The organism is Cellulosimicrobium sp. 22598 (genome assembly GCF_052044445.1).
In the GTDB taxonomy this organism is placed as follows: Bacteria; Actinomycetota; Actinomycetes; order Actinomycetales; family Cellulomonadaceae; genus Cellulosimicrobium; species Cellulosimicrobium cellulans_G.
In genome coordinates this window covers 342,874-398,231 of record NZ_JBQEMZ010000002.1, presented here as the reverse complement: position 1 = coordinate 398,231, position 55,358 = coordinate 342,874, and the positions used below count along the sequence as shown (strand labels likewise).

The following is a 55,358-nucleotide window of genomic DNA, read 5'->3' as shown; positions in this document are numbered from 1 at the left end:
GGGTGGCCCGGGACCGACGTCGCGGGCGGCCTGCGCCGTCGGCTCGCCGACCTCGCCGTGCTCGTGCCCGAGGGATCGCCCGGGGACGGGACCGCACTGCCCGTGTTCGTCGAGAACGACGTCGACGCGCACGCCGCCGGTGAGGTCTGGCTCGGCGCGGCCGCCGGGGCGCGCAGCGCGCTGCTCGTCGCGGTCGGGACGGGCGTCGGGGGCGCCGTCGTGCTCGACGGGCGTCCCCTGCGCGGGGCGCACCACGTCGCCGGGGAACTGGGCCACGTGCCGGTCCCCGGCGCGGAGCTCCTGCGCTGCCCGTGCGGCCGGGCCGGCCACCTCGAGGCGATCGGCGCGGGACCGGCGATCCACCGTCGCTACCTCGCGCTCGGCGGCGACGCGGCGAGCCCGGACACGCGCGACGTCGTCGCGCGCGCGGAGGCCGGCGACGAGCTCGCCGCGTCGGTGGTGCGGGACGCGGCGCGGGCCGTGGGCCGTGCGGTCGCCGGGGTCGTGACCGTGCTCGACCCGGAGGTCGTCGTGGTCGGCGGCGGTCTGGCGGGCGCGGGCGACCTGTGGTGGTCGGCGCTGGAGGACGCGCTGCGCGCCGAGGTCGTCGACGTGCTCGCCGACCTCCCGTTGCGGCCCGCGACGCTCGGCAACGCGGCGGCGATCGTCGGGGCGGCGCGCGGAGCGTGGAGCCTCGTCGGCCCGTCCGACGACGAGCACGGGGCGGGACTCGGCGGGCTGCCCGAGACGATCCACCGAGAGAGGACGACGGCATGACCGGACCCCACGAGGCGCGGACGCGCTGGACGCGCGAGCGCGTCCTCGGCGCGATGCGTGGACGACTCACCGTCTCGTGCCAGGCCTACCCCGGCGAACCTCTGCGCGACCCGCGCACGACCGCCCAGATGGCGCGCGCCGTCGTCGCCGGGGGAGCGGCCGCGGTGCGCGCGCAGGGTCTGGACGACGTCGCGGCGGTCGTCGCCGCGGTGGACGTGCCCGTCGTCGGGCTGTGGAAGGACGGCGACGGCGGCGTCTTCATCACCCCGACGCTGCGGCACGCCCGCGCCGTGGCCGACGCGGGGGCGCACGTCGTCGCGCTCGACGGCACGCGCCGGCCCCGGCCCGACGGGCTCACGCTCGCCGAGACCGTGGCGGGCCTGCGGGAGACGGCCGACGTGCTCGTCATGGCGGACTGCGGGTCGCTCGACGACGCGCTCGCCGCGCAGGACGCAGGCGTGGACCTGCTCGGCACGACGCTCGCCGGGTACACGGGCGAGCGGCCGAAGACCTCCGGACCGGACCTCGAGCTCGTCGACGAGGTGGTCGCGGCGTGCTCGCTGCCCGTCGTCGTCGAGGGTCGTGTCCACAGCCCTGCGCAGGCCGCCGAGGCGATGGCCCGGGGTGCGTTCAGCGTGTGCGTCGGCACGGCGATCACCCACCCCACGACGATCACGTCCTGGTTCGCGGAGGCGATCCCGACGCGCCACTGAGTCGTCCGCACGACCCCTTGACAGCGCAAAGTCGTGATGCCCTACGTTCGGGCGCGACGCGCCGGGCGGGCGCGCCGAGCCGTCAGGGGGACACGACATGGCATCACCGCACGACGACCTCGAGCCGGCGGGGTACGCCGAGCTGCTGACCGACCTCAAGGCGCGCGTGCGCGCGACGCAGTTCCACGCCGCACGTGCCGCGAACACCGAGGTGCTACGGCTGTACTGGTCGATCGGCCACGACATCCTCGAGCGCCAGCGCACCGCGGGCTGGGGGTCGAAGGTCGTCGACCGACTTGCTTCAGACCTGCAGCGCGAGTTCCCTGACCAGCGCGGCTGGTCGCGTCGCAACCTGCTCTACATGCGTACTTTCGCGCTCACGTGGCCGGACGCGGGATTTGTGCAACAGCCTGTTGCACAACTTCCGTGGGGCCACGTCACGGTGCTCCTGAGTCGTCTGAAGACCACCGACGACCGCGACTGGTACGCCGAGCGCTCCGCGGTCGAGGGCTGGTCGCGCGGGATGCTCGAGTACCACATCAAGCTGGACCTGCGCCGTGCTCTCGGCGCCGCGCCGACGAACTTCGCGGGTGCGCTCGACGCGGCGGACTCGGAGCTCGCGCAGGCGATGGTCAAGGACCCCTACGTCTTCGAGCACCTGGGCCTCGTGCGGACCCGTGCCGAGCGCGAGGTCGAGCAAGCGCTCATGGACCGACTCCAGGACACGATGCTCGAGCTCGGGCGCGGGATGGCGTTCGTCGGGCGGCAGGTGCGGCTCACCGTCCCCGACGACGAGAGCGACGCCGTCGACGAGTTCTTCGTCGACCTGCTGTTCTTCCACGTCGAGCAGCTGCGCTACGTCGTCGTCGAGCTGAAGGTCGGGGAGTTCGAGCCCGCCCACCTCGGTCAGCTCGGTACCTACGTCGCGATCGTCGACGACCAGTACCGCCGGCACGAGATCCACGCCCCGACCGTCGGGATCCTGCTCTGCACGGGCAGGAGCGGCGCCGTCGTCCGCTACTCGCTGGCGAGCACGAACGCGCCCGTCGCGGTCGCGGACCTCCAGGGGTTGCCCGACGAGGCGCGCGGGGCGCTGCCGAGCGTGGCGGAGCTCCAGGCGGTGGTCGCGGACGAGCTCGAGCAGCGCTCGTGAACGGGACCCGCGCGGGCGTGCGCCGACGAGGGCGTGTCGTCAGGCGCGACCCGTGCGCTCGAGGACGCCGCGCACGTAGGCGGCCTGGCCAGCGTGCTCGAGGCTGTCCACGGCGATGCTCACGAGCCGGACGCCGAGCGTGACGGGCGGGTCCCACGCCTCGTCGACGACGCGGTCGAGGTCGTCGTCGGTCAGCGCGGCGAGCACGTCGTGGGACTCGACCTGGACGGCGTGCACGTAGCCGAGCAGGAGGTCGTCGCTCGCCCGCACATGGCCGACGTCGGCGGCGGACTGCCCGTACCCCGTCGCGCGGTCGTCGAACGGCAGGTCGAACCGGCGTGCCCAGCCGTCGCGCGTCCACACCTGCTCCCGCCCGACGGCGGCGGCGACCTGCGCGTCCTGGCCGCGGGCGAGGTGCCACGCCAGCCAGGCGATCGTGTTCGCGCCGGGGTCGACGCGCGCGGTCAGCGCGTCCTCCCCCAGCCCGTCGACGGCGCGGGTCGTCGTCGGTCCGATCCGGCCGAACAGGTCCTCCAGCACCGTGCGCGCGTCCACGTCTCTCCCTCTCGTCGTCGGCCACCGTCCCCAGCAGCCTCCGACGACCCGCGTCCGGTCGCGACCCGAACGGCACCCCGATCGAGGAGCCGACGACCGTCCCCGCCGTACGCCCTGCTCGACGTGCCGGCGCGCGTCCGCGATCCGGTCGGGCGGGGACCCGCGGTGCTCCGGCGTGCCGCTCAGGGAGGGGTCAGGGCCACGACCAGGGCGTTCCCGGATCCGCCGGGGCGAGCCGACGTGGTTCGGTGCCGTCATGACCGCCACCCGGAGCGTCCGCCCCGCGCCCGTCGTGCCCCGCGCCCCCGGCGCGCGCACCGCCGTCGCGACGCTGACGCTCACGTCGCTCGCCGTCGCGGCGTTCGCCGTCCTGCCGTACCTCACGGCGTCCCTCCCCGCGCTGGCCCGCGACGACGTCGGGCTCGCCGCCGCGTACGCCGGCGCGCCCGGGTTCGTGCTCGGCGCGTTCTACGCCCACGTGGTCGCGGGTGGGGTCGCGCTCGTGTGCGCCCCGTTCCAGCTCTGGGCGGGGCTGCGCCGCCGGCACCCGGCCGTGCACCGCTGGACGGGTCGCGTCTACGTCGCGGCGGTCGCGGTCGGCGGCGTCGCCGGGCTCGTCCTCGTGCCCGTCAACCAGGCCGGGCTCGTCGGGACGCTCGGCTTCGGGGCGCTCGCCGTCCTGTGGCTGTGGACGACGTGGCGCGGCTTCCGCGCCGTCCGTGGCGGCGACGTCGTCGCGCACCAGGACTGGATGACGCGCAGCTTCGCGCTCACCTATGCCGGCGTGACGCTGCGGCTGTGGACGACGGCGCTTGTCGTCGCCCAGGCGCTCGCCCTCGGCGACGCGGTCGACCCCGAGGTCGCGTTCGATCGCGCGTACGCGCTCGCGCCTTTCCTCTCCTGGGTGCCCAACCTCGTCGTCGCCGAGCTGATCGTCAGGCGGCGGCGTGCCCGCCGGGGCGCGACGGCGGTCAGGTCGTCGGGCCGGCCCGCTCAGCGCACGAGCCCCGACTCGTAGGCCGCGACGACGAGCTGGACGCGGTCCCGGCAACCGGTCTTGCGCAGCGACTCCGAGACGTGGGACTTCACGGTCGTCTCGGAGATGAACAGCTCCGCCCCGATCTCGGCGTTCGACAGCCCGCGCGAGACCGCGAGCACGACCTCCCGCTCGCGCGCCGTGAGGTCGTCCACGCCGGGGAACGGGCGGGTCGCGGAGCGTGCCGCGAAGTCACCGACGAGGCGGCGCGTGACGTTCGGTCCGAGCAGCATCGAGCCGTCGGCGACGAGCCGCACCCCCTCCACGAGGCGCGGCGCCGGCACGTCCTTGAGCAGGAACCCGCTCGCGCCGGCGCGCAACGCGTCGTAGACGTACTCGTCGAGGTCGAACGTCGTGAGCACGAGGACGCGCGTGCCCGGGTGCCGCGCCACGAGCTCGCGCGTCGCGGCGAGACCGTCGAGCCGGGGCATGCGCACGTCCACGACGGCGACGTGGGGCTCCACCCGCGCGACGACCTCGAGGAGCTCGTACCCGTCGCCCGCGGACCCGACGACCTCCAACCCGTCCGCCGCGTCGAGGATCGCGGCGAACCCGTGCCGGACGACGGGCTGGTCGTCCGCGACGACGTCGCGCACCGGGGCGTGGAGCGGTCGGGACGCAGGGGCCGCGGCGTCTGCGGACCCTGCGCCGGCCACCCGGCCCGCGTGCGGGCTCACGCGCTCGCCACCGGCGCAGACGCCGCGGGGCTCGCGATCCCGACGAGCAGGATGCGGGCCTCGACCACGAACGTCGCTCCGTCGTCGCCCACGCCGGTCGAGAGCGTCCCGCCCAGGGCCTCGACCCGCTCGCGCATCCCGGCGAGGCCGCGCCCCGTGCCGCCCACCCCGCCCGGCGCCGCGCCCTCGACCGAGTTGCTCACCCGCAGCACCGCCGTCCGGTGCCCGTCCCGGCCGACGACGCGCGCGTCGACCACGACCGGCTTCCCCGGCGCGTGGCGTCGCGCGTTGGTCAGCGCCTCCTGCGCCGCGCGGTAGAGCGCGTAGCCCGGGGCCGCGGGCACGGCGTCGAACCCGCCCGTGAGCGTCACGTCCTGGCCTGCCGCCCGCGCCGCCTCGACCAGCCCGACGACGTCCCCCGCCCCCGGCTGGGGCGCCAGGTCGGGCGCGGCGTCCTCGCTGCGCTGGAGCACCGCGAGCACCTGGCGCAGCTCGCCGAGCGCCTCGCGCGCGTCCGTCGCGATGTCGGCGAGCACGGCGCGCGCGGTGTCGTCGAGCCCCGGGTGCACGTACGGCGCCGACTCCGCGCGCACGGCGACGAGCGAGACGTGGTGCGCGACGACGTCGTGGAGGTCGTGCGCCACGCGCGCCCGCTCCGCGGTGACCGCCTGCGCCTCGGCGGCGCGCCGCGTCGCGACGGCCGCACGACGGGCGTCGGCCCGCCACCGTGTCAGGGTCCCCAGGAGCGCTGCGACGGCGACGACGATCGCGACCCAGACCACGTAGACGAGGGACTTCATCGACCGCTCGACGGTCTCGGGAAGGCGGGTGACCGTGCCGTCCTCAGTCGGCATGTCCGTCGAGACCGCCCAGACGGGCCCCACCGGGAGGAAAGCCACCAGACCGATCCACACGAACGCCGTCGCGATCCCGACGGCGATCAGAGCCGGCGCGAGCGCGCGCCGCCAGCCGTCGACGGCGGCCACGGCCGCGACGCACAGCAGCCCGAGCCACCACCCCCACACGAACGCGCCCGTGAACACGACCGTGGCGAAAGGGAGCGTCGTGAGTGCCGTGCCGAGCACCGGGGAGCGCCGGGCGACGAGCACGCCACCGACCACGCACAGGTCGAGCAGCGGGAGCACCAGCCCCGCGCCGAGCAGCACGTCCCCCGTCAGCCACGGGACGTCCCGCCAGAGCGCGGGGCCCATGGAGTAGCCCCACGTCGGTGTCAGGAGCAGGAAGATCCCCACGACGAGCGCGAGGAACCCCGGCAGCGCCCAGGGCTGGAGCCGGACCCACCGGTCCGACGGGGCGGGCGTGGTGGTCGTGGCGGGAGCGTCCTGCGGCCGAGCGGCGACGGCGTTCATGCCGCCGATCCTCGCGCGCCCGACCCGGCGGCGGCCACCGTCCTGAGAAGGACCCGCCGTCGACCATACGCAGGGTGCCGAACCCTGGATCCCTCCCCATGATCGGCCCGCCGTGAGGAGCGACCCCGGGTTCGACGGAGTGGGGTGACGTCGGGCGCACGGCCCGACGGCGGTCCGGCGGTTAGCGTTGTCCCGTCCCCCCGCGCGCCGACCCGGGCGTGGCGCCGTGGTAGCCGGAGGTGCCGATGGAGTTCCCGTTCAGCCTCACCGAGGAGCAGATCCTCTCGCTCATCGTCGTGGGCACGCTCGCGGTCGTCGCGATCGTCGGCGTGAACATCCTCGCGCCGAAGGCGGGGGTGGCGGCGCCGCTGGTCCTCGTCGCGGTGGGCGTCGCGGTGAGCTTCGTCCCCGCGGTGCCGGAGATCGAGTTCGAGCCCGAGTGGATCCTCGCGGGCATCCTGCCGCCGCTCCTGTACTCCGCGGCGGTCGGGCTGCCGACGATGGACTTCCGGCGGGACTTCACGGCGATCAGCGGGCTCTCCGTGGTCCTCGTCCTGCTCAGCACGGTGCTGCTCGGGTACCTCTTCACCTGGCTGATCCCCGGCATCCCGCTCGCCGCCGGGTTCGCGCTCGGCGCGATCGTCAGCCCGACGGACGCCGTCGCGACGTCGATCGTCAAACGGCTCGGGGCGTCGCCGCGCGTCGTCACGCTGCTCGAGGGCGAGAGCCTGCTCAACGACGCCTCCGCGCTCGTGCTCCTGCGGTCGGCGATCGCCGCCATCGCGCTCACGGTGGCCAGCGACGGGGTCGCCCCCGCGTTCTCGCTGTGGGCGGTCGCGGGCGACTTCGTGTTCGCCGTCGTCGTCGCCGTGATCGTGGGGTTCCTCGTCGGCTTCCTCGGCCTCACCGTCCGGCGCCGGCTCGCCAACCCGGCGCTGAGCACCGCCGTCTCGTTCGTCGTGCCGTTCATCGCCTACCTGCCCACCGAGGAGCTCGGCGCGTCGGGCCTCGTCGCGGTCGTGACGGCCGGGCTCGTCACGGGCAACGGCGCCGCCAAGTACCTGCGGCCGCAGCACCGCCTCGCCGAGGAGTCGAACTGGCGCACCGTCGAGCTGCTCCTCGAGGGCACGGTCTTCCTCCTCATGGGCCTGGAGCTGTTCGCCCTCGTCACCGACGTGCAGGAGGCGCACGGGAGCCTGTGGCGGGCCGTCGGCATCGCGGCGCTCGCGGCGGTCGTCATCCTCGTCGTGCGGTCGGCGTACGTCGCGACGCTCCTGCGGTCCCTCGCGCGCAGGGCACGCCGCGGAGAGTCGCTGCGCGGCGTGATCCAGGGCATGCAGGAGAAGATCGACGCACGGTTCGGTCCGGCCGAGTCGCCCCTCGAGACGTACGAGCCCTCGGGGCGCCACCGCGGCGGCGCCCCCCGGACGGGCGGGCCGAAGGAGGTCCCGCAGGCCCGCGTCGGGCGCATCCGCACGTCGTTGCGCCGCCGCGCGGCCGACATCGACTACCTCACGGCCGAGCCGCTCGGGTGGCGCGAGGGCACACTCCTCGTCTGGGCCGGCATGCGCGGCGTGGTGACGCTGGCCGCGGCACAGACCCTGCCCACCGACACGCCGCAGCGCTCGTTCCTCGTGCTCGTCGCGTTCGGCGTCGCCGCGGGCACGCTCGTCGTCCAGGGCGGGACGCTGCCGTGGGTCGTGCGCCGCCTGGGGCTGGCAGGCGGGTCGACCCGCGCCGACGAGGACCGCGGCGCCGTCCGCGCCGAGCTCGACGCCGCGGCCGTGGCCGTCATCGACGCGCCCGACCTGCGCCGCGACGACGGCACCACGTACGACGGCGACGTCGTCGCCCGCGTGCGGCGCGACGTCGTGCGCGAGCTGGAGAACCGCGACACCGACGCCGCGACGTCGGCCGACCTCTTCGCCCAGTACAAGGAGCTGCGCCTGCGCGCCATCGCCGCGCAGCGGGTGGCGCTGCTCGACGCACGGACCTCCGGCGCGTACAGCTCGCAGGCCCTGCGGCACGCGCTCGACCTGCTGGACGCCGAGCAGATCGACCTCGAGCTGCGCCGCGGACCCTACGTCCCGGGCGACGACGACTGACCGGCCCAGCAGGGCGCGTTCCGTCCTGCGGAACGAGAGCCTCGATCTCGGGCTCGCGCCTTTCTACGGTGCGGGTACCGACACACTCCGTCGTCGGCCGAGAGGAGTCATGATGTCCACCCCGACCTTTGCGGGTATCGCGAGCCAAGGGCTCGACAGCCCGCACTTCGTCACGTTCTCGACGCCCGACGGGCAGCTCGTCTACGTGTTGTCCGGTGTCGTTCTCTGCACGTTCGGCGGGGGTCCGGGTGGTGGCGGCTGGCACCACGACACCCTGACCTTCGACGTCCCGATCCCTGACCTCCCCGCCCGGCGCGGCCTGCGGCTACGTCACTGGGCTCCGTTCGTGACGCTGAACACCGTGGCCAACGACGGCGAAGGGGACAACATCGCCTTCGGTGTCGACAGCTTCTCCGTCACCAACTGGGACCAGGTGATGCGAACCGTCCAGGTCGCCGCCAACCTGGCGGTACGCGACATCGACGGGTTCGTCCTGCGCGTCGGCTACCGCATCGACCTGCTCGGCTCCCTGGAGCCGCTCCCGAGCATCTGAGGCTCGCGCGACGTCGAGGCCCGCGCGAGATCGCGAGTGATCGCGAGGGCCACGGCAGTCGTGCGGGGGACGGTTCGCCGGAGGTCGACACGTCCGACCGGGCCGGTCACGCCGACGACAGCGGTGAGCGAGTCACCGCTGAACACGGGAGCCGCGACGCATGACCAGCCCGGGGAGTGCTCGCCCTGCTCGGTCGCGAAACCCGAGCCCGCGACGCGCTCGAGCAGGCGGTCGAAGCTCCGCGGGCTGTGGAGGAGCACTCCGGACGCCCACCGACGAGGGGAGTCCTCGGCGATGCTCGCCGCTCGAGCCGGTTGGTGCGCCAGGACGAGCCGCCCGACAGCGGTGGAGGCGAGCTCCCGGTCGTCGTCGAGGTCCGGCCAGCCGTACGGGCCTGAGAGGCCGTACGGTCCCCCCAGGAGAACGACGTGCTGGTCCCACACCCCGGCCAGCCAGCTCGGGAGGTGCGTGCTGCACCAGAGCTCATAGAGGCGGGGGGCCGCGAAGCGGGCCTCGGTTCGACGTCGGGTGGCCGCAGTCCCCCACCTCGCCGGACCGGGCCCGAGCGCGTACCCGTCCGCCGTGCGCTCCACCGCGCCCCTCTTCGAGAGCTGCCCGAGGATGCGGTGAAGGGTCGCCTTGGGAAGTCCCGTCTTCTCGGCGAGGGCGGACAGGCGCATGCTGCCGGACCGTGTCGCCAGCGCGTCCAGGATGACGACGACACGGTCGACCAGACCTTCATCGTGGACCACAGGACTCCTCCTCGGGTCACGGCGGGTGATGCCGCCTCGTCACTCTGAAGAGAGGGCCGTATCGGCACAGGGTGACGGATCGCGAGCCGTGACCGACGGTGCGGCGTCAGACGTCGGCGGCCGCGAGCGCGCCGTCGACCCCCACGACGCCGAGCTCGAGGCGCGCGATCCCGTCGACGGGGACGGCGGACGACGCCCCGAGCCCGTCGGAGCTCCCCGCCTCCGTGGACGACCACGTGGCGACGACCTCCCGGGTGCCGGCGTCGTCCACGAGGACGAGCTGGTACGTCGCGCCGTCCTCCCAGTCCCCGACGGGGTACGAGCACGACCAGTCGAGGCGGGTCCCCCACGCGGCCGGGGTGAGCGTGAGGTCGGCGTGCACGTCCGCCGCGCCGACCGGCTCCAGCGCGACCTCCGTCGTCCCGGCCGCGACCGGCGGCGGTGCGTCGTCCGGGCGGGTGACGGCCACGCCGCCCGCGACGCCCGCCACGACCAGCCCGACGGCGGCCGCCCCGAGCAGCGCCCGGCGTCGGACCTGACGACGCCGCGCACCGGCCGCGACGACGGCGAGCGGGACGACGACGCCGTCGTCGGACCCGTTCCCCGTGCCGCTCCGGACGCCCGCGTCGCCCGTGCCGTCCACGAGCGCGTCGGCGTGCTCCGCGGTGAGCATGCCGAGGATCCCGGGCATGCCGGCGAGCTCGCCGACGGCCTCGCGGCACGCGGCGCACGTGGACAGGTGCTGCTCGAACGCGCGGCGGTCGTGCGGGCTCAGCGCGCCCAGCACGTAGGCCGCGTCCCACTCGCGGTACGGGTCCGGGGGAGGGGTGGCGGTCATGACGAGACTCCCTTCTCCTGCAGCGCGAGCCTCAGCGCGCGGAGCGCGTAGTGCATGCGGGACTTGACGGTCCCGGGCGGGACGCCGTGCGCCGACGCCATCTCGGCCACGGAACGCCCGTGGTAGTACGCGTCGACGACGACGGCCCGGTGCTCGGGCGAGAGCGACACGAGCGCGTCCGCGACGAGCCACGCGTCGAGGACGGCCTGCGTCGCGTCCGCCTCGCCGCGGTCGGGCACGTCGGCGCTCGCGAGCTCGCGGCGGTGGTGCGCGCTGCGCAGCTCGTCCACGACGAGGTTGCGTGCGACCGTGAAGAGCCACGCGCGCACCGATCCCTCCGGCCGTTCGAGCACCTCGGGGTGGCGCCACGCGCGCAGCAGCGTCTCCTGGACCACGTCCTGCGCCTGCGCCGAGTCGTCGGTGAGGCGCGCGACGTAGCGCTCCAGCGCGGGACCGTGCGCGGCGTGGACCGCCCGCAGCAGGTCGTCGGCGTCGGCGCGCACGCGCGGCACCTCCCCGTCCGTCACGACCCGGACGCCGGCACGAGGTCGAGGCCGAACTCGACGCTGCCCGCGTCGTCGACCGTGACGAACCCGAGGCTCGGCGCCTGGACGTCGAAGTCGGAGAACGTGATCGGCACGCTGCCGACCACCTGGACGCCGTCGGCGGTCGTGCCGACCTGCGCCTCGACCGTGACGGCCTGCGTCACGCCGTGGATCGTCAGGTCGCCCGCGAGCTCGACGTCCGCCGAGCCGGCGGGCAGCTCGACGGGTGACGTGAGCGCGAACGTCGCGGTCGGGTAGGTCCCGACCTCGAGCGCGTCGCCTCGGAAGTACGCGTCGCGCGGCGGCTCGTCGGTCGCGACGCTCGCCATGTCGACCTCCACCGTCGCCGCGGTGAGCGTGCCGTCGGCGACGGTGAACGACCCCGTGACCTCGTCGGTCCTGCCGGTGACCGTGACGTCCTCGCCCTGGAGCACCTCGTGGACGCGGTACCCGGCGTAGGAGCCGTCGGCCACGGTCCAGTCGCCCGCGAGGCTCGCCGGGTCGAGCGCGCCCGCGTCGCCCGACGGCGCGTCGAGCGTCGGCTCCTCGGCCGCGGCCCGGTTGGACCAGTCCGCGTACAGGCCGGGGCCGACCACGACCGCGGCACCGCCCAGCACCACGACGCCGACCCCGACCCCCACGAGCACCTTCGTCCTCCTGCGCACGTCCGCTCCTCCCGATCATCCTCCGTCGACCCCGTCACCCAGGGAGACGAGGCAGCCGCCCGATCGGTTCAGTCGAGTCTCACCGTGCGGTCGGATGAACCGCACGGCGAGCCGCGTCGTCGTGAGAGTAGGGGCCGTGCTCGCGACCCCGACCGTCCTCTCGAGGAGTCGACATGCGACGCACCCTGACCATCACCGCCTCGGCCCGGACCGCCCGCGCCGCTCCCGCCGTCGTGCTCGTCGCCGCGCTGGTCGGCGTGCTCGGTGGGTGCTCCGGCGGGGGAGGCGGCCTCTACGGCGGAGGCGGGAGCAGCCCGTCCACGGACTCCGGCACGACGAGCGACGGCACGACCGGCGACGGCACGGGGTCCGGGCCGGCCCTCGGGACGGCAGACTCCTCGCTCGGCACCATCGTGGTCGACGGACAGGGGATGACCGTCTACTACTACGACAAGGACACGAAGGGCTCCGGGACGAGCGCGTGCGAGGGCGAGTGCGCCGCCGCGTGGCCCGCGGTCCACGCGGCGAGCGCGGAGCCCGAGGTCGAGGGCGTCACGGCCGAGGTCGGCACGATCACCGGCGTCGACGGCGAGCTCCAGGTCACGGTCGACGGCCGCCCCGTCTACACGTACGCGGCCGACCAGGCCGAGGGAGACGTGTCGGGTCAGGGGGTCAACGGCGTCTGGCACGTCGTCGCGCCGGACGGCACCGAGATCATGGACGCGGCCCCCGCCGCCGGGTCGGGCTACTGACCGACGCCCGGTCCCGGCCCGGACGGGCCCCGCGCCGGCCCGGTCACGGGTGGTCGAGCGGCGGCGAGCTCAGGCAGAACGGGTGGCCGTCCGGGTCCGCCGTGGTCAGCCGACCTGCTCGCGCAGCCACGCGACGTCGGCCGGGACGTCGGCGTGCGTCTCGCAGACGACCGACGTGCCCGCCGCGCGCACGACCCCGAGCAGGAGCTCCGGGTCGATCGTCCCGGCCGTGAGGCCGGCGTGGCGGTCGGCGCCGGAGCCCGCGGTGTCGCGGCTGTTGTTGAGGTGCACGAGGTCGACGCGGCCGGTGATCGCGCGCACGTCGTCGACCGCCGTCGTGAGGTCGATGCCGCCCGCCCACGCGTGGCACGTGTCGAGGCAGAACCCGACGTTCTCGGCGCCGTCGGCCTGCTGCACGGCCGCCCACAGGCCCTCGATGCGGTCGAGGCGGCGGGCCATCGAGAAGTCGCCGCCGGCGGTGTTCTCGATGTACACGGTGACGTCCGTCTGGAGCGCGTCGATCGCCTTGCGCCAGTTGTCGAAGCCCTTCGCCGGGTCCTCCTTGGCGGTGACGTGCCCGCCGTGGACCACGACGCCCGTCGCGCCGACCGCCGCCGCGCCGTCGACGATCTGCTGGAGCAGCTTGCGGCTCGGGATGCGGATGCGGTTGTTGGGGCTCGCGACGTTGATGACGTACGGCGCGTGCACGACGAGCTCGAGGTCCGCCGCCGCGGCGGCGTCCTTCAGCGCCTCCGCGCCGCCGGGAAAGGTGAACTCCGGTCCCTTCCAAGACTGGGGGTCGCCGAGGAAGATCTGGGCGACGTCCGCGCCGATGCTCGCTGCCTGCGCGATGACGTCCGACTGGTCGAGGTGGGCTCCGATCCGCATGGGGACCAACCTACGCGTCGCCGCCCACGACGGGGGCTCGCGCGCGGATCAGCGGTCCTTCGCGAGGTCCGTCGGGCGCCGGACCGCGAGGTCCGCCGTCGCGGCCAGCGCGACGACGGCCCAGGTCCCGGCGAGGACCAGTCCCCACAGGACGGGCGTCGTCGGATCGAGGTACCGGGCGTGGAGCGCGACGACGGCGAGCGTCGTCGCCGTCGCGGCGACCCCCGCGACGAGGAGCGTCTCGAGCGCGACGAGGACGAGCAACGAGCGTGCCGAGGTGCCCGAGAGGCGGTACACCGCGAGCTCGCTCGCCCGCAGCCGGTACGTGACGGCGGTCGTGACGGCGCCCAGCAGCCCCAGGAGCACGGGCAGGAAGCGGCTCGGCCGGTCGAGGAACGCCTGGACCGGGTCGCTCGTCGCGCGCAGCGCCTCGGTGCCGACCACGGCGTTGCCGCTCACGTGCAGCGAGGCGATCTGGGTCGCGGCGACGTCGTCGACGGCCACCAGGGGATCGAGCACGACGACGCAGCGCTCGACCAGGGCGTCGTCGGGCCGGAGCGGCACCGTCAGAGAACGCCCCGCCCCGACACCCTCGCGCAGGCCCGGGGTCCGCGCCGAGCCGAGCGCCTCGGCGCCGACGAGCACGCGCTGGTCCGAGGGTCCGGCGCGGTCGAGCAGGCCGGCGTCGACGAGCGCGTCGACGTCGGCGAGCCCGGGGACGAGGGTGGTCGACGCACGCTGCACGGGGACGTCCGGGCCGACCGGTACGACCTCCGTGCTGCCGCCCGGCACGACGGCGCCTGCGGCCTCGACCCCCGGCGCTCCGGCGAGCGCCTCGCACGACGCACGTGAGATGAGGGCGGGCTGGTCGGGGTTCGCCTGCATGTAGCTGACGACGCCGCGCCCGCGCTCGGCGAGGTCGTCCAGCTCGTCCTGGAGCGACGCGGTCTCGAGCGCGACGAAGGCGGCGGTGCCCGACCCGAGCACGACGGCGAGCGCAACCGCGGGAAGCAGCCGTGCGGAGCGGCCGACGGTGTTGCGCAGGGCTTCGCGCGCGAGGTCGGCGACGCGCCAACCGTCACGCACGGACGACCGCCTCCCGCCGGAGCGGGACGGTCGCGTCGGCTGCGGCGACGAGCACCGGGTCGTGGGTCGCGACGACGATCGTCGCGTGCGACACGAGCCCGGCGAGGATCCGGGCGACGAGCTCGGTGTTGGCGGCGTCGAGGTTCGCCGACGGCTCGTCGGCGAGGATGAGCTCCTTGCCCGACGCGAGGGCGCGCGCGAGCGCGACCCGTTGGAGCTCGCCGCCGGACAGGCGCCGGGCCTGCTCGTCGGCCCGGTCCGCGAGCCCGACCTGGTCGAGCGCGGCGCGCGCGGTGTCCCGGGCCTCTCGTCCGGGGCGGCCCGCCGCGAGCGGCGCGACGAGGACGTTGTCGAGGACGGAGCGGCGCCCCAGCGCGTTGGACCCCTGGGGGACCCAGGCGACGACGCCGGGCGAGGGCGGTCGGGGCGCTCCGTCGATCCCGAGGAGCTCGATCCGTCCGGTCGCGAGCGGCTGGTACCCCGCGACGGCGGCGAGGAGCGACGACTTGCCGCTCCCCGACGGTCCGACGAGCGCGGTGACGCGCGCGGGCTCGAACGTCGCGGTCAGCCCGGCGAACACCGGGACGGGCCCGAACGCGATGGCGGCGTCGATCACGTCCACGCGCACGCCGCTACCCGCACCCTGACGTACCGGTGGCCTGCGTCGCGTCGCGCAGCACGCGGGAGCCGACGAGGTCGGCGTCGACGAGCACCGTCGCGAGCTCGTTCCCGGGTTCCGCGACCTCGAGCCGGCGGGGCTGCGCCGCGGTCGTGGAGCCGTCGCTCAGCAGGACGCACGTCGTGCCGTCGTGGTCCACGCGCACGGCCGTCGAGGGGACGGCACCGCGCTCCGCCGGGTCCTGGAGCGCGAGGATCGCGCCCCGGTAGCGCACCGTCGACGTCGACTCGTCCGCGATCCGCTCGAGCGTGCCCGCGGCCGCGGCCTCCTCGAGCGCCGCCACGACGCCGTCCAGCTCGGCGCCCTGGGGCGCCGCGCTCGACATCGGTACCTCGACCTCGCCCAGGCGCAGCACGACCGGCTCTCGGGCGAGCCGGCCGAGACCGCCGCCCTCGGCGATCGGGGCCACGGTCAGCGCCTCCACGGGCTGCGAGCCCTCCAGCACCGCGTCGCCCGCCTCGACCCGGTCCCCCAGGCCGACGAGGGGACCGGTGACCGCCGGCACGGCGTCGTCGACCCGCACGACGTACGAGAGGCGGAACTCCCCGTCCCGGGGAACCCCGAGGCGCTCCTGGAGCGCCCGGACCGCCTCGCGCGTCGCCGGGCCGAACCGGTCGTCGACGCCGACCGCGTCCAGGTACCCGAGCGACACGAGGTAGTCCCCGAGCGCGCGCACGTCCGCACCACGGTCACCCGGGCGCAGGTCGCGCCACAGCGGGTCGCCGCGGTACGCGAGCACGTCGACGCCGTCGACGGCGAACAGCGCCTGCCCGGCCACGACGGGACCCGCCTCGGTGAGCGCGGTGACGACTCCCCCCGCGGGAGCACGGACCTCGGGAGCCACGGCGCGCACCGTCGCGACCTCGACCGCGGTCCGTCCGTCGTCGGAACGGGCGCCGACCTCGACGACCGTCGGCGCCGGCACCGCGACGCTCCGCTCCTCCGCCGCGTCGACGAGCGGGAACGCCACGACGACCGCGACCACGGGCACGGCCCACAGCGCCACCAACGGCACCAGGCGCACCCAGCCACGGGACCGGTCGCTCCTCACAGGGCGTCGTACTCCGCGACGCACGACGCCTCGTCCAGCCCGGCGCCGGCCACGGCGCGCTGCGCCTCCGCGAGCGTCGACGGGACGCCTAGCCCGCGCTCCTGCAGGCAGTACCTCAGCGCGTCCAGCAACGACGACTCGTCCTGGTTCGAGGTCTGCCAGACGACGTCGACGAACTTGAAGTCGCGGTCGTAGCAGGTCTTCTCGACGCCGGAGTCGACAGCCTCCGCGGGGATGCCCCCCTGCCACACCACCCCGACGAGCTCGACGTCCCGCAGCTCGTAGCCCTCAGCGCGCAGACACGCTCGAAACCGCTCGAACCCTGCCATGTACTCGTCCTGGGTCACCTCACCGTCCGACAGCGCCTCGCGCTGCTCCGGACCAGCAAGAGAGAGGTCCTCGTCGTCGTTGATCGCGTCGAAGTGCGGAAGCCCGTCCGCACTCGAGCCTGCACCCCCGCCCGAGCACCCTGCCACGAGCAGCGCCGCCAGCGAGACCCCGAGGAGTACCCCGCGGCGGCGTGACAGACGTTTCATCACACGTTCGTCGTGAAAGTGCCGGTGCCCTGCCCGTAATGCTGTGCCTGCGTAAAGTTGGTGCCGGTGCGTCGGGCGGTGACGTCGGATCCGGTCTTCGTGGTCCACATGGTCCAAGAGGCCCCACCGACGTGCGTGTAGTAGCCCCGCACGCCCACAGTGCCGCAGTTTCCGGCTGCGACAGACTGCACTGCGGTGGAGTTCGACGCCCCGTAGACCATGGCGCCCGTGCTGCATGTCCGTGACGCGGTCCCCGCTGAAGCGGGCGCCGCCGTCGACACCATCAGCCCCACCGAGACCATCACCGCAAGGAGCGCAGAGGCCTCCTTCGTTCCCTTGCGCATCACTGTTTCCCCTCAATCTTCGTCATCGAACATCGAACAGTGGTGCTCAACGTAGGGGTCGGCAGGCTATTGCGCAACCCCGCGAAACAAACTATCAGGATCGACGTCCCTGGGCGCGAATCTGCAGGCCAGGGCTCGTGCGGCTGCGGCCTTTGCTGTGCCGTCAGGCGCGGTGGGCGCTGCCGTCGGTGGCGCGCAGGAGCGCCCAGCGGTCGTGCTCGAGCGGGGCGCCGACGGGGTACTTCCGGGCCGCGGCCTCGTCGAAGTCGACGCCGGGCCGGGGCATCGGGGGCGAGCAGGTGGCCGTCGGCCGGCACGGGGGCGCCGGGGAAGACCTCGAGCGTCGCGTCGCGAAAGGTCGCGGCCTTTCGCGACGCCGAACGCGGGGGAGGAGATGGTGAGCGCCATGTTGGCCGCCATCCCGACGGGCGTGACGTCGCCCGGCCCGTGCGGCGCGGAGCGCACCCCGAACAACTCGCACACGGCGACGAGCGTGCGCGTGGGCGTTCCGGCTGGAGGACCTCGGCGGCGGGGCGGTCGGGCTGCGCGCCGAGGTCAACGGCCGCTACGTGTGCGCCGAGGGCGGGGGTGCGCAGCCGCTCGTGGCGGACCGGACCGCCGTCGGGCCGTGGGAGACGTTCGACCTCGTCCGGCTCTGACGCGCCTCACCAGCCGGTGGCGCTGCGGCGGATGACGTCGCGCCGCAGGTCCAGCAGCGCCGCGCGGGCACGGCGGCGGCGGTCGGCCGGGTCCACGGTGAGCTCGTCGCCCGGGTTGGCGCGACGCTGCGGCTCCTCGCGGGGGCGCAGGTCCAGCGACATCCCGAGGTCGGTGGTCCGGCGTGCGGCGGTCCGGTGGTCCGTCGCACGATCGCCGGCGGACGCTCGCGTCGACGGAGCGTCGGCGCGGCCGGGGATCGACGGGGCGGAGAAGAGCGGGCGGTTGTCCGGCACGGGAGCCTCCTCGGGGACGGCCGCGAGGGCGGCCGCGGGTCGGGACGGATGCTGGTGGGGGGGGGGGGGGGGGCTGGGATTTGGGCTCTGTCCCCCCCCCCACCTCCATCGTGCGACCGCGACGTTTCACCCGGTCGTCCGAGGCGTTTCGGCAGTGTTGCAGCAAGTCCGCCGCTCCCTGAGACGGCCCGCCCCCGGCGTCGAGCACGACATGGGGGTCGTTATCCGGCGGATAGCGACCCCCATGTCGTGCTCGACAGCGGGTGAGGTCGTGCTCGGGGGCGCTCAGGACGGGCCGCGGCCTCCGCACGAGGCGACCGTCTCGTCCTCGACGACGACCGAGGCCTCCCAGTTCCACGCCGTCGGGAGCGCTGCGACCGTCGCCGCCGGGACGTGGACCGTGTACAGCCCTGCGCCGGCGGCCGTGGGCGGGACGACGTCCCACTCGCCGCTTCCGTCGGCGCGCTGCTCGACCCGGAACGGCGACCGGAACTCGCCCAGAGGGTCGCCCTGCCGCGTCTCGAGGCGCAGGACGAGGGCGGCGTCCAACGGTCCGTCGGGCGTGGCGTCCGGGTCGAGGTCGACCGCGAACGACGCGTCGAGGCCCGTCTCGTCGCCGGCCTCGTCGGGGAGCGGGCTCGTCCGGGTCACGCCCCACCGGCTCTCGGTGCCCGGGGTCGACCAGCTGACGACCTGCACGTCGCCGACGGTCAGCGGGGACTCGTCCGACACCTCCGGGGTGCACCTCGCCGTCCACACGTCGCCGCCGGTGTACGTGGCAGGGCCGAGGACGAAGACGGCGCTCCCCACCGAGAGGATCGTCGCCGCGGCGGTGACGGTGCGCGACGGCGTCGGGCCCCCGGTGCCGGTCCCCGGGCCGAGGAACGGCACTGGCGGGCGGACCTGCCGCAGCACGACCGTGCTGCACAGCGAGTCGGCGAACGTCTGACGCCGCGCCTGCCACAGCGGGCGGAGGAAGCCAACGAGGAGGATCGCGTCGAGGAGGTGCGCGAGCCACCGCAGGACCGTCGTGACGAGCCCGGCCGCGCGTCCCGTCTCCGCGCGCACTACGACGATGCCCACGGTCCGCTTGCCCGGGGTCCATCCCGCATACGCCTGCAGGAGGACGAACGCGACCGCCGTCGCGACGAGCCAGCCGCTCTCGCCGATCGTGACACCGTCGCCCGCGCCGACCGAGATGCCGGGCAGGATCTGCGGCGCTCCGACCGGACCCACCGCGAGGAACGACACCGTCGCGACGATCGCCGTGTCGAGCAGGTGGGCGACCACCCGGCGGCTCCAGCTCGCGTAGTCGGCCGGCGCCGGGTACAGGCCGACGTCGCGCAGCGCCGGATCGAGGTCTCCGGCTCCGACGTCGTGCGTCGGCCCCCTGCCGGTCGGGGCGTCGATGGCCACGCGCCGATCCTGGCAGAGCCCCCGCCGGGCGGGAAGCCCGAGCCTCCCGCCGAGCAGCGGTTGCGGGTCAGCGGAAGGAGTGGCGCCGGCCTGCGACGACGGTCGCCAGGACCGGGACCATGAGGGCGAGCGAGACCCAGGGCAGCCCGGCGGGGCCGGCGACGGCGAGCGCCGCGCCGCCGACCGCGCCGCCGAGCGCGACGGACGTGTTCCACACGGTGACGAGCGCGGACTGCGCGACGTCGGCCCCGTCGCCCGCGGCTCGTGCGGCGGCGGTCGTGTAGAGGGTGCCGGCCCCGCCGAACGCGGCGCCCCACGCGGCGACGGCGAGCACCACGACGACCGTCGACGTCGGCGCGAGGCCGAGCACGAGCATGGCGAGTGCGAAGACCACGACCGACCCCAGCGTGAGCGCGCGCAGCCGCCGGTCGATGAGCGCCCCGACGAGGACGAGGGCGCCGGCGGACGCGGCGCCGAGCACGAGCAGCAGCGCGCTGGTGCGAGGGCCCTGGCCGAGGTGCGCGAGGTGGACCGCGACGTACGTGTACAGCGACGTGTTGGCGAGCACGTTGAGCCCGGTGACCAGCAGCACCGGCCGCAGGCCGGGGCGGGGGAGCACCGCACGGATCGCGAGCTGCGCGCCGCGCGGGGTGCCCGCGGCGTCGGGCACGCCGAGCCGGACCCAGGCGAGCAGGCCGAGGCCGAGGACCGACAGCACGCCGAAGGTCCACCGCCATCCGACGGCGGCGCCCAGCACCGCGCCCGCGGGCACGCCGAGCGTGAGGGCGAGCGGGCCGCCGGCCATGGCGATCGTCATGGCGCGTCCGACGCGGTCGGCGGGCACGATCCGCCGCACGTACCCGGGCAGGAGCGCCCAGGTGAGCCCCGCGACGAGCCCGGCGGCGAAGCGCGCGACGAGCGTGAGCGCGAACGACGACGACACGGCCGTGACGGTGTTCGCGACGACGAACCCGGCGACGGTCACGAGCAGCAGCGTCCGCCGGTCCCACCGCGCCGTGGCACGCGTGAGCGGGATCGCGGCGACGATCGCCCCGACGGCGAACGCCGTGACGGTCTGCCCGGCGGCCCCCGCCCCGACGCCGAGGTCGGCGGCCATGGCCGGCAGCACGCCCGCGGGGAGGATCTCGGTGAGGAGCGTGAGGAAGCCCGACGCCGCGAGCGCGAGGAGCGCGGCGACGGGCAGGACCCCGGGGCTGCGCTGGTCCCCGGGGCGAGGGGCGCCGGACGGGGCGGCGTCGGGGTCCGGGACGGTGGCGGTGGTGGGTGTGCTCGTCGTGGAACCCGGTACCCGTTCTCGGCCCGCTCGGGCGTGGATCACGTGCGGATCGGCGAGCTCTCCCGGCGCACCGGGACCCCGACGCGCCTCCTGCGGTACTACGAGGAGCAGGGGCTGTTCACGGGAGTACGGCGAGCACCTCGTCGACCGCGTGCTCCAGATCCGCGGACTGCTCGAGGTGGGGTTCACGACCAGGATCATCAAGGAGTTCCTGCCCTGCCTCGGCAACGCGCCGGAGATCCACCTGCACAACGCCTACCCGGACAAGATCGCGCTCCTCGAGACGGAGCTCGGCCGCCTGGAGGACCGCATCCGCATCCTCGAGAAGAACCGCGACGCCATCGCCGACTACCTCGAGCGCATCCGCCCGTTCGCTCAGCGCCCCGAGGACCGTCGCCCGGCACGGTCCGCCGTCGGCCTCTGACCGGCTACTCCGGGCGCGGCGCGTACATGATGACGGCGACGCCGGCGAGGCAGAGGAGCGCGCCGACGACGTCCCAGCGGTCCGGTCGGAAGCCGTCCACGACCATGCCCCACGCGAGCGACCCGGCGACGAACACCCCGCCGTACGCGGCGAGGATGCGGCCGAAGTTCGCGTCGGGCTGCAGCGTCGCGACGACGCCGTAGAGCCCGAGCGCGACGACGCCCGCCCCGATCCACAGCCAGCCCCGGTGCTCGCGCAGCCCCTGCCACACGAGCCACGCCCCGCCGATCTCCAGCAGCGCGGCGAGCACGAACAGCGGGATCGAGCGCGCGAGGTCCATGCGCGCCAGCGTAGGCGAGCGCGCGCGCACGCCCGTGGGCCCTTGCCCTGTCGCGGCCGGCGCGGGCCGCCGTGGGTGCTACCGCCGGACCTGCTCCAGCGGCTCCGCGAGGCGCGTGCACTCGCTGCACCGCAGCCGTCGCGCCGTCCGCACCACGGGGTTCCCCACGGAGCTGGAGGGGATCTGGATCCGCACCTCTCGGGTGTGCTCCGCGCACGTGGCTGCGCCGCACTCGCTGCACACGGCCGTCGCGACCCGTCCGTCGCGGGAGGTGGTTCCGCACTCTGCACACTGCATGAGTCCTGCTCTCCGCCGGCGCCGGTGCCGGCTGTTCGGGTGAACGTGTCGTCCAGCGCCCCGGGGCGTCGTCGCCCCGGCGCGCGGGGGGCTTCAGTGGGCGGTGGTGGCCTCGGGGGCGGTCGTGATCGCGCGGACGGGTCGGCACGGGTTCCCCACCGCGACGACGCCCGCGGGGACGTCCCGCGTGACCACCGACCCCGCGCCGATGACGCTGTCGTCGCCGATCGTCACGCCGGGCGTGATGGTGACCGAGCCACCGATCCAGACGTTGCTCCCGATGGTGACGGGCTCGGGCCGCTCCCATCCCTCGCGGCGGCGGACGACGTCCTCGGCGTGGTTCGGCGTGTAGATCGAGCAGCGCGGCCCGATGAGGCAGTCGGGACCGATCGTGACGAGGCCACCGCCGATGACCATGAAGTCGGCGTTGATGAAGGTCCGTGCGCCGATCAGCAGACGGTCGCCGTAGTCGATCGTCAGCGGCGGGCGGAAGTCGATCCCGTCCTCGGCGCCGGGGACGAGTCGGTGGAAGAGGCGGCGCGCCTCGTCGACGTCCTCGAAGTACACGCTCCCGATCCGGGCGCACGTCGCGTGCGCGTCCCGGGTCAGCTCCTGGAGCGCCGGCGACGTGCGGTAGCGCAGCCAACCGCCGGAGAGCAGGCTCCGGAGGTCCTCGTCCGTGGCGGCCAGCTCGGCCATCCTCGTCGTCGGCTCGGTCGTGGTGCTCATCGGACTCCCTCGTCGCGGATTAGTATTTCGATTAAACATATAGGTGGGCGCCATGTGGCGCAAGCCTTGTGGGCAACTGCCGCGCCACCGTCCCTGCCGACGTCCGGGCGACTCCCGTCGCACGGTCAGGCCGGGCGGTCGAGCACGCGGCGCAGGCGCGCCTTCTTCTCGTTCTCGTGGACGACCCACGCCACGTCCGGGTCCGACGACTCGCGCAGCGCGGCGAACCGCAGCACGCCGGCGGCCGGGTCACCGGCGACGGCGACGCTCCAGCAGTACCCGAGGGCCTGGCGCAGCGTGCGCACGTCGGCGTCGCGGCGTGCGTCCGAGGGGAGCGCGCCGATCGTGGCGGTCGCGGCTGCGCAGGCGTCCAGCGCGGCGGTCGCGGTCGCGGGGTTCCGGAGGAGGCGCGGCTCGCAGATCCCGGCGACCGCCGCGCGGCGGACCAGCGGGTCAGGGTCGGTGACCCACGACGACACGAGCGCACGGAGCGCGGCCGGCTCGGCGTCACCGATCCGCTGGAGCGCCATCGCGACGGCCTCGCGGACGCGCCACGACCCGTCCGACGCGCGGGCGCGCAGCAGGTCGGTCGGCGCCGCGCGCGTGTCGGCGGGGGCCTGGACGACGAGCCGGCCCAACCCGCACGTGCCGCAGCAGCGGAGGTACTCGTCGGGGTCGTCGGCGCGGGCGCGCACGAGGTCGTCGGGGGCGGCGTCGGCGAACGCGCCCACGAGCTCGAGGTTCGCCCGGGGGCCCGGGAGCCCGGAACCCGCGGTGAGGTACGCCCGCACCGCGGCCGGGTCGTCGTCGAGCGCGCGCAGTGCTGTCCGGTGCTCGTCTCGCACGCTCATGACGACCACGCTAGGACGCGGCGCCCCCCGCCGGACAGGGCCTTTCGGCCGGGTCGGCCGGGGTCGGCCGCCGTCGGGCTCAGCGCAGCGGGTCGAACGGGCGGATCTCGTCGGGGGTCTCCCCGGTCGTGACGAGGTGGGCGAGCGCGCGGCCCGTCGCCGGGCCGAGGACGATGCCCCACATGCCGTGGCCGCCCGCGACGTAGACGCCGGGGGTGCGCGTCGCGCCGACGAGCGGGAGACCGTCGGGCGTGACGGGGCGCGACCCGACCCACTCGTCGTGGCGGTCGTCGAGGTCGACGCCCTGGAACAGGTGCCGCACGGACGCGAGGATGGCCTCGATCCGGCGCGGCTGGAGCGGCTCGTCGGGGCTGCGGAACTCCATGGTCCCCGCGATGCGGAACCGCCCCTGGTACGGGGTGCACGCGACGCGGCGCGCGGGCAGGTAGATCGGGGTCTCGACGGGCTCGTCCGTCTTCACGGTGAACGAGTACCCGCGCCCCGCCTGGACGCGCGTGCGCACGCCGAGCGGCGCGGCGAGCGTCGGGAGCCACGCTCCGGTCGCGAGCACGACGGCGTCGCCCCGCAGCACGACCCCTTCCTCGCGCTCGGTGGGGGACCCGGCGCGGCGGGGCTCCGCGGCCCCCGGCCCGACGGCGTCGCTCCGCCCGGTCGTCGCGCCCGCCCGGGCGGCTCCGGACCCGGGCGTCGCGCCGACGAGCGCGGGGTGCGCGGCGGCGTCGGGGTGCACCGCGCGTGCGTAGACGCACGCGCCGAGGCGGCCGGGCTCGACGTCGAGGACCTCGAGCCCGGTGAGGATCCGCCCGCCGCGGGCGCGCACGGAGTCGGCGAGGGCGTGGACGAACGGGCCGGGCTCGAGGAAGCGCTGGCCCTCGAGGGCGTAGACCGTGGAGACGCGGTCGGTGAGCTGGTGCGCGCGCTCGCCGGCCTCGACGCGCCGGACGGGCACGGTCTGGCCGGCCGCGGCGACGTGCTCGAGCTCGCGGAGGAACGGTCGTGCCTCGCGGACGTGCTCGAACGCGACGGTGAACGGCCCGGGCGTGGTCCCGGCCTCGACGCCGTGCCCGAGGCTCCCGCCCGCGGCGAGCTCGTCGAACGCGTCGAGCGCGACGCGATCGATCGGGGTGAGGGCCGCCATCGCGTGGTCCCAGCGGCGCTGCGTCGCGTGCGCCATGAAGCGCGCGAAGAACGACCACAGGCGCGGGTCGAACCGCAGCGGGACGTGCAGCGGCGCGGCGGGGTCGAGGAGGGCGCGCGGCCCGTACGTCCAGAGGGACGGGTCCGCCAGCGGCATCGCCATGCCGGGGGTCAACCACCCGGCGTTGCCCCACGACGACCCGGCGGCGACGCCCTCGCGGTCGACGACGGTGACCTCGACGCCCTGCTCCTGGAGGTGCCAGGCCGTGGCGAGGCCCACCATGCCGGCGCCGACGACGACCGCCGTGCGGGGCGCTCGGCCGGGCGGCGCGGACCGGGCGTCGCGGGTGCGGGGACGGGGACGAGAGGTCGTGCTCACGCCGGGCTCCTTCGACCGACGCCCGCCTCGCGGGTGGCGAGGCGGGCGCGTGGCTGGTGTGCGACGGGATGGTGTCGCACGACACTCAGCGTGGTGGATCCTTCGGCGTGCGGCAAGATGTGCCGAAGGATCGTCGCAAGTGCCGGTGGCGATCGACCTGAACTTCGTCGAACCCTCAGAGGAGGCTCCGCATGCCGAAGGATCTTCGACCCGCCGTCCTGGACGACGTCGACCGCCGCATCCTCGACGTCCTCGCGACCGACGCGCGCGCGACGAACGCGGCGATCGCGGCCCGCGTCGGGATCGCCGCGTCGACGTGCCACGCGCGCGTCCGCACCCTCGTGGAGCGCGGCGTGATCCGCGGCTTCCGGGCGGACGTCGACCCGGCGGCCCTCGGCCGCGGGCTCGAGGCGCTCATCGCGATCCGGCTCCAGGCGGGCGCGCGCAAGGGCCTCGAGGCGTTCCGCGACTACCTGCTCACGCTGCCCGACGTCGAGGGCGTCTTCTTCGTCACGGGCGACCGCGACTTCCTCCTGCACGTCGCGGTCGCCGACTCCGACGCCCTGCGCAACCTGGTCTCCAAGACGCTCAGCGTGCGGCCCGAGGTCGCGGGGACCAGCACGACCGTGATCTTCGAGCACGCGCGCCCCTGACCCCGGCCGCGTCAGGGTCGGGCGCGCGCGACGGGTCAGGTCGCGGCGCTCTCGCGGACCCGCGAGCGCAGCACGTGCTTGGTGAGCTTGCCGGAGGGGTTGCGCGGGAGCTCGGTGACGAGCACGACGTCGCGCGGCACCTTGTAGCGCGCGAGCCGGTCGGCGAGGAACGCGCGCAGCGAGTCGAGCGTCGGCTCGGCGCCGGGCGCGGGGACGACGAACGCGACGACGGTCTCGCCCCAGTCGGCGTGCGGGCGCCCGACGACGGCGACGTCCGCGACCTCCGGCGACCCGCGCAGCGCCTCCTCGACCTCCTGGGAGTAGACGTTCTCGCCGCCCGTGATGATGACGTCCTTGAGCCGGTCGACGATGAAGAGGTACCCGTCCTCGTCGACGCGCACGACGTCGCCGGTGCGGTACCAGTCGCCCACGAGCACGGCCTCGGTCGCCTCCGGGTCGTCGAGGTAGCCGACCATCCGGGTGTCCGACCGCAGCCAGATCTCGCCGGTCCCGCCGGGGCCGACGTCGTTCCCGTCGAGGTCGACGACCCGCACGTCGACGCCGGGCATCCCGGCGTGGCCGATCGAGCCCGCCTTGCGTTCCTGGTCGGCGGGGCCGAGCGCGGTGCCGACCGGCCCCATCTCGCTCATGCCGTAGACCTGGTGCAGCTCGCCCGGGTAGGCGGCGCGGATCGCGCGCACGGTGTCGGCGCCGACGGGCGCGCCGCCGGCGAGCCACAGCCGCGCGCTCGACAGGTCGAACGTCGACAGGTCGATGCCCTGCGCGGCGGCGACCTGGAGCGGCGCGACGTACGCGATGGGCGCGCCGAAGAACGCGGTCGTGCGCTCGGCCGCGACCGTCCGCAGCATCTCGATCGGGTGGTACTCCCGCAGGAGGACGGTCGTCCCGCCGAGGAACACCATCGACAGGAACCAGTTGTTGAGCGGAGACGCGTGCCAGATCGGCATCGCGAGGAGGAACCGGTCGTCGGCCCGCAGCCCGACGGCGGCCGTCGTGAACGCCGCGACCGAGCTCAGCCCGCGGTGGGTGTGCTCGCAGCCCTTCGGCGCCGCGGTCGTGCCGGACGTGTAGAGCACCTGGGCGATCGTGTCCTGGTCGGGCGGGACGCCGTCCCACGCCTCGGCGGCGGCGACGAGCGCGTCGAAGTCGTCGGGCCCCGGCGTCCCTGCCGCGTCCTGCCCGACGGCGTCGGTCTCCGTCCACAGCCAGCGCACCGCGGGTGCGGCGGCGGTCACGACGGGGGCGAGGCTCGCGTCCGCGACGCCCAGGACGGCGCCGCTGTGGGCGACGAGCCGCGCGACCTCGGGTGCCTGGAGCTTGTGGTTGACGGGGACGAGCACGGCGCCGGCGCGCCACAGGCCGAACGCCGCGACCGCGAAGCCCGGCGTGTTGAACGTCATGACCGTGACGCGGTCGCCGGGACGGACCCCGGCGTCGCGGAACACGGCGGCGGCGCGGCGCGCGGCGTCGTCCAGCTCGGCGTAGGTGAGCCGGCGCGCGCCCAGCACGAGCGCCTCCTTGGCGGGGACCTTGCGTGCCGTGCTCTCCAGCATGCTGCCCAGGTGCATGTCGTCCTCCTCGACGTCCTGCTCGGCGTCGTCGTCGACGCCGTCTCGGCGGCCCGGACGGGGACCGGTGCCGCGATGAATTGAATCATGGTTCAATTCTTGGTGGGAAGCCGCGACGAGGCGGCGCACCCTCGACGACGACGGAGGAACCGTGCCCTACCGCGAGACGCCCGCCACGCGGGCCGCCCGCGAGCGCAAGCGCGAGGCGCTGCTCGACGCGGCGCGCACGATCGTCGCCGAGCACGGGTTCGTCGGGGCGAACGTGCAGGCGCTCGCCGCGCGCGCCGGGGTGAGCACGGGCGGCGTCTACTCGTACTTCCCCACCAAGGCCGACCTGCTCGTGGCCGTGTTCCGGCAGGCGGCGGACGTCGAGCTGCACGCCGTGCGCACCGCCGCCGCGGCCCGCCCGGACGATCCCCCGGGCGACCGGACCGTCGCCCGCCTCGGCCGCGCCGTCGACACCTTCGCGCGGCGGGCGCTGCGCGGCCCGACGCTCGCGTGGGCGCTGCTGCTCGAGCCCGTCCACCCGGCCGTCGACGCGGCGCGCCTGGAGTACCGCCGTGCCTACGCCGAGACGTTCGCGGAGGTCGTGCGCGCCGGCGTCGACGCCGGGGAGATCCCCGACCAGGACGTGACGGTCGTCGCGACCGCCCTCGTCGGCGCGATCGGCGAGTCGCTCACCGGTCCGCTCTCCCCGCTCGCGGGCGGCGGCCCGACCGGCTCCGACGGCACGGTCCCGCTCGCGGGCGACGGCTCGACCGCCTCCGACGGCACGGTCCCGCCCGCGGTGCGGGACACCGTCGTCGCGACGATCCTGCGCTTCTGCCTGGGCGCCGTCGGCGCCCGGGCCGCTGCCGCCGCTCCTGCGTCGGACTCCGCCTGACGCCAGCCCGACCCGCCCCGAACCCTCCGGGCGCCGCCCGGCGGCGTCCCGACCCCGAGCCACCCGCAGAGCCGCAGGAGGACACCATGACCCCGACCGACACCACCCCGGCCACGCGTCCCGCCGTCGACCCGGCCGGTGGCGCGCACCCCGCGCCGCACGTCACGCACCGCGTGACGAACCAGCCGCCGGAGCGCGCAGGGGTCAACGAGTACCTCGACCACCCCGTGCTGCGCGAGGCGGTGCACGCGTACGGCGGGGAGTGGGGCGAGGACCGGCTCGTCGCGGTCGGCGCTCTCGTCGGGACGGGGGACTTCCAGCGCGCGGCCGAGCTCGCGAACGTCCACGAGCCCGTGCTGCGCACGCACGACCGCCGCGGGCACCGTATCGACGAGGTCGAGTACCACCCGGCGTACCACGAGGTGATCGGGGCGGCCGTCGCGCACGGCGCGCACACGAGCGCGTGGGCGGAGCCCGGGCCGGGGGCGAACGTCGTGCGGGGCGCGGTGTTCTCGCTGTTCGCGCAGGTCGAGCCGGGGCACGCGTGCCCGGTCTCCATGACGCACGCGGCGGTGCCGTCGCTGCGGCACGCGCCGTCGCTCGCCGCGGTGTGGGAGCCGCGGCTGCTCGCGCGCGGGTACGACGGCGCCCTCGCGGCCCCGGGCAGCAAGCCCGGCGCGCTCGTCGGCATGGCGATGACGGAGAAGCAGGGCGGCTCGGACGTGCGCGCGAACGCGACGACGGCCGTGCCCGCCGGCGCGGACGGCGCCTACCTGCTCACGGGGCACAAGTGGTTCTGCTCGGCGCCGATGTCCGACGCGTTCCTCGTGCTCGCCCAGGTCCCGGGCGGGACCGCGCGCGGCGGTGACACCGCGCCGTCGTGCTTCCTGGTGCCGCGCGTGCTGGAGGACGGCACGCGCAACGTGTTCCGCATCCAGCGCCTCAAGGAGAAGCTGGGCAACCGGTCGAACGCGTCGTCGGAGATCGAGCTCGACGGCACCGTCGGGTTCCTCGTCGGGGAGCCCGGGCGCGGCGTGCGGACGATCATCGAGATGGTGTCGCGCACGCGGCTGGACTGCGTGCACGGCTCGGCCGCGGGCATGCGCCAGGCGGTCACCGAGGCCCTGTGGCACGCGCGGCACCGCAGCGCGTTCGGCGCGGCGCTCGTGGACCAGCCCGCCATGACCGCGGTGCTCGCCGACCTCGCGCTCGAGTCCGAGGCCGCGACGCTGACGTCGGTGCGCCTCGCCGCCGCGCACGACGGCGAGTCCGAGCACGACCGCGCGTTCCGCCGCCTCGCGACGGCCGTGAGCAAGTACTGGGTGTGCAAGCGCGGGCCGCACCACGCGTACGAGGCGATGGAGTGCCTGGGCGGCAACGGGTACACGGAGGCGTTCCCGCTCGCGCGCCGCTACCGCGAGCAGCCGGTCATGGCGATCTGGGAGGGGTCGGGCAACGTCATCGCGCTCGACGTGCTGCGCGCCATGGGTCGCGAGCCGGAGTCCGTCGCGGCGTTCCAGGCCGAGCTGGGCACGACGGCGGGGGCGCACCCCGTCCTCGACGCGCACGTCGCGCGCACGCGCCGGCTGCTCGCGGAGGTCGCGGGGGCCGACGCCGGGGCGCAGCAGGCGCAGGCCCGTCGCGTCGTGGAGTCGCTCGCCCTCGCGCTCCAGGCGTCGCTCCTGGTGCGGCACGCGCCGTCGGGCACGGCCGACGCGTTCGTGGCGGCGCGCCTCGGCGACGATCGCGGCCACGGCTACGGCGTCCTGCCGCGCGGGACGGACGCGCACGCGATCCTCGCGCGGCACGCGGGCGCGTGAGCAGGGGTCGTCGTCAGCCCTGGAGGTAGTGCAGGACGGCGAGGACACGGCGGCTGTAGCCGCCGGCGGCGTCGAGGCCGAGCTTGGTGAAGATCGCGTTGCCGTGCTTCTCGACCGCCGAGAGCGACAGGTGCAGCGCAGCCGCGATCCCGGCGTTCGTCCGGCCCTCGGCCATGAGGCGGAGGACGTCGTGCTCGCGCTCCGTCAGCCGCGCGAGCGGGTCGGCGCGGGAGGTGTCCGCGAAGAGCTGGCGGACGACCTCCGGGTCCACGACGAAGTCGCCGGCCTCGACCCGACGCAGCGCGTCCAGGAGCTCCGAGACCCGCATCACGCGGTCCTTGAGGAGGTAGCCGACCCCTGCGCCGCCGCTCGTGACGAGGTCCCGCGTCGGCTCGGCCTCGACGTACTGCGAGAGGACGAGCACGCCGACCCCGGGGAAGCGGCGCCGCACCTCGATCGCGGCCCGGATGCCCTCGTCCGTGTGCGTCGGGGGCATGCGCACGTCGAGCAGCACGACGTCCGGCGCGGGACGACGCCCGAGCAGGGCGAGGAGCTCGTCCGCGTCGCCGACGGCGGCGTCGACCGTGACGCCCTCGTCCACGAGGAGGGCCCGGAGACCCTCGCGCAGGAGGGCGGAGTCCTCGGCGATCATCACGCGCACGGCAGCACCGCCGTCACGGTGGTCGGCCCGCCGGGTGGGCTGGTCACGTCGAGCGAGCCGCCGAGCGCCGCCGCCCGGGCCGCGAGGCCTGCGAGCCCGCGACCGCCGCGCGGGGACGCGCCACCCCGACCGTCGTCCGTGACGCTGGCCCGCACGACGCCGTCGGCGGAGGTCACCGTGACCGTCGTGCGGGTCGCGCCGGCGTGCTTGGCGACGTTCGCCAGGGCCTCGGCGACGACGTAGTACACGCACGCCTCCACCGCGGGCCCCGGTCGCCCGTCCAGGCGGTAGTCGAGCTCCGCGGACGGGGTCGCCCGTGCCGCCAGGCGTGCCAGGACCGGGCGCAGCCCCCGGGTGTCGAGCGCCGCGGGGTGCACGCGCCAGGCGACGTCGCGCACGCTCGCGAGCACCCGGGAGGCCTCGTCGGCGGCGTCGGCGAGGAGACGGTCGCGGACCACGGGGTCGGTGGCTCGTCGGCCGCGGTCGAGCAGCATCCCGAGCGCCACGACCTGCTGCTGGACGCCGTCGTGCAGGTCGCGCTCGACCCGACGGCGTTCCGCCTCGACGGCTGCGACGATGTCCGACCGCGAGGCGGCGAGCGCCTCGACCTGGGCGAGGAGCCGCGTCCGGTCCTCCTCGCCCAGCAACCGGCTCGCCGCCGCCCGCTCGAGCGCCGCGGAGCCGACGAGTCCCATGAGCGCGAGGTAGAGCAGGATCCCGCCCGGCACGACCGCCGAGAGGACGGTGAGCCCGGTCGTCGGGTCGCTGTCGTCGTCCGCCAGCGCGGGGACCCGCAGGTCGAACGCCCACGACGCCGTCATGAGCACCGCCGCGAACGCCCCGTAGGCGAGCAGGAGGAGGATCCCCGCGCTGAGCAGGCCCACGGCGAGGCGGGCGGCGAGGTAGCGCAGGGGTCGACCGGTGCCGTCCGGAGCGTCGGCGTGCCAGGCGAACCACCGCTCCAGTCGCCGCGTGTGCACGCGCACGGCGGCCCGGACCCGCCCGTCCCGCCAGGCCGCCGTCCGGGCGGACGCGCGGGCGAACGGGGCGGTTACCGCGGCAGCGAGCAGCGTCACCGCGTCGATCGGGACGAGGCCGACCCCGACCACGACGCCGCACGAGGCACGGACGACGGACGGCGCTCGGCTGGGCACGCGACTCACCCTAGCGACGCGACCTGCGACGCGGACTGCGGCAAACCGCACCCCGTGCCGCGGGAAACCGTCGCGGTCCGTGCGCGACACCGCGTTCCGGCGCGGCTCGCGCCTTCCTAGCGTCGTCGGCATGAGCCTCTCCTCGCCGTCCGTCCTCGCGGCCACCGCCTCCGACCCCGGTCCGATCACCCGCCTCACGGACTGGGCGGTGAGCCTGATGGAGTCCCTCGGCGCACCGGGAGCAGGTGTGGCGGTCGCCCTGGAGAACCTCTTCCCGCCGATCCCGAGCGAGGTGATCCTGCCGCTCGCCGGGTTCACGGCCGCCCAGGGGCGCCTCGGTCTGCTCGAGGCGATCCTGTGGACGACGGTCGGCTCCGTCGTCGGGGCGCTCCTGCTCTACGGGCTCGGAGCCGCGCTCGGTGCCGAGCGGCTCCGCGCCGTCGCGGCACGCCTGCCGCTCGTCAGGGTCGAGGACGTCGACACCGCCGAGGCCTGGTTCGCCCGGTACGGGACGACAGCGGTCCTCGTCGGGCGCGTCGTCCCGATCGTGCGCAGCCTCATCTCGATCCCGGCCGGCGTCGAGCGCATGCCGCTGGGCAGGTTCCTCGTCCTGACCGCGGTCGGCAGCGGCGTCTGGAACACCACGCTCGTCCTGCTCGGCTACGGTCTCGGAGAGCGGTGGCCCGAGATCGAGGCCGCGATCGGGACGTACCAGAAGGGGGTCCTCGCCGTCGTCGCCGTGCTCGCGGTGGCGTACGTCGTCCACCTGCTGGTCCGCCGCGCGCGTGCCGACGCGCCGCCGCGGCCCGGTAGCCCCGCGCCTCGGCGGCACGCGCGGCGCTGAGCACCCCGGAGGAGGAGCGCATGGGTTCGTGGGAACAGGGCGACGGCGTCGTGGAGCTGCCGGACGGGCGTCGGGTGCGGGGCCGCGGGCTGCGGTCCGGGCCGCCCGGGCCGGACGACGCGCCGGAGCTCGGCGTCTACCTCACCGGCACGCCGCCGCCGACCACGGCGTGGGAGTCGCGCTGGGTCCGGTGGCCGGACTTCGCGCTGCCGAGGTCCACGCCGGACGCCGTCGAGACGCTCCGCGAGGCCTACGAGCGGGCGGCGGACGAGCGCGTGGAGGTCGCGTGCGGCGGCGGGACCGGTCGCACCGGCACGGCGCTCGCGCTCCTCGCGGTGTGGGGCGGCGTCCGCCCCGACGACGCCGTCGCGTGGGTCCGCGCGCACTACCGGCCCCGCGCCGTCGAGACGCCGTGGCAGCGCCGCTGGGTGCGGCAAACCGGGGCGCGGACGGTCCCGTAGACCCCGGTCCGGACCGCTGACGCCGCCGGGCGACCAGCGTCTGTGGGTGACCGGCCGTACCGTCCGGGCCATGGATCGAGAGACCTTCTGGGAGATCGTCGACGCCGCGCGCGGCCGGGCGGGCGCGGGTGCCGACGACCGCGGCGCGGAGGACGACCCGCTGCCCGACGCCCTGACCGAGATGCTCGTCGAGCGGCTCACCGCGGACGAGATGCTCGCGTTCGTCGACGTGGCGGGCGGTCTGGCGCACGACGCGTACGCGTGGCCGCTGTGGGGTGCCGCGTACCTCGTCGAGGGCGGGTGCAGCGACGACGGCTTCATGGACTTCCGCGACGGGCTCCTCCTCGCAGGCCGGGCGACGTTCGAGCGCGCGCTGTCGGACCCGGACTCCCTCGCCGACCACCCCGTGGTCGCCGCCATGGCCGACGACGGGTCCGCCTGGTTCGGGTACGAGTCGCTGGACTCGCTCGTCGGCGACGCGTGGTCGCGCGCGACCGGCGAGGACGACGAGGCGTACTACGCGGCGCGCGAGCGGACGGCGACCGGGCACGCGCGCAGCGAGCCCACCGGCGAGCAGTGGGACTTCGACGACGACGAGGAGAACGCGCGCCGCCTCCCGCGGCTCACCGCGCTGTTCGCGGTGTGAGACCGCTCCGTGTCGACCGGCAGCGCTGACCCGACGTCACACGCGCCAGGCGAAGAGGCCCGCCGGGTCGTAGGCCGACCGCACCGACGCGAGGCGCGCCGCCGTCTCGGGCGACCACGCCCGGGCGAGCGTCTCGTCCGTCCACGGGCCGGGCAGGAAGTTGATGTTGGTCTCCGTCGCGGCCCACGGCTCGGACCACTGCGCGAACGACGCCGCGGCCTCGATCATGTCCGGCACGCGCGGCGGGTTCACGCCGACCAGGCTGAGCAGGAACCCGGCCGTCCGTCCGCCCGCGGCGGACCCGCCGTCGACGTCGCGCGCGCCGGCCGCGCCGAGGTGCCGCAGCTCGGCCGCCACGAACGGCGAGCCGCTGCCCGGCCCGAGGTCCGCGAGGAACCGGTCGAGGAACGCCGCGTCCACCTCGCGCAGGCCGGCGCCGTAGACCCACGACGGGCCCGCGTCCTCCGGGTCGGAGTGGATCGTCGCGACGGCGGTCGTCGGGATCTCGCCGACCGCGTCCGCGAGCACCGGTGCCAGCGCCCGCAGCGGTGCGGCCAGGCGCTCGCCCTCCGCGGCGTCGCCCGGGTAGGCGAAGCGGAGGGCGAGGACCGTGCGGCCGCGCAGGTGCTCGGGGACGAACGGGAGGTCCGGGAGGGCGAGCACCGCGACGGAGGTCGTGACGTCGTCGGGTGCGGTCGCGGTCCAGGCGACCCACCCGCGCAGCACGTCCTCGACGTGCGGGGCGTCGAAGGTGAGCGACCCGGCGTACAGGGTGCGCAGCGGCGCGAGCTCGACGTCGACGCGCGTCACCACGCCGAGCCCGCCCTTGCCGCCGCGCAGCGCCCAGAAGAGGTCCGGCTCGGAGTCCGGGCTCGCCTCGACGACCGAGCCGTCGGCCAGCACGACCCGGAAGCCGCGGACCCAGTCCGTGGTGAGCCCGTGGCTGCGCGTCAGCGGGCCGAACCCGCCGCCGAGCGTGTACCCGACCACGCCGACCCCCGTGGACGACCCCGTGACGGGGAGCAGCCCGTGCTCCGCCGCGGCCTCGACCACCGTCTTCCAGCGGGTGCCCGCGGCGATGCGCGCGACGCGGGTCTCCGGGTCGATCTCGACGCCCGCGAGGTCGCTCGTGCCGAGGACGAGGCCGTCCCCGACGGGCGAGGACGCGCCGTGGCCCGTCGCGTGGGCGCGCACGCGCAGCCCGTGCTTGGACGCGAACCGGACCGCCTCCACGACGTCGGCCTCGGTCGCGGCCAGCACCGCGAGGTCGGGGTCGTGCGTGACGAGCGTGCTGTGGGAGGCGACGGCCTCCGCGGCCGTCGGGCCGCCGTCCGGCAGGTCGCCCCGGGCGAGGACGCGACCAGTGACGCGGTCGCGCAGGGCGGCGACGTCGGTGGGCGGGAGCGTGGTGGCAGAGGTGGTCATGGTCGTGGTCCCCTTCGTCGCGGTGTGCGCGTCTCGACGCTAGGTGCGGTCACCCACACGACGACGCGCGAGCACGGTGTGTGACGCGTGCCCCGACGGGTAGGGAGGGCGCCGCGTCAGGTTCGTGGCGCCCCCGGCAGCGGCAGCCAGTCGAGGACGTCCTGGATCGTGCGGTCCCAGAAGCCCCACTCGTGGGTCCCGGGCGAGAACTCCGACCGCAGCGCCACGCCGGACTCATCGGCCACGCGCTCGAACGCCCTGTTGCCGTCGACGAGGAAGTCCTCCGTCCCGCACGCGAGGAACAGGTCGGGGAGGTCCGCCGTCCGACCCTCGGCGGCAGCCCGGCGCAGCAGCGCGAGCAGGTCGTCGTCGGAGCCCGCGATCTCCCGCTTGCCGAACACGCGCTCGATGTCGGGCAGGCGGCGCTCCCGGTACGACTCGTCGGCGAGGTCGAGCACCCCCGACAGGCTCGCCGCCGCCGCGAACCGCTCGGGGTGCCGCAGCGCCCAGCGGAAGGCCCCGTACCCGCCCATCGACAGGCCAGCGACGAACGTGTCCTCGCGGCGCGACGACACCCGGAAGAACTGGTCGACCAGGCTCGGCAGCTCCTCCGACAGGAACGTCCAGTACCGGTGCCCGTGCACCTCGTCGGCGTAGAAGCTGCGCTCCACGCGCGGCATGACGACGGCCAGCCCCCGGTCGGCGACGTACCGCTCGATCGACGTCCGGCGCGTCCAGATCGTCTCGTCGTCGCTCATGCCGTGGAGCAGGTAGAGGACCGGGGCGCCCTCCGCGCGGGCGCTCGCGGACCCGGCCATGCCGATCTGGGTCGCCGTGGCCTGCGGGAGGACGACGGTCATCGTCGTGCTCACCTCGAGCACGTCGGAGTAGAAGGAGCAGCGGACGAGGGCCACGGGTCGCCTCCCGGCGGGTCGGATGTGCCGACGGGGGCGCCCGACGGCGCCCCCAGTCTGCCCGCTGTGAGCCATCGCACGGGCCGCACGCTCCGCTCCGGCGATGAATGAGGCTAGCCTTACCTTGCTCAGTCGCCACGCCGGCGGCGCCACCGTCCTCTGGGAGAGATCCATGCGTCGTCCGACGTCCTCCGCCTCGCGCCGCACCACCGCGGCTGCCCTCCTCGCGCTCGGCGCGCTCGTGCTCGCCGGGTGCTCCGCGGGCGCCGACGACGGCGCCGCCGACGACACGAGCGCGACCCCGGCCGCGGGCGGCGCCTTCCCGGTGACGATCGAGAGCGCCCTGGGCGACGCCGTCATCCCCGAGCAGCCCGAGCGGGTCGTGACCTGGGGCTGGTCGACGCAGGACGCGGTCCTCGCGCTCGGGGTCGTGCCCGTCGCGATGCCGCGCAACGACTACGGCGGCGGCGAGACCGGGATCCTGCCGTGGGACGAGGACGCGATCGAGGAGCTCGGCGGCGAGACCCCGACCCTGCTCTCGGGCTCCGACACGGGCGAGGTCCCGTTCGAGGAGATCGCCGCGGCGCAGCCCGACGTCATCCTCGCGCCCTACTCCGGCATCACGCAGGAGGAGTTCGACCGGCTGTCCGAGGTCGCGCCCGTCGTCGCGTACCCGGACCAGCCGTGGGCGCTGCCGTGGCAGGACCAGCTCGAGATCGTCGGGACGGCGCTCGGCAAGAGCGACGAGGCGGCGGCGCTCCAGTCGGAGACCGACGCGTACGTCACCGCGCTCGCCGACGAGCACCCGGAGCTCGACGGCACGACGTTCGTCTACGCGTCGGCCAACACCCCGGGCACGCTCAACGTCTTCCGGGCGGACGACCCGCGCGTCGACCTGCTCGAGGACATGGGCATGACGCTCAGCCCGAGCGTCGCCGAGCTCGACGCCTCGCCCGACGACGGCACGTACTTCTACGGGCTCAGCGAGGAGCGACTCGGCGAGATCGACACCGACGTGCTCGTCATGTACTTCGGCTCTCAGGACGAGGTCGACGCGTTCACGGCGCTGCCGTCCGTCGGCGCGATGGAGTCGGTGCAGCAGGGCCGGTTCGCCCCGATCGTCGGCGAGTCGTTCGTCATGGCGAGCAGCGCCCCGACCGTGCTCTCCATCCCGTGGATGCTCGACCAGTACGTCCCGCAGCTCGCCGAGGCGGCCGCCGCGTCGAAGTGAGCCGTGGGGGGGGGGGGGGGGGGGGGTGGCGGAGGTGGGGAGGGGGGGCGCCCGCCGCGGAGAAGTGACCCGTGCGGCCGCTTCGTGCGCGACGCGCCCGCGGCGGCGGGATCAGCCGCCCAGGGCGTCCAGCAGGCGCCGGACCGACGTCCCGAGGCCCCACCGCTCCGTGAGCTCGGCGAGCGTGTCGGGGTCCGCGGGGGCGGTCGGGAGCGCGTCGTGGACCTCCCCGACGGGGGCGTCCGGCGCGACGCGCACGACGAGCGGCGCGACCTCCAGGTAGGCGGCCGCCTCGGTGAGGCGACGGCGCTGGGTCGCCGTCAGGTCGGGGTCGCCCGCCTCGCGCGCCGCGAGCACGCCCGCGAGGTCGCCGAACCTCGCGAGCAGCGCGACCGCCGTCTTCTCCCCGATGCCGGGGACGCCGGGCAGGCCGTCGCTCGGGTCGCCGCGGAGCACCGCCATGTCCGCGTACGCCGCCCCCGTCGGGATCCCGTACCGCTCCGCGAGCCGCGCCTGGTCGACGACGTCGAGGTTCTTCACGCCCTTGGTCGGGTAGAGGACGCGGACGCCCGCGGCGTCGTCGACGAGCTGAAACAGGTCGCGGTCCCCGGTGACGACCTCGACGGCGGCCCGGCCCGACGCGTCCGGCGCCACGCCCTCGGTCGCGCGCCGCGCGACCTCGCGCGCGGTGAGCGTGCCGATGACGTCGTCGGCCTCGTACCCCGCCGCGCCGACGCGGGCGATCCCCAGCGCCGCGAGCACGTCGACGATCACCGGGATCTGCGCGACGAGCTTCTCCGGGACCTCCTCGACGCCCGTGGTCCCGGGCACCTTCTCGGCGACCCGGTGCGCCTTGTAGGACGGGATGGCCTCGACCCGGAACGCCGGCCGCCAGTCCACGTCCCAGCACGCGACGAGGCGCGACGGCCGCCGGTCCGTGACGAGCGTCGCGATCATGTCGAGCAGGCCGCGCACCGCGTTGACCGGCGTGCCGTCCGGGGCCTTGATCGAGTCGGGGACCCCGAAGAACGCGCGGAAGTACAGGCTCGCCGTGTCGAGCAGCATGAGCTCGCCGCCCGCCGTCGCGGGGGTGCTCGAGGGGGCGCCGTCGTCCGTGCTCTGCGTCATGCCGCCATCCTGCCGCACGGCCCCGACACCCGGCCCGGCGGGGGTGCCGCGGTCCTCACCGCGCCGTTGGGCGACGCGCGCGGTTCACTGGTGCCGTCGACTGCTGCACGGAGGTGAGCGTCATGTCCACGACGGCACGGCGAGGAGCCGGCGCGGCTCTCGCCCTCGCGGTGATCCTGCTCCTGGGAGCCTGCGCGGCCGGGCCGAACGTCGCCGCGAGCCCCGGCGGCTACGGGTTCTGGTGGGGGTTGTGGCAGGGCATGATCCTGCCGATCACGTTCATCGTGTCGCTCTTCACGGACACCGTGAGCATCTACGAGGTCGACAACAACGGGAACTGGTACGACGTCGGGTTCATGCTCGGCATCGCCCTGTTCTCGGGACCGGTGATCGCGCTGCGCGGGCGCCGGTAGACGGCTCGACACCCGCGCCGCCGCGCGGCCGGTCAGACGGCGGCCGGTGCGGGCTCGATCTTCGTGCGCCCGACCAGCACGACGACCGCGAGGACGACCATCGTGAGGACGGCGACCAGGGGGAGGACCCGGGTCTCGCCCTCGACGACGAAGTTCGACACGAGGGAGAAGTCCCAGGCGCCGTGCACGAGCGCGGGGACGAGGATGCCGCCGGTGCGGCGTCGGATCAGGTAGAAGAAGTAGCCGGCGATGATCGTCGCGACGACCTGCGCGAACGCGCCCGGTCCCTCGGTGAACAGGTTCGACGCGTGCGCGAGGCCGAAGATCAGCGTCACCCAGAGTGCGACCTTGCCCTCCGAGAAACCGTCGGTGCGGAACACCGCCACGCCGAGGCCGCGGAACATGAGCTCCTCGCCGAACCCCACGAGGAGGCAGGACAGCAGGAGGAGCAGCGTGAAGGCCGCGCCCTTCGCGGCGAGGCCACCGTAGTTCGTCACCAGCAGGATGCTCACCGCCATGACGACGGGGACCGCGACCAGCCACGACCGGACCGGGCGGTCGTCCGTCCACACCGGACGCCACCAGCGGAGGAACGAGATGACGGCGACGACCAGGACGACGGACAGGCCGACCGGCAGCGTCATGGACCGCCACAGCTCGTCGATGCTCGTGGGCGCGGCGTACTTCGCGTCGATCCCGCGCGTCAGCAGGAAGCCGAGCCCCTGGATGAGGGCGAGGTAGACGACGACGAGCACGACGAAGCCGAGAACGGAGAGCCGGCGGCCCGTGCCTGTCGCCTGCGCGGTGCGGAGGGTGTTCATGGTTCCTGCCTCTCGGGGCCGGCGCAGCAGACGGGAGCGTCACGCCGAGCGTAGGGACAGGGCGGGCAGGGCGCGCGGCGAAGCGGCCCGGGGCCGTCAGCGCGGTCGCGACGTCAGGCCGTCGACCCCGGCTTCGTCGCCCGCACGATCGCACCGTGCATGCCGTCGGCGACCTCGTGGGTGAACGTGACGTCGGGATCCACGAACCCTGCGGCGGTCAGGCCGTCCAGGTACTCCGTGCGCGAGAGGGCGCCGGCGACGCAGCCCAGGTGGCTGCCCCGCTCGGCCCGGTCGGCCGCGGTGAGCCGGTCCTCGGCGACGACGTCCGAGATGCCGACGCGGCCGCCCGGGACGAGGACGCGGAAGACCTCGGCGAGCACCGCGGGCTTGTCGGGGGACAGGTTGACGACACAGTTCGAGATGACGACGTCCACCGCGGCGTCCTCGAACGGCAGGTCCTCGATGGTGCCCCGCCGGAACTCGACGTTCGTCGCGCCGGCCTCGGCGGCGTTGCGCCGGGCGAGGTCGAGCATCTCGTCGGTCATGTCGACCCCGTAGGCGAACCCGGCGGGGCCCACGCGCCGCGCGGAGAGCAGCACGTCGATCCCGCCGCCCGAGCCGAGATCGAGCACGCGCTCGCCCGCGCGCAGCTCGGCGACGGCGGTCGGGTTGCCGCAGCCGAGGCTCGCCAGGACCGCCGTCGTCGGCAGCCCGACGGTCTGCCGCGCGTCGTACAGGCCCGGGCCGAAGACCGGGGCGGACGCCGCGGACCCGCAGCACGCGGACGTCGTCGTGCAGCACCCGCCCTCCACCGCGGTCCCCGTCGCGGCGACGGTCGCGGCCTCGGCGTACCGGGCCCGGACCTGCTCGTGCACCTCGCGGTAGGTCGTCATGGTGCTCAATCCTCAGATCGATGAACGTCGATACGAGGACGATGGTGCAATGCATCGACATCTGTCAATACGTCTGCGAGAATCACCGCATGACCACCCTCCTGCCGATCGCGGCCACGACCGGCGCCTGCTGCGGCCCGGCCGAGGCCGGCGGCCTCGACGCCGCCGCCGCGCGCGACGTGGCCGTCACCTTCAAGGCCCTGGCCGACCCGGCGCGCGTGCGGCTGCTGTCGATCATCGCGGCCCGGCCCGACGGCGAGGCGTGCGTCTGCGATCTCACCGACCCGCTCGGTCTGTCCCAGCCGACCGTCTCCCACCACATGTCGACGCTCGCCAAGGCCGGTCTCGTGACGCGCGAGCAGCGGGGCAAGTGGGCGTACTACGCGGTCGCGCCCGGCGCGCGCGACCTCGTCGAGCGCGCCGTCCGCACCGTCCTCGCCGACGCCCCGGCGGTGGCGCGGTGAGCGCGGGGACGGGCCGGCCGAGCGTGCTGTTCGTCTGCGTCCACAACGCCGGGCGCTCGCAGATGGCCGCCGGGTTCCTGCGCACGCTCGGCGGCGACGCCGTCGAGGTCCGCTCCGCCGGGTCGATGCCGGGCGACCGGATCAACCCCGTCGCCGTCGAGGCCATGCGCGAGGTCGGGATCGACCTCACCGGCGAGCAGCCCAAGGTCCTGACGTCGGACGCGGTGCAGGCGTCCGACGTCGTGATCACCATGGGCTGCGGCGACGCCTGCCCGTTCTACCCCGGCAAGCGGTACGAGGACTGGGTCCTCGACGACCCCGCCGGGCAGGACCTCGACGCCGTCCGCCCGATCCGCGACGAGATCCGCGGGCGCGTCGTCGCGCTGCTCGACTCCCTCGGTCTCCCCGCGGGCGACCAGCAATCCGCTTGAACCCGGCGGGGCCGGGGCAGCAGGCTCGTGCCGTGACCGACCTCCTGCTCCGCCCCGCCCACCCCGACGACACCGACGCGCTGGTCGACGTGTGGCGACGGGCGGTCGAGGCCACGCACGACTTCCTCACCCCGCAGGACGTGGCTGACCTGGAGGTCGGGGTGCGCGACGAGTACCTGGGGGCCGTCGACGTGTCGGTCGCGGAGCGCGACGGCCGGGTGGCGGGGTTCGTCGGGACGGTGGGGCACCGCGTCGAGATGCTGTTCGTCGACCCGGACCTCCACGGCCAGGGGATCGGGCGCGCGCTGCTGGCCCACGCCGGGCGGGACCACCCCGTGCTCGAGCTGGACGTCAACGAGCAGAACCCGGCCGCGCTCGGCTTCTACCGCGCACTGGGCTTCGAGGTCACGGGGCGGTCCGCGACCGACGGCCAGGGCCGCCCTTTCCCACTGCTGCACCTGCGTCGGGAGGCATGACCTCGACGGCGACCGATGAGCGGGCGCGCCCAGGCCGGTCGACCCTGGGGAGAGCGGGCCGTCCGGCCCGCGCGACCCCAGGAGGCGACATGCTCGGCAAGGCGTTCAGCGGGTTCTCGGTCGACGACGTCGAGGCGGCGCGGCACTTCTACGGCGACCTGCTCGGGCTCACGGTCGAGGGCGACGACCTGCTGTGGATCCGGGTGCCCGGCGACTCGGGCGTGCTCGTCTACCCCAAGGGCGACGCGCACGAGCCGGCGTCGTTCACCGTCCTCAACTTCCCGGTCGACGACGTCCCCGGCACCGTCGCGGCCCTGCGCGAGCGCGGCGTCGCGTTCGAGAAGTACGCGGGGACGCCGGTCGAGACCGACGACGACTTCGTGTTCCGCGGCGGCGGCCCGCTCATCGCGTGGTTCACCGACCCCGCCGGCAACGTGCTGTCGGTCATCCAGGACGACGACGTCTGAGGCTGCCCGCCCGCGGAACTACGGTCTTCCGGCGCGCGACCGCGCCTCTACCTCGGGGGACCACGCCTCTACTTCGGGGGACCACGCCTCTACCTCGTGGGGCCAGGGCTCTACCTCGTGGTGCCGAGGCCCTCCTCACGGGCCCGGACGATCGCGGCGGAGCGGTCGCGGACCGCGAGCTTGGCGAGCACGTTCGCGACGTGGTTGCGGACGGTCTTGGGGCTGAGCACCAGGCGGCGCGAGATGGAGGCGTTGTCGAGCCCCGCGGCGACCAGGTCGAGCACCTCGCGCTCGCGGTCGGTGAGCTGCGGGAACGGCACGCGCGCCGCCGCACGTCCGCCCACGACGTACGCCATCGCCCGGTCGGCGACCGAGGGGGAGAGGATCATCGCGCCGTCGGCCACGGCGTGGACGGCGCGCTCGACCTCGGCGGGGCTCGCGGACTTGACGAGGAAGCCGCGCGCCCCGGCGCGGACGGCCGCGACGACGGCGTCGTCGTCCTCGTGCATCGTGACGACGAGCACGCGCGCGACCGGGCGCGCCCGCACGAGGTCGCGCGTCACGTCCACGCCCGAGCCGTCGCCGAGGTCGAGGTCCATGAGCACGACGTCGGCGCTCGACCCCGTCTCGGGCGGGTCGCCGCCCGGGTCGAGGCCGAGCAGCGCGCGCGCCTCGGCGGCGGACGCCGCCTGCCCGACGACGCGCACGCCGTCGAACGAGTCGAGCAGCGCCGCCATCCCGAGGCGGAAGACGGGGTGGTCGTCCACGACCGCCACACGGATCACGACGCGGCCTCGCGCGCGAGCGCCCCGGTCGGGACGAGCGGGAGGGTGGCGCGCACGCGCGTGCCCGGTCGCTCGCCGTCGGGCCGTACGGCGGTGACGTCGAGACGCCCGCCGAGCTCGTCCGTGCGCTCGCGCAGCGACCGCGATCCGACGCCGCGGGTCGCGCCGGGAGCGATCCCGCGCCCGTCGTCCTCGCACGTGACGAGGAGGCAGCGGTCGCCGAGCCGGACGGTCAGCCGGCACTCGTCGGCCCCGGAGTGCCGCGCGGCGTTCACGACGCTCTCGCTCGCGATCGCGTAGGCGGCCGCGGCGACCCGCGGGTCGAGGCCGTCGCACGGGTCGCACCGCACGTCCACGACGAACCCCGCGAGCGCCTGGCGGCCCGCGAGCTCGCCGAGCGCGACCTCGAGCCCGTGCTCGTCGAGCGACGGCGGCAGGAGGCTGCGCGAGAGGGTGCGGACGTCCTCGACGCGCTGGGCCACCTCGGTGCCGAGGGCGTCGAGCACGGCGGCTGCCGCGGCGGGGTCCGTCTCGAGCGTGTTCCGTGCTCCCTGCAGCCCCAGGCGCAGGCCCACGAGCCAGGGCCCGACGCCGTCGTGCAGCTCCCGGCGGATGACGCGCCGCTCGGCGAGGCGGGCGCGCGTGGTGGCGTCGCGCGCCTCCTCGAGTTCGCGCGCGCCCTGCGCGAGCGCGAGGCCCGCACCGAGCACGGGCAGGAGCTGGTCCAGCGCGTCGCGCGTCCGGGCGTCGAGCCGCTCGCCCGCCCGCGCGACGACGTGGACCCGGCCGAGCACGCGACCGCCGTGCACCACGGGGAGCGAGGCCGTCTGCCCGGTCGGCCGCGACGTCGGCCCGACCCAGGCGGTGCCGGGAAGGTCCTCCGGGGAGCCGGGCGCCGTCGGGCGGTCCGGCGTGCGCTCGATCGTCACGCTCTCCAGGCGCAGCGCCTCGCGCACGCCCACCGCGAGGCTCACGACGAGGTCGTCGGCGGTCGACGCCGACGACAGGTGGCGGCCGACGCTCAGCGCGGCACGACCCGGGTCGTTGCCCTCGCCGTAGACGAGCGTGCGGACCCGGCGCCGCAGCCACGTGTGCAGGGGCTGGACCGCGAGCGCGACCCCGACCGCCGCGACGACCTGCGCGGCGGGGCCGTCGACGACCGTCGTCGCGAGCACGACGACGACCGCGTAGACGACCGCGAGGCCGACGGCCAGCATCGCGGCGACGGTCGCTCGTGAGAGCACGAGGTCGATGCCCCACAGCCGGTTGCGCAGCACGCACACGAGGATGGCCGCGGGGAACAGCGCCTGGCACGCGAGGTGCGTGAGAGGGAGCGCGAGGATGACGTCGGCGCTCGCCCAGGTCCCGAGCAGCGGGAGGAACGACAGCGCCATGAGCGCGGTCCCGAGGGCGAGCAGCCCCAGGCCCCGGCGCTCCTCGACCGGCCCGCGCCGCCACCGCCACGCCGTCGCCGCGGCCGTGACGAGCCCCATGACGACGACGCCGACGATCGCCGGGCGCGGGTCGTCCGCGGGGGCGAGGAAGAAGAAGGCGATGGACGCGATGCCGCCCGCGACGCCGCACCACGCGCCCGCGCCGAGCCGGCCGCCCCGCACGAACCACGGGACGAGGACGAACAGCCCGACCGTCCCGGGGACCCAGGCCCACCCGTAGGCGTCCGCGAGCGGCGTGAGCGGCGGCAGGCCGGGGTGGGTCGAGGCGTAGCTGCGCCACGCGCCGCCCAGGGCCGCGACCCCGCCGCCGATCCCGGCGAGCGCGACGAGCCAGCCGACGACGTGCGGCCGCCGCACGAGGATCACGGCGGCGACGGTCCCGTACACGAGGGCGACGGTCGCGTCGACGACGACGAACAGCAGGTCGCCCAGCAGCAGCGGCACCCCGGACGTGAGCTGGAGCGCGAGCGCGGACACGCCGAGCACCCAGGCGAGGACGCCGATCGTCCAGCCCGTGCGGGGCATCCCGGCGCGGCCGGGCCCGGGGTCGGCCACGGGCCCACGGTAGGGCCGGGGCACGCGCGGCGAGAAGGGCCCGGGCGGGAGATCACCCGGCCGCGGCCGACGACGAGATCGGCGGTCCCTGCCCAGGTCGGCGGTCCGGACCGCCGACCTCGACCGGACGTGCCGATCTCGCCGCGTGCTGCCGATCTCGCGGGTCGCGCTCAGCGCCGGTCCCCGAGGGCGAAGCCGAGCGCGGTGACGAGGAGCCAGATCGGCCCGACGAAGCCCGCCATGTACTGCAGCGGCGACAGGCCCGCGAGGAGCGCGATCCCGCCCAGCACGAACCCGACGACGCCGATCCAGCGCGGTGCCGCCGCGTGCCGCAGCGCGGCGACGCCGAGCGCGACGCCCGCGACGCCGGCACCGACCCACAGCCACGGGATCGTCGCGACCCAGTCGCTGTAGAACGCGCCCGACTCGGGGACGATGAGCGCGGTGTCGCCGAGGCCGAAGAGGAACTGCGTGTCCAGGCCCGAGCCGAGCAGCCCCGCGACCGAGACGAGCACGAGCCCCCAGCCCGCGACGGTCGGCAGGAGCGACCCGGCGGGCGCCTGCGCGTCGAGCCGCCGCTTGAGGCCCGCCGCGAACACGAGCACGAGGAGCGCGCACGCGATCGTCGCGGTGTGGAAGAGGATCTGGGTCCCGGTGCGGCCCGCGAGGTCGGCGACGATCGCGTCGGCGTCGCCCGCGGTCTCCTCCCAGTTCACGCCGAGCGCCATCGAGGACTGGATCGAGACGAGCCCCAGGACCCCGGCGACGACGCCGGTCCAGGCCCACGCGCGGGGCGTCGTGCCGCGCGAGCGGCGGGTCGGGTCGCCGGCGAGCGGCGACGGGGCGGTGAGCGAGCTGTCCTGCATGGGACGACCTTCCGTCAGGGCCGCCTGTCCCGCGGCCGGGGGCCCGCCACGTGCTGCGACGGTCCCCGCAGCGTCGACCGGGCGGCGTCCCGGGCCCCAGGGGCAGGCGTCCCGACCAGCCGGGCGGATCCGGGCGGCTCCGGTGGCACCCTGCGGAAGGCGACCGTAGCGTCGGGTCGCCCGGTGAGCCGGTCACCGGCCCGAGCGCGGGAGGCGGGGATGACGGTGCCCTCGGACAGCGACCGACGCGGGGCGGTCACCGACCCGACCACGACGACGGCTCCCGCTCCGCCGGGGCGTGTGCTCCGGCTGCTCGTCCCCGCCGCGCAGCGGCGGCCGCTCGTCGACGTCGCCGACCGGCTCGACCTCGACGTCGGCGACGTGCGGGCCAAGCGGTCCGCGTTCTGGGCCATGCTCGTGCTCTCGGGCGTGATCGCCGTCGCGGGCGTCGTCACCGACTCCACGGCGACCGTCATCGGCGCGATGATCATCGCCCCGCTGTCGACGCCGATCCTCGGGATCGGGCTGGGCGTCGTCGCCGGCGAGCCGGGCACGATCGGGCGGTCCGTGGCGTACGTCGTCGGCGGCCTCGCCCTCGTCGTCGCGATCGGGATGGTCGCGACGCTGGTGCTCCCCGCGACCACCGACGTCCTGTCGAACTCTCAGGTGACGGGCCGGACGTCGCCCGGCGTGGGCGACCTGGCAGCCGCCTTCGCGACCGGCTTCGCGGGAGCGATCGCGCTCGCCCGTCGCGACCTCGGCGACGTGCTGCCCGGCATCGCCATCGCGATCTCCCTCGTCCCTCCGCTCGGGGTCGTCGGGGTCTGCCTGGGGGAGGGGCAGCCGTCGCTCGCCGCGGGCGCGCTGCTGCTCTTCGTCTCGAACGCCGTCGCGCTCGTCGTGGCCGCGACCGTCGTCTTCTCCGGCGCCGGCTACCTGCGGGAGGCGCGCGCCGCGCGGCAGGGCGCACCAGCCCCACGGCGCCGGGTCGCCACCGTCGTCGCGCTCGTCGCGGTCCTCGTCGTCGCCGTCCCCATGGTGGCGAACACCGTGCAGGCGGCGCTCGCGGACCTCTGGCTCGGCCAGACGCGCGCCGCCGCGGAGGACTGGCTGTCCGGGACGGACGACGCGTCCGTCGACACCGTGCGGTGGGAGGGTCAGGACCTCGTCGTCGAGGTGCGCAGCCCGGGGGACCTGCCCGACGTCGCGACGCTCCAGGCGCAGGTGGACGAGCTCGTCCCGTGGGACCCGCAGGTCGTCGTCGTCCACACCGTCGGGGAGCGCGTGGCCCCCGAGGGGTGACGGTCGAGCACTCCAGCAGGCTCGGCGCGCAGAGCACGCCCACCCCTCCTACGGTGGCCCTGACGTCATGGGCGTCGTCGGGGTGGCACCCGCCGTCCGGTCACCGGTGCCGCGAGAGGGGCCGTCGCATGTCCGATCGGTACGACCAGATCGCCGGGGTGTCGTTCGAGGGGGGCTACCCGTCGCCCGACGCGCGGCGGGCGCTCGACGACGAGCTCTTCTTCCAGCGCGCCACACAGGTGTACCTGTGGTCGCTGCCCGCGGTGAACATGTACGCGATGAAGGTCGGGCTCGGCAAGGTCGCCGGCACCGGGTACAACGTGATGTCGGTCGGGGAGAAGCGGCTCAAGCCGCGGACGGTCATCACGACGCCGAACTCGGACGTGATCTACGGGCTCGCGTTCGCGAACCTGGCGGAGACCGGTCCGCTCGTCATCGAGGCGCCCCCGCACCTCCAGGCGCTCCTGGACGACTTCTGGCACCGCCCGCTGACGGGCCCGACGCTCGACGGCCGGACGTTCCTGGGCGACATCGGCCTTCCCGGACCGGACCGTGGCGAGGGGGGCCGCTACCTCGTGGTCCCCGAGGGGTACGAGGGCGAGGTCGACCACGACGAGTACTTCGTCTACACGAGCGGCACCGACGGCGTCTTCCTCTTCGTCCGCGGCTTCTTCCGCTCGAACGACGACCTCGCCCCCGGTGTCGCCGCGGTGGAGGGGATCACCGTCCGCCCCCTGCACGGGGAGGCGCTGCCCATGCGCTTCGAGCACGTCTCCGACCGTCCGGCCGACGCGTTGTTCCCCCGCGGCGCCGCGTACTTCGACATGCTCGACGAGTTCGTCCAGTCCGACCGCGTCGACGCCGTCGACCCGTACATGCACGGCATGCTCGCGGCGCTCGGGATCGTCAAGGGTGGCGACTTCCGGCCCACCGAGAGGCAGCGTGCGCTGCTGGAGGCCGCCGCGGTGACCGGCCGGAAGATGGCGAAGAACGTCGCGGCGAACTTCGACGAGCAGGACCGTGCGCTCTGGTGGGAGGACCGCCGCTGGGTCGCGCACGTGCTGACGGAGCAGGACGACTTCATGCACACCCTCCTCGACGAGGAGTGGCGCTGGCGGACGACCGGGCACACGCACACCGACGCCAAGGCGCACATGTACGTCAACCACTACTCGATCAGCACGGGCATGATGTCGTCCGTCGTCGGGATGGGCGCCAAGTACGGCAACGCCTACAAGGACAGCGAGGGACGCTACCTGCGCGGCGAGGCGACGTACCGGCTGGACATGCCGGCCGACCCGCCCGCGAGCCTCTTCTGGTCCGTCACGCTGTACGACGCGGACACCGCGGCCGGGGTCGACGCCGAGGGCCAGGAGTTCCCGTCGCTGAACTCCATGGACGACCTGGTCCGCAACGACGACGGCTCGGTCACCTTCCACGTCGGCCCCGAGCGCCCCGCGGGTCCGGCGAACTGGCTGAGGACCGTCCCGGGGCGGGGCTGGTTCAGCCTGTTCCGGCTCTACGGCCCGACCCAGCCGTTCTTCGACCGCGAGTACAAGCCCGGCGACTTCGTCCACGTCGAGGGCTGACCGGCCTCCGGATGCGGTCCCGAGACGCCGCTGACATGCTCCGAACCATGTCGACTCCGAAGCCAGCGACGCCTGCGATCGTCGCGCAGAACTCCGCCCTCCTCCGGTCCCTCCCCTTCTCGGACACCCAGGACTTCGACGACGTCGCCCGTGGCCTCGTGGCTCGTCGTGAGCCGAGCGCGATCACGGACGCCGACGGCAACGTCGTGTGGGACATCGCGACCTACGGGTTCCTCCAGGGTGACGCCCCTGACACGGTGAACCCGAGCCTGTGGCGGCAGGCGCAGCTCACGGCGGCGAGCGGTCTGTACGAGGTCGTGCCCGGCATCTACCAGGTGCGCGGGTTCGACCTCTCGAACGTGACGTTCATCGAGGGCGAGACCGGCGTCATCGTGCTGGACCCGCTGCTCACCAAGGAGACGGCGGCAGCGGCGATCGCGCTGTACCGCGAGCACCGCGGCGACCGACCGGTGACGGGCGTCATCTACACGCACTCGCACGTCGACCACTTCGGCGGGGTCAAGGGCGTCACGACGCAGGAGGACGTCGACGCCGGCCGGGTACCGGTCCTCGCGCCCGAGGGCTTCCTCGAGCACTCGATCGTGGAGAACGTCTACGCCGGCGTCGCGATGGCCCGGCGATCCGCGTACATGTACGGCGCCGCGCTGGCCCGCGGCCCGCAGGGCCAGGTCAGTGCCGGCCTGGGCCAGTCGACCTCGACGGGCGAGGTGACGCTGATCCCCCCGACGGTCGACATCACCACGACGGGGCAGGAGGAGGTCGTCGACGGGGTCCGGATGGTGTTCCAGATGGCGCCGGACACCGAGGCGCCGTCCGAGATGCTCGTGTACTTCCCGGACCACAAGGCGCTGTGCACCGCGGAGGACGCGACGCACACGCTGCACAACCTGCTCACGCTGCGTGGTGCGGTCGTCCGCGACCCGCACGGGTGGGCGCAGTACCTCACCGAGACCGTCGACCTGTTCGGCGGCGAGGTCGAGGCCGTGTTCGCCTCCCACCACTGGCCCACGTGGGGCACCCAGCGGATCGTCGACTACCTGACGATCCAGCGCGACCTCTACGCCTACCTGCACGACCAGACGCTCCGCCTCCTCAACAAGGGCTACGTCGGGTCGGAGATCGCGGAGCAGATGACGCTGCCCCCGGCGCTCGAGAACTCGTGGAGCACGCACGGCTACTACGGCTCCGTGAGCCACAACGTCAAGGCGATCTACCAGCGCTACATGGGCTGGTTCGACGGCAACCCCGCCCACCTGTGGCAGCACACCCCCGTCGAGCAGGGCAAGCGCTACGTGGAGCTGGGCGGTGGGGCGGACGCCGTCGTCGAGAAGGCGCGGTCCGCGTTCGAGCAGGGCGACTACCGGTGGGTGGCCGAGGTGACGAGCCACGTCGTCTTCGCCCAGCCCGACCACGCGGGCGCCCGCGAGCTGCTCGCGGACGCGCTCGAGCAGCTCGGCTACGGGTCCGAGAACGGGACGTGGCGCAACTTCTTCCTGTCGGGGACGACGGAGCTGCGCTCCGGAGGGTTCGGGACCCCGCTGACGTCGGCCTCGAGCGACCTGATCCGCCAGCTCACCCCGGCGATGCTCTTCGACGCCCTCGCGATCCAGGTCGACGGCCCGCGCGCGTGGGACGAGAACCTGTCGATCGACGTCGTGCTGACCGACTCGGGCGACCGGTACCGGCTGCGCCTGTCCAACGGCGCGCTCACGTACTCCGCCGCACCCCAGAAGGGCGACGCCGACGCGGTGCTCACGGCCACGAGCCGCGCGCTCCCTGCGCTGGCGACGGGGGCCGCCACCCCGGAGGCGCTCGCTGCGGCGGGCATCGAGGTGACCGGCGACGCGGGCGTGCTCGCGCGCCTGGTCTCCGTCCTCGATCCGGGCGACCCGGACTTCGCGATCGTCACCCCCTGACCCTGACCCTGACCCTGATCCGTACCCGACGCCCGCGCCGTCCCCGCCCTCGCGGCGGGCGGCGCGGGCGTCGTCGTGCGGAACCTGGACGGCCGTCCCGTTCGCCGCGACGAAGTGGGGGTCGTGTGTCAAGGTCGTGACGACTACGACGTCGACGAGCACGCCCGGGCGTGCCGTGGGCGCAGCGTGACCGGAGGGGCGACGACATGGCGAACGGGCGGGCGACGAGCAGCACCACGCGAGGCGGGTGGGCGCGCGCCGAGCGGCGGGCGAGGCGCCTGCGGCGCACGTGGGCGACCCTGGGGTCGCTCCTCCTCGCGCTGCCGCTCGTGCTCGTGCCGACCGTGCCGGCGGCGGCCGCGACGTGGGGCATCCAGAAGACCGAGCTCAGCACCGGGCCGTACGGGCCGGGCGACCAGGTGCAGTGGGTCGTCACGGTCTCGTGCTCCGACCCGAACGCGGCGCCCTGCGTCCCGACGACCCTGACGGACCCGCTCCCTGACGGCGTCGAGCTGGTCAGCGCCTCGATCCAGAGCGGGGGCGGTGCGACGAACGCGAACCTCGTCGCCGACACGGACGCCGACACGGTGACGTACACCGCCGACAGCGTGCCCAACGGCGGCCAGGTGCAGATCCTCGTCACCGGCCAGGTCTCGCAGGACATCCCGTACGCCGCGAACGGCGTGCCGATCACCAACACGGCGACCGTCGTCTCGGACAACGCCACGCAGCGAGAGGCCAGCGACGACATCACGCCCGTGGTCCCGCTCGTCCTCGGCTCCACGACGACGAAGACGATCGAGCCGGAGGGGGCGCTCGCCGCGCCCGGCACCCCCGCGACGATGACGATCGGGTCGACGAACGAGTCGAACGACCCGGTCGACACCCTGGTCGTCCAGGACCCCGTCGACCCGACCGCGACGCCCAACCCCTTCACCTACCTCGAGTACGTGAGCACGGGCGACGTCACGATGCCCCCGAACGCCACGGAGGTCACCGAGGAGTACTGGGACGGCGACTCGTGGGAGCCGCTCGACGACGGCGTGGACCCGGCGACGGTCCAGGGCGTGCGGTACACGTTCAGCGGTGACATCCAGCCGGGCGCCACGGCGAGCATCCCGGTCAACGTCCAGCAGAGCGCCGCCGTCGAGGACCTCACCGACCCCACCACGATCACCAACGACACGTCGTCGTTCGTGACCCACCCCGAGGGCCAGTCCGACCCGACGACGGCGAGCGACACGTACGTCGTCACGCCCCCGAACAACTCGGTGACGGCGTCGAAGAGCTTCGACCCCGCGACCGTGAGCGCCGGCGACCCGACGACGGTGACGCTCGGCGCGACCAACACGGGCACCCCCGTGACCTCGCTGACCGTCACCGAGCCCGCGCCCGGGACCCCGAGCCCGTTCGAGGGCGACGACCCGATCACGTTCACCGGGTGGGGCACCGACGGCGCGGGCGCCGGGGTGCAGTGGCCCGCGAACGCCGACGCCGCCTCCGTGACGTTCACGTGCGCCGACGGCACGACGACGGACCCGGTCCCCGCGACCGCGCCGAACACGCTGCCGGACCCGCCGGACGGGTGCGAGGTCGTCGGGTTCAGCATCGAGTACACCGGGAACATCGTCACCGGGGCCACGGCGACCGTGCCCTTCACGGCCGACACGGACCCGGACCAGGAGGCGGACGACGTCACGCACCCGAACCAGGTGCAGGCCGACGTCCCGAGCGCGGACCCGGCGACCGCGGACGCGTCACTGCTGACCCTCGTCGACCGGCTCGCGACGCAGACCACCAAGAACATCTCCCCGTCGACGATCCCGGCCGTGCCGGGCCAGGGCGTCATCGTCCAGCTCCCGACGCAGCTTCTGCCCTTCGGCCCCGAGGGGTCGACGACGAACGCGGACCAGGTCGTGGTCCAGGATCCGACCGACCCGACGAACCCGGACGCCTTCTGGGACCACTTCACGGCGACCGCCGTGCGCTCCACGGACGTGCCGGCCGGCTCCACGCTGACCGTGAACTACTGGGACGGAGACTCGTGGGAGCCCGCCCCCGGATGCGGGCCTTACACCGGCCCGGACACGGTGAGCTGTGACCTCCCCGACGGCGCGCAGGGCGTGCAGTTCGTCTACGACTCGACGGGCGACGGGTTCCCGCCGGGGACGCAGTTCCAGCCGAACTTCGCCGCCGAGTTCACGGGCCCGGAGGGCCTCGACGACCCGGTCGAGAACTGCGGCGCGTCGAGCGCGTCGTCGGGCACCGTGGACGAGACCCCGCTCGCCGCGGGCTGCGACACCGTGGACCCGTACCCCGTGGACGGCAACGGCCCCGGCGACTTCCTCGCGAAGGACTTCCTGGGCGGCGACCCGCCGTCGGTGCTCGCCCGTTCCGACGACGAGGTGACGGCGCAGATCACGTGGTCGACCGGTGGCTTCACCGGCGTCGACCCCCTGGTGATCTCGGACATCCAGAACCCGGAGTCGACGCCGATCGCCGACTCGTTCTACGACGCGTTCGACCTCGTCAGCGTCGACCCGATCGACGGTGCCCTGGACCCGCTGCTCCGGTACGACCAGATCGAGAGCGTCGAGCTCTTCATCGACGGCGCGTGGGTCCCGGCATCGGGCGACCCGTGCCCCGAGGCGTGCGACGGGACCTTCCCCGGCTACACGCTGACGGCCGACGAGCAGGAGTCGGCGACGTCCGTACGCCTGACCTACACCGAGTCCCCCTCGCGCAGCGCGACCCCGGCCGACCCGACGGCACCCGCCGCGGGCGACGGCGTCGCGCGGTCCACGCAGGCCGACGGCCGCCACCTGAACCTCACGTTCCAGACGCGCGACTACCGGCGCAGCGACGACAGCCCCGTGCTCGGCTCGACGCACGGCACGATCTACAACCTGCCCGACGACCCGGGGATGGTGCGGGACACCGCGGAGGGCACGGCCACGTTCGACGGCGACGAGTACACGGACGCCGACTTCGACGACGTCCTCATCATCGACCAGCCGCTGAACGTCACGGTGACGAAGGACTGGACCGGCGGCCCGATCTCCGTGCCGCCGCCCGCCACTCCGGCCGAGTTCTACCCGACCACCACCGTGACCGTCACCGGCACCAACGCGTCCGCGGCGAAGGTGGACCAGCTCCGGCTCGTCGACCCCGCGGACCAGGGCTCGGGCGAGGTGCAGACCGCCGAGGGCACGCACCCCTTCGACACCTTCACCCTCACGGACATCGACCTCACCCCACCAGCGGGCGCGACGTCGACGACCGTGACCCTGACGGACGCGACCGGCGGGACGGCCACCTTCACGGAGGCGCAGGCCGAGGCGCTCCCGGCGTCGGAGCTCCTCATCGTCGTGGGCATCGAGGTCGCGTACGACGGGCTGGTCCTGCCCGGCGCGTCCGGGTCCATGGCGCTCACGCTCCAGCTCCGCGAGACCGACCGGTACACCGGCGAGGCGATCTACGGCGACGACGGCGTGATCGTCGTGGACGAGAACCCGGTGCCCAACGGGTCCGCCGCGACCATCACCGACCCCGGCGGCACCGGCGGGGACGTCCGGCTCGCCAACGACGACGCCGACATGCTCCTCCAGACGGCGTCCATCGAGCTCGCCGTGGAGAAGTCGTTCAGCCCGGCCGCCGTGGTCGAGCCGTTCCACGGTGCGAACCAGTCGGAGACGCCGGTCGTCATGACGCTCACCGGGCAGCCGCTCGGCCCGTCCCGCGCGGTGGAGATGGTGCTGACCGACGACGAGCCGCGGTTCTGGAACCAGTACGACTTCGTCGGGTTCGACCCGAGCGCCGCTCTCGTGACGCCGATCGACCAGGTCCAGGTGGACGCCTTCACGGGGGGTACCTTCACGGGCGACGCGGGCGGCGTCACGGTCACCGGCGGCGGCTGGGAGCTCGGCGAGCCGTCCGGCACGTTCGCCTTGCCCGAGGGCGTCGACCCCGAGGACGTGCAGGGCCTGCGGTTCACGTTCACGCGGGCCGACGGCGCGATCTGGGAGAACCCCGCGACGCCGACGCAGCCGATCCCGATCCAGATCCTGCGTCGCGACGACCTGCGCACGGGCGGCCCGGTGCTGCCCGACCTCGCAGCCAACGCGCCGGCGCCCGGTGAGGCGTCCCCGGGCGTGGCGAGCAACGACGTGCAGGGCACGGTGACCGGGGCCGACCTCGTCGTCGACCCCGAGACCGGAACCACCGGGCCGGTGAGCGCGGAGGACGACGCCGAGGCGTCGATGCTCTACCAGCACGCGACGAACGGTGTCCGGATCGTCAAGGACTTCGACGGGACGGTGACAGGCGGCACCGAGGCACCCGACGCGGTCGTGCCGATGCACATCGCGGTGACCAACACCGGCGACCGAGCGATCGTCGACCCGGTCATCGTCGACGACCCGATGCCGAGCGACCCCGACGGGCCGCAGCTCCGGCTCGCCGACGGCGTCCCCGAGAACTTCTCCTACGCGCTGGAGGACGGGGCGAGGACGCCGGACGACCCGTCGGGCCCGGCCATGCCGACGGACCCCGGCGAGGTGACGGTCGACCAGGAGGGC

The 55,358-nt window shown here is 74.9% G+C and carries 56 protein-coding genes and 1 pseudogene (2 of these 57 only partly in view); 25 read left to right on the top strand and 32 right to left on the bottom strand.

The features are described 5' to 3' along the window. The 3 genes from ACTJIY_RS04285 to ACTJIY_RS04275 form a co-directional block, all read left to right on the top strand. Positions 1-777, top strand: partial view of an ROK family protein gene (locus tag ACTJIY_RS04285; RefSeq protein WP_440673219.1) — the 3' portion only. 297 nt of this gene lie to the left of the window's left edge; the window shows 777 of its 1,074 coding nt (coding positions 298-1,074); its start codon lies off the left edge, out of view; its stop codon occupies positions 775-777. After that, complete coding sequence (locus tag ACTJIY_RS04280; protein ID WP_253051731.1) at positions 774-1,490, top strand: N-acetylmannosamine-6-phosphate 2-epimerase; 717 nt, start codon at positions 774-776, stop codon at positions 1,488-1,490. Before ACTJIY_RS04285 ends, ACTJIY_RS04280 begins: the two co-directional genes overlap by 4 nt. A 97-nt stretch (positions 1,491-1,587) precedes the next feature. Continuing rightward, positions 1,588-2,643: a PDDEXK nuclease domain-containing protein gene (locus ACTJIY_RS04275; RefSeq protein ID WP_440673220.1), complete on the top strand. Its 1,056-nt coding sequence runs from the start codon at positions 1,588-1,590 to the stop codon at positions 2,641-2,643. A gap of 39 nt (positions 2,644-2,682) precedes the next feature. Here the strand turns inward: ACTJIY_RS04275 and ACTJIY_RS04270 are convergent, their stop codons facing one another. Then, the gene (locus ACTJIY_RS04270; RefSeq protein ID WP_264030947.1) at positions 2,683-3,198 is read right to left on the bottom strand and encodes a mycothiol transferase; all 516 of its coding nucleotides are present in this window, start codon (positions 3,196-3,198) and stop codon (positions 2,683-2,685) included. Positions 3,199-3,454: 256 nt separating this feature from the next. Here ACTJIY_RS04270 and ACTJIY_RS04265 point away from each other — a divergent pair, with 256 nt between their 5' ends. Further along, the gene (locus ACTJIY_RS04265) at positions 3,455-4,216 is read left to right on the top strand and encodes a DUF2306 domain-containing protein (RefSeq protein WP_440673221.1); all 762 of its coding nucleotides are present in this window, start codon (positions 3,455-3,457) and stop codon (positions 4,214-4,216) included. On the opposite strand, the gene ACTJIY_RS04260 is transcribed toward ACTJIY_RS04265, so the two are convergent. Together ACTJIY_RS04260 and ACTJIY_RS04255 are read right to left on the bottom strand one after the other, a co-directional pair. Further along, the gene (locus tag ACTJIY_RS04260) at positions 4,192-4,830 is read right to left on the bottom strand and encodes a response regulator (protein WP_440673222.1); all 639 of its coding nucleotides are present in this window, start codon (positions 4,828-4,830) and stop codon (positions 4,192-4,194) included. The two genes, ACTJIY_RS04265 and ACTJIY_RS04260, sit on opposite strands and share 25 nt — an antisense overlap. Positions 4,831-4,907: 77 nt before the next feature. Continuing rightward, a complete protein-coding gene (locus ACTJIY_RS04255) occupies positions 4,908-6,281 on the bottom strand; it encodes a sensor histidine kinase (protein WP_440673223.1) in 1,374 nt (457 codons plus the stop codon). Between the two features lie 245 nt (positions 6,282-6,526). Between ACTJIY_RS04255 and ACTJIY_RS04250 the strand changes: the two genes are divergently transcribed. Continuing rightward, positions 6,527-8,386 carry a cation:proton antiporter gene (locus ACTJIY_RS04250; RefSeq protein WP_440673224.1) on the top strand — a complete coding sequence of 620 codons (1,860 nt, stop codon included), beginning with the start codon at positions 6,527-6,529 and terminating at the stop codon, positions 8,384-8,386. Between the two features lie 112 nt (positions 8,387-8,498). Beyond that, a complete protein-coding gene (locus tag ACTJIY_RS04245; RefSeq protein ID WP_440673225.1) occupies positions 8,499-8,939 on the top strand; it encodes a hypothetical protein in 441 nt (146 codons plus the stop codon). Here ACTJIY_RS04245 and ACTJIY_RS04240 read toward each other — a convergent pair. From ACTJIY_RS04240 to ACTJIY_RS04225, 4 genes are all read right to left on the bottom strand, one after another. Then, positions 8,891-9,691: an IclR family transcriptional regulator gene (locus ACTJIY_RS04240; RefSeq protein WP_440673226.1), complete on the bottom strand. Its 801-nt coding sequence runs from the start codon at positions 9,689-9,691 to the stop codon at positions 8,891-8,893. The genes ACTJIY_RS04245 and ACTJIY_RS04240 overlap by 49 nt on opposite strands. Before the next feature lie 106 nt (positions 9,692-9,797). Next, positions 9,798-10,529, bottom strand: coding sequence for an anti-sigma factor family protein (locus ACTJIY_RS04235; protein ID WP_440673227.1), 732 nt, complete (start codon positions 10,527-10,529; stop codon positions 9,798-9,800). Then, entirely contained in the window at positions 10,526-11,032 is a 507-nt protein-coding gene (locus tag ACTJIY_RS04230) for a sigma-70 family RNA polymerase sigma factor (protein WP_440673228.1), read from the bottom strand. Before ACTJIY_RS04230 ends, ACTJIY_RS04235 begins: the two co-directional genes overlap by 4 nt. Positions 11,033-11,052: 20 nt before the next feature. Beyond that, positions 11,053-11,739 carry a YceI family protein gene (locus ACTJIY_RS04225; RefSeq protein ID WP_440673229.1) on the bottom strand — a complete coding sequence of 229 codons (687 nt, stop codon included), beginning with the start codon at positions 11,737-11,739 and terminating at the stop codon, positions 11,053-11,055. 173 nt (positions 11,740-11,912) lie between these two features. Here ACTJIY_RS04225 and ACTJIY_RS04220 point away from each other — a divergent pair, with 173 nt between their 5' ends. Next, the gene (locus ACTJIY_RS04220) at positions 11,913-12,491 is read left to right on the top strand and encodes a COG4315 family predicted lipoprotein (protein ID WP_440673230.1); all 579 of its coding nucleotides are present in this window, start codon (positions 11,913-11,915) and stop codon (positions 12,489-12,491) included. Between the two features lie 105 nt (positions 12,492-12,596). Here the strand turns inward: ACTJIY_RS04220 and ACTJIY_RS04215 are convergent, their stop codons facing one another. From ACTJIY_RS04215 to ACTJIY_RS04170, 10 genes are all read right to left on the bottom strand, one after another. Then, positions 12,597-13,379 (bottom strand): deoxyribonuclease IV, encoded by a 783-nt coding sequence (locus ACTJIY_RS04215; RefSeq protein WP_074804546.1) that lies wholly within the window; start codon positions 13,377-13,379, stop codon positions 12,597-12,599. A gap of 48 nt (positions 13,380-13,427) precedes the next feature. After that, positions 13,428-14,465, bottom strand: coding sequence for a hypothetical protein (locus tag ACTJIY_RS04210; RefSeq protein ID WP_253051752.1), 1,038 nt, complete (start codon positions 14,463-14,465; stop codon positions 13,428-13,430). Continuing rightward, complete coding sequence (locus tag ACTJIY_RS04205) at positions 14,458-15,087, bottom strand: ATP-binding cassette domain-containing protein (RefSeq protein WP_440673231.1); 630 nt, start codon at positions 15,085-15,087, stop codon at positions 14,458-14,460. Before ACTJIY_RS04205 ends, ACTJIY_RS04210 begins: the two co-directional genes overlap by 8 nt. A 10-nt stretch (positions 15,088-15,097) precedes the next feature. After that, positions 15,098-16,195, bottom strand: a complete 1,098-nt coding sequence (locus ACTJIY_RS04200; RefSeq protein ID WP_253051756.1) for a peptidoglycan-binding domain-containing protein — start codon at positions 16,193-16,195, stop codon at positions 15,098-15,100. Then, positions 16,192-16,731, bottom strand: a complete 540-nt coding sequence (locus tag ACTJIY_RS04195; protein WP_253051757.1) for a hypothetical protein — start codon at positions 16,729-16,731, stop codon at positions 16,192-16,194. The genes ACTJIY_RS04200 and ACTJIY_RS04195 overlap by 4 nt, the downstream gene beginning before the upstream one ends. Further along, positions 16,731-17,075 (bottom strand): hypothetical protein, encoded by a 345-nt coding sequence (locus ACTJIY_RS04190; RefSeq protein WP_440673232.1) that lies wholly within the window; start codon positions 17,073-17,075, stop codon positions 16,731-16,733. The genes ACTJIY_RS04195 and ACTJIY_RS04190 overlap by 1 nt, the downstream gene beginning before the upstream one ends. Positions 17,076-17,238: 163 nt before the next feature. After that, a complete protein-coding gene (locus tag ACTJIY_RS04185) occupies positions 17,239-17,361 on the bottom strand; it encodes a hypothetical protein (RefSeq protein ID WP_290445145.1) in 123 nt (40 codons plus the stop codon). 379 nt (positions 17,362-17,740) lie between these two features. Further along, positions 17,741-18,028 carry a hypothetical protein gene (locus ACTJIY_RS04180; protein WP_253051759.1) on the bottom strand — a complete coding sequence of 96 codons (288 nt, stop codon included), beginning with the start codon at positions 18,026-18,028 and terminating at the stop codon, positions 17,741-17,743. A gap of 285 nt (positions 18,029-18,313) precedes the next feature. Next, the gene (locus tag ACTJIY_RS04175; protein WP_440673233.1) at positions 18,314-19,444 is read right to left on the bottom strand and encodes an RDD family protein; all 1,131 of its coding nucleotides are present in this window, start codon (positions 19,442-19,444) and stop codon (positions 18,314-18,316) included. Between the two features lie 67 nt (positions 19,445-19,511). Further along, positions 19,512-20,783 (bottom strand): MFS transporter, encoded by a 1,272-nt coding sequence (locus ACTJIY_RS04170; protein ID WP_440673234.1) that lies wholly within the window; start codon positions 20,781-20,783, stop codon positions 19,512-19,514. Between ACTJIY_RS04170 and ACTJIY_RS04165 the strand changes: the two are divergent. Both ACTJIY_RS04165 and ACTJIY_RS04160 read left to right on the top strand, forming a co-directional pair. Then, a pseudogene (locus ACTJIY_RS04165) lies at positions 20,775-20,837 on the top strand (hypothetical protein); the annotation flags it as partial. The gene ACTJIY_RS04170 and the pseudogene ACTJIY_RS04165 overlap by 9 nt on opposite strands. Positions 20,838-20,892: 55 nt before the next feature. After that, a complete protein-coding gene (locus ACTJIY_RS04160; protein ID WP_440673235.1) occupies positions 20,893-21,165 on the top strand; it encodes a hypothetical protein in 273 nt (90 codons plus the stop codon). Between the two features lie 4 nt (positions 21,166-21,169). Here ACTJIY_RS04160 and ACTJIY_RS04155 read toward each other — a convergent pair whose 3' ends face one another. The 4 genes from ACTJIY_RS04155 to ACTJIY_RS04140 form a co-directional block, all read right to left on the bottom strand. Continuing rightward, complete coding sequence (locus ACTJIY_RS04155; protein WP_087470594.1) at positions 21,170-21,505, bottom strand: YnfA family protein; 336 nt, start codon at positions 21,503-21,505, stop codon at positions 21,170-21,172. 390 nt (positions 21,506-21,895) lie between these two features. Next, complete coding sequence (locus ACTJIY_RS04150) at positions 21,896-22,531, bottom strand: sugar O-acetyltransferase (RefSeq protein WP_440673236.1); 636 nt, start codon at positions 22,529-22,531, stop codon at positions 21,896-21,898. Positions 22,532-22,656: 125 nt separating this feature from the next. Further along, a complete protein-coding gene (locus ACTJIY_RS04145; RefSeq protein WP_440673237.1) occupies positions 22,657-23,382 on the bottom strand; it encodes a HEAT repeat domain-containing protein in 726 nt (241 codons plus the stop codon). Positions 23,383-23,461: 79 nt separating this feature from the next. Then, a complete protein-coding gene (locus ACTJIY_RS04140) occupies positions 23,462-24,919 on the bottom strand; it encodes an NAD(P)/FAD-dependent oxidoreductase (RefSeq protein WP_440673238.1) in 1,458 nt (485 codons plus the stop codon). Between the two features lie 191 nt (positions 24,920-25,110). Here ACTJIY_RS04140 and ACTJIY_RS04135 point away from each other — a divergent pair, with 191 nt between their 5' ends. Then, positions 25,111-25,572: an Lrp/AsnC family transcriptional regulator gene (locus ACTJIY_RS04135; protein ID WP_253051769.1), complete on the top strand. Its 462-nt coding sequence runs from the start codon at positions 25,111-25,113 to the stop codon at positions 25,570-25,572. Positions 25,573-25,607: 35 nt separating this feature from the next. Here the strand turns inward: ACTJIY_RS04135 and ACTJIY_RS04130 are convergent, their stop codons facing one another. Next, positions 25,608-27,161 carry a class I adenylate-forming enzyme family protein gene (locus ACTJIY_RS04130; protein ID WP_440673239.1) on the bottom strand — a complete coding sequence of 518 codons (1,554 nt, stop codon included), beginning with the start codon at positions 27,159-27,161 and terminating at the stop codon, positions 25,608-25,610. A gap of 151 nt (positions 27,162-27,312) precedes the next feature. On the opposite strand from ACTJIY_RS04130, the gene ACTJIY_RS04125 reads away from it, so the two are divergent. Then, on the top strand, positions 27,313-28,044 hold the full coding sequence (locus tag ACTJIY_RS04125) for a TetR/AcrR family transcriptional regulator (RefSeq protein ID WP_440673240.1): 732 nt from the start codon (positions 27,313-27,315) through the stop codon (positions 28,042-28,044). A gap of 86 nt (positions 28,045-28,130) precedes the next feature. Beyond that, positions 28,131-29,864, top strand: a complete 1,734-nt coding sequence (locus tag ACTJIY_RS04120; RefSeq protein ID WP_440673241.1) for an acyl-CoA dehydrogenase family protein — start codon at positions 28,131-28,133, stop codon at positions 29,862-29,864. Positions 29,865-29,877: 13 nt separating this feature from the next. On the opposite strand, the gene ACTJIY_RS04115 is transcribed toward ACTJIY_RS04120, so the two are convergent. Both ACTJIY_RS04115 and ACTJIY_RS04110 read right to left on the bottom strand, forming a co-directional pair. Beyond that, positions 29,878-30,516 carry a response regulator gene (locus tag ACTJIY_RS04115; protein WP_440673400.1) on the bottom strand — a complete coding sequence of 213 codons (639 nt, stop codon included), beginning with the start codon at positions 30,514-30,516 and terminating at the stop codon, positions 29,878-29,880. Beyond that, positions 30,516-31,679: a sensor histidine kinase gene (locus ACTJIY_RS04110; protein ID WP_440673242.1), complete on the bottom strand. Its 1,164-nt coding sequence runs from the start codon at positions 31,677-31,679 to the stop codon at positions 30,516-30,518. The genes ACTJIY_RS04115 and ACTJIY_RS04110 overlap by 1 nt, the downstream gene beginning before the upstream one ends. Before the next feature lie 130 nt (positions 31,680-31,809). On the opposite strand from ACTJIY_RS04110, the gene ACTJIY_RS04105 reads away from it, so the two are divergent. From ACTJIY_RS04105 to ACTJIY_RS04095, 3 genes are all read left to right on the top strand, one after another. Further along, positions 31,810-32,523: a DedA family protein gene (locus ACTJIY_RS04105; protein WP_440673243.1), complete on the top strand. Its 714-nt coding sequence runs from the start codon at positions 31,810-31,812 to the stop codon at positions 32,521-32,523. A 20-nt stretch (positions 32,524-32,543) separates the two neighbouring features. Beyond that, positions 32,544-32,984 (top strand): protein-tyrosine phosphatase family protein, encoded by a 441-nt coding sequence (locus ACTJIY_RS04100; RefSeq protein ID WP_440673244.1) that lies wholly within the window; start codon positions 32,544-32,546, stop codon positions 32,982-32,984. Positions 32,985-33,054: 70 nt separating this feature from the next. Beyond that, on the top strand, positions 33,055-33,630 hold the full coding sequence (locus ACTJIY_RS04095; RefSeq protein WP_440673245.1) for a DUF4240 domain-containing protein: 576 nt from the start codon (positions 33,055-33,057) through the stop codon (positions 33,628-33,630). A 36-nt stretch (positions 33,631-33,666) separates the two neighbouring features. On the opposite strand, the gene ACTJIY_RS04090 is transcribed toward ACTJIY_RS04095, so the two are convergent. Further along, positions 33,667-35,055 (bottom strand): FAD-binding oxidoreductase, encoded by a 1,389-nt coding sequence (locus tag ACTJIY_RS04090; protein WP_440673246.1) that lies wholly within the window; start codon positions 35,053-35,055, stop codon positions 33,667-33,669. Between the two features lie 116 nt (positions 35,056-35,171). Then, positions 35,172-35,969, bottom strand: a complete 798-nt coding sequence (locus ACTJIY_RS04085) for an alpha/beta hydrolase (RefSeq protein WP_440673247.1) — start codon at positions 35,967-35,969, stop codon at positions 35,172-35,174. 172 nt (positions 35,970-36,141) lie between these two features. On the opposite strand from ACTJIY_RS04085, the gene ACTJIY_RS04080 reads away from it, so the two are divergent. Continuing rightward, positions 36,142-37,200 (top strand): iron-siderophore ABC transporter substrate-binding protein, encoded by a 1,059-nt coding sequence (locus ACTJIY_RS04080; RefSeq protein WP_440673248.1) that lies wholly within the window; start codon positions 36,142-36,144, stop codon positions 37,198-37,200. 111 nt (positions 37,201-37,311) lie between these two features. On the opposite strand, the gene ACTJIY_RS04075 is transcribed toward ACTJIY_RS04080, so the two are convergent. Next, on the bottom strand, positions 37,312-38,328 hold the full coding sequence (locus tag ACTJIY_RS04075; protein WP_440673249.1) for a 5'-3' exonuclease: 1,017 nt from the start codon (positions 38,326-38,328) through the stop codon (positions 37,312-37,314). 122 nt (positions 38,329-38,450) lie between these two features. Between ACTJIY_RS04075 and ACTJIY_RS04070 the strand changes: the two genes are divergently transcribed. Further along, positions 38,451-38,741, top strand: coding sequence for a hypothetical protein (locus ACTJIY_RS04070; RefSeq protein WP_440673250.1), 291 nt, complete (start codon positions 38,451-38,453; stop codon positions 38,739-38,741). A gap of 32 nt (positions 38,742-38,773) precedes the next feature. Here the strand turns inward: ACTJIY_RS04070 and ACTJIY_RS04065 are convergent, their stop codons facing one another. Then, positions 38,774-39,562, bottom strand: coding sequence for a CPBP family intramembrane glutamic endopeptidase (locus ACTJIY_RS04065; protein WP_440673251.1), 789 nt, complete (start codon positions 39,560-39,562; stop codon positions 38,774-38,776). Between the two features lie 113 nt (positions 39,563-39,675). Further along, a complete protein-coding gene (gene arsM / locus ACTJIY_RS04060; RefSeq protein ID WP_440673252.1) occupies positions 39,676-40,455 on the bottom strand; it encodes an arsenite methyltransferase in 780 nt (259 codons plus the stop codon). 89 nt (positions 40,456-40,544) lie between these two features. On the opposite strand from arsM, the gene ACTJIY_RS04055 reads away from it, so the two are divergent. The 4 genes from ACTJIY_RS04055 to ACTJIY_RS04040 all read left to right on the top strand — a co-directional run bounded on the left by ACTJIY_RS04055 (position 40,545) and on the right by ACTJIY_RS04040 (position 42,293). Continuing rightward, the gene (locus ACTJIY_RS04055; protein WP_440673253.1) at positions 40,545-40,919 is read left to right on the top strand and encodes an ArsR/SmtB family transcription factor; all 375 of its coding nucleotides are present in this window, start codon (positions 40,545-40,547) and stop codon (positions 40,917-40,919) included. Further along, complete coding sequence (locus tag ACTJIY_RS04050; RefSeq protein ID WP_440673254.1) at positions 40,916-41,350, top strand: arsenate reductase ArsC; 435 nt, start codon at positions 40,916-40,918, stop codon at positions 41,348-41,350. The genes ACTJIY_RS04055 and ACTJIY_RS04050 overlap by 4 nt, the downstream gene beginning before the upstream one ends. Positions 41,351-41,382: 32 nt before the next feature. Further along, positions 41,383-41,826 (top strand): acetyltransferase, encoded by a 444-nt coding sequence (locus ACTJIY_RS04045; RefSeq protein WP_440673255.1) that lies wholly within the window; start codon positions 41,383-41,385, stop codon positions 41,824-41,826. 89 nt (positions 41,827-41,915) lie between these two features. Then, a complete protein-coding gene (locus ACTJIY_RS04040) occupies positions 41,916-42,293 on the top strand; it encodes a VOC family protein (RefSeq protein WP_440673256.1) in 378 nt (125 codons plus the stop codon). 110 nt (positions 42,294-42,403) lie between these two features. Here ACTJIY_RS04040 and ACTJIY_RS04035 read toward each other — a convergent pair whose 3' ends face one another. The 3 genes from ACTJIY_RS04035 to ACTJIY_RS04025 all read right to left on the bottom strand — a co-directional run bounded on the left by ACTJIY_RS04035 (position 42,404) and on the right by ACTJIY_RS04025 (position 45,953). Continuing rightward, positions 42,404-43,078 carry a response regulator gene (locus ACTJIY_RS04035; protein WP_440673257.1) on the bottom strand — a complete coding sequence of 225 codons (675 nt, stop codon included), beginning with the start codon at positions 43,076-43,078 and terminating at the stop codon, positions 42,404-42,406. Beyond that, positions 43,075-45,087, bottom strand: coding sequence for a sensor histidine kinase (locus ACTJIY_RS04030; RefSeq protein WP_440673258.1), 2,013 nt, complete (start codon positions 45,085-45,087; stop codon positions 43,075-43,077). The genes ACTJIY_RS04035 and ACTJIY_RS04030 overlap by 4 nt, the downstream gene beginning before the upstream one ends. A 170-nt stretch (positions 45,088-45,257) precedes the next feature. Then, positions 45,258-45,953: a hypothetical protein gene (locus tag ACTJIY_RS04025; protein ID WP_115941637.1), complete on the bottom strand. Its 696-nt coding sequence runs from the start codon at positions 45,951-45,953 to the stop codon at positions 45,258-45,260. A 219-nt stretch (positions 45,954-46,172) separates the two neighbouring features. On the opposite strand from ACTJIY_RS04025, the gene ACTJIY_RS04020 reads away from it, so the two are divergent. From ACTJIY_RS04020 to ACTJIY_RS04005, 4 genes are all read left to right on the top strand, one after another. Next, positions 46,173-47,255: a DUF389 domain-containing protein gene (locus ACTJIY_RS04020; protein WP_440673259.1), complete on the top strand. Its 1,083-nt coding sequence runs from the start codon at positions 46,173-46,175 to the stop codon at positions 47,253-47,255. A 128-nt stretch (positions 47,256-47,383) separates the two neighbouring features. Beyond that, positions 47,384-48,844, top strand: coding sequence for a DUF1254 domain-containing protein (locus ACTJIY_RS04015; protein WP_440673260.1), 1,461 nt, complete (start codon positions 47,384-47,386; stop codon positions 48,842-48,844). Positions 48,845-48,891: 47 nt separating this feature from the next. Next, positions 48,892-50,781 (top strand): alkyl/aryl-sulfatase, encoded by a 1,890-nt coding sequence (locus tag ACTJIY_RS04010; RefSeq protein ID WP_440673261.1) that lies wholly within the window; start codon positions 48,892-48,894, stop codon positions 50,779-50,781. Positions 50,782-50,987: 206 nt separating this feature from the next. Continuing rightward, a protein-coding gene (locus ACTJIY_RS04005) for a DUF5979 domain-containing protein (protein ID WP_440673262.1) crosses the window boundary here: on the top strand, positions 50,988-55,358 show its 5' portion. The gene runs 3,579 nt beyond the window's last position; the window shows 4,371 of its 7,950 coding nt (coding positions 1-4,371); its start codon is at positions 50,988-50,990; the stop codon falls past the right edge of the window.

What these genes read in the sequence shown, in the direction of transcription:
- ACTJIY_RS04280 (WP_253051731.1), top strand. Translation starts at nt 774, where the DNA reads ATGACCGGACCCCACGAGGCGCGGACGCGCTGGACGCGCGAGCGCGTC.
- ACTJIY_RS04275 (WP_440673220.1), top strand. Translation starts at nt 1,588, where the DNA reads ATGGCATCACCGCACGACGACCTCGAGCCGGCGGGGTACGCCGAGCTG.
- ACTJIY_RS04265 (WP_440673221.1), top strand. Translation starts at nt 3,455, where the DNA reads ATGACCGCCACCCGGAGCGTCCGCCCCGCGCCCGTCGTGCCCCGCGCC.
- ACTJIY_RS04255 (WP_440673223.1), bottom strand. Translation starts at nt 6,281, where the DNA reads ATGAACGCCGTCGCCGCTCGGCCGCAGGACGCTCCCGCCACGACCACC.
- ACTJIY_RS04250 (WP_440673224.1), top strand. Translation starts at nt 6,527, where the DNA reads ATGGAGTTCCCGTTCAGCCTCACCGAGGAGCAGATCCTCTCGCTCATC.
- ACTJIY_RS04245 (WP_440673225.1), top strand. Translation starts at nt 8,499, where the DNA reads ATGTCCACCCCGACCTTTGCGGGTATCGCGAGCCAAGGGCTCGACAGC.
- ACTJIY_RS04235 (WP_440673227.1), bottom strand. Translation starts at nt 10,529, where the DNA reads ATGACCGCCACCCCTCCCCCGGACCCGTACCGCGAGTGGGACGCGGCC.
- ACTJIY_RS04220 (WP_440673230.1), top strand. Translation starts at nt 11,913, where the DNA reads ATGCGACGCACCCTGACCATCACCGCCTCGGCCCGGACCGCCCGCGCC.
- ACTJIY_RS04215 (WP_074804546.1), bottom strand. Translation starts at nt 13,379, where the DNA reads ATGCGGATCGGAGCCCACCTCGACCAGTCGGACGTCATCGCGCAGGCA.
- ACTJIY_RS04195 (WP_253051757.1), bottom strand. Translation starts at nt 16,731, where the DNA reads ATGAAACGTCTGTCACGCCGCCGCGGGGTACTCCTCGGGGTCTCGCTG.
- ACTJIY_RS04190 (WP_440673232.1), bottom strand. Translation starts at nt 17,075, where the DNA reads ATGCGCAAGGGAACGAAGGAGGCCTCTGCGCTCCTTGCGGTGATGGTC.
- ACTJIY_RS04185 (WP_290445145.1), bottom strand. Translation starts at nt 17,361, where the DNA reads ATGCCCCGGCCCGGCGTCGACTTCGACGAGGCCGCGGCCCGGAAGTAC.
- ACTJIY_RS04155 (WP_087470594.1), bottom strand. Translation starts at nt 21,505, where the DNA reads ATGGACCTCGCGCGCTCGATCCCGCTGTTCGTGCTCGCCGCGCTGCTG.
- ACTJIY_RS04150 (WP_440673236.1), bottom strand. Translation starts at nt 22,531, where the DNA reads ATGAGCACCACGACCGAGCCGACGACGAGGATGGCCGAGCTGGCCGCC.
- ACTJIY_RS04145 (WP_440673237.1), bottom strand. Translation starts at nt 23,382, where the DNA reads ATGAGCGTGCGAGACGAGCACCGGACAGCACTGCGCGCGCTCGACGAC.
- ACTJIY_RS04135 (WP_253051769.1), top strand. Translation starts at nt 25,111, where the DNA reads ATGCCGAAGGATCTTCGACCCGCCGTCCTGGACGACGTCGACCGCCGC.
- ACTJIY_RS04130 (WP_440673239.1), bottom strand. Translation starts at nt 27,161, where the DNA reads ATGCACCTGGGCAGCATGCTGGAGAGCACGGCACGCAAGGTCCCCGCC.
- ACTJIY_RS04120 (WP_440673241.1), top strand. Translation starts at nt 28,131, where the DNA reads ATGACCCCGACCGACACCACCCCGGCCACGCGTCCCGCCGTCGACCCG.
- ACTJIY_RS04115 (WP_440673400.1), bottom strand. Translation starts at nt 30,516, where the DNA reads ATGATCGCCGAGGACTCCGCCCTCCTGCGCGAGGGTCTCCGGGCCCTC.
- ACTJIY_RS04105 (WP_440673243.1), top strand. Translation starts at nt 31,810, where the DNA reads ATGAGCCTCTCCTCGCCGTCCGTCCTCGCGGCCACCGCCTCCGACCCC.
- ACTJIY_RS04100 (WP_440673244.1), top strand. Translation starts at nt 32,544, where the DNA reads ATGGGTTCGTGGGAACAGGGCGACGGCGTCGTGGAGCTGCCGGACGGG.
- ACTJIY_RS04095 (WP_440673245.1), top strand. Translation starts at nt 33,055, where the DNA reads ATGGATCGAGAGACCTTCTGGGAGATCGTCGACGCCGCGCGCGGCCGG.
- ACTJIY_RS04090 (WP_440673246.1), bottom strand. Translation starts at nt 35,055, where the DNA reads ATGACCACCTCTGCCACCACGCTCCCGCCCACCGACGTCGCCGCCCTG.
- ACTJIY_RS04080 (WP_440673248.1), top strand. Translation starts at nt 36,142, where the DNA reads ATGCGTCGTCCGACGTCCTCCGCCTCGCGCCGCACCACCGCGGCTGCC.
- ACTJIY_RS04075 (WP_440673249.1), bottom strand. Translation starts at nt 38,328, where the DNA reads ATGACGCAGAGCACGGACGACGGCGCCCCCTCGAGCACCCCCGCGACG.
- ACTJIY_RS04070 (WP_440673250.1), top strand. Translation starts at nt 38,451, where the DNA reads ATGTCCACGACGGCACGGCGAGGAGCCGGCGCGGCTCTCGCCCTCGCG.
- ACTJIY_RS04065 (WP_440673251.1), bottom strand. Translation starts at nt 39,562, where the DNA reads ATGAACACCCTCCGCACCGCGCAGGCGACAGGCACGGGCCGCCGGCTC.
- arsM (WP_440673252.1), bottom strand. Translation starts at nt 40,455, where the DNA reads ATGACGACCTACCGCGAGGTGCACGAGCAGGTCCGGGCCCGGTACGCC.
- ACTJIY_RS04055 (WP_440673253.1), top strand. Translation starts at nt 40,545, where the DNA reads ATGACCACCCTCCTGCCGATCGCGGCCACGACCGGCGCCTGCTGCGGC.
- ACTJIY_RS04040 (WP_440673256.1), top strand. Translation starts at nt 41,916, where the DNA reads ATGCTCGGCAAGGCGTTCAGCGGGTTCTCGGTCGACGACGTCGAGGCG.
- ACTJIY_RS04025 (WP_115941637.1), bottom strand. Translation starts at nt 45,953, where the DNA reads ATGCAGGACAGCTCGCTCACCGCCCCGTCGCCGCTCGCCGGCGACCCG.
- ACTJIY_RS04020 (WP_440673259.1), top strand. Translation starts at nt 46,173, where the DNA reads ATGACGGTGCCCTCGGACAGCGACCGACGCGGGGCGGTCACCGACCCG.
- ACTJIY_RS04015 (WP_440673260.1), top strand. Translation starts at nt 47,384, where the DNA reads ATGTCCGATCGGTACGACCAGATCGCCGGGGTGTCGTTCGAGGGGGGC.
- ACTJIY_RS04010 (WP_440673261.1), top strand. Translation starts at nt 48,892, where the DNA reads ATGTCGACTCCGAAGCCAGCGACGCCTGCGATCGTCGCGCAGAACTCC.